At 41.9% G+C, this 48,175-nt stretch carries 37 protein-coding genes and 3 pseudogenes; 15 read left to right on the top strand and 25 right to left on the bottom strand.

Annotation, left to right across the window (positions count from 1 at the left end):
• The first annotated feature begins 394 nt into the window (after positions 1 to 394).
• Together otsB and B3143_RS03765 are read left to right on the top strand one after the other, a co-directional pair.
• Entirely contained in the window at positions 395 to 1,237 is an 843-nt protein-coding gene (gene otsB / locus B3143_RS03770; protein WP_104426492.1) for a trehalose-phosphatase, read from the top strand.
• Entirely contained in the window at positions 1,230 to 2,663 is a 1,434-nt protein-coding gene (locus B3143_RS03765) for an alpha,alpha-trehalose-phosphate synthase (UDP-forming) (protein ID WP_104426493.1), read from the top strand. The genes otsB and B3143_RS03765 overlap by 8 nt, the downstream gene beginning before the upstream one ends.
• A 30-nt stretch (positions 2,664 to 2,693) precedes the next feature.
• On the opposite strand, the gene B3143_RS03760 is transcribed toward B3143_RS03765, so the two are convergent.
• The 7 genes from B3143_RS03760 to katE form a co-directional block, all read right to left on the bottom strand.
• Positions 2,694 to 3,941, bottom strand: coding sequence for an MFS transporter (locus tag B3143_RS03760; RefSeq protein WP_104426494.1), 1,248 nt, complete (start codon positions 3,939 to 3,941; stop codon positions 2,694 to 2,696).
• Between the two features lie 204 nt (positions 3,942 to 4,145).
• Positions 4,146 to 4,859: a glycosyltransferase gene (locus B3143_RS03755; RefSeq protein ID WP_034170394.1), complete on the bottom strand. Its 714-nt coding sequence runs from the start codon at positions 4,857 to 4,859 to the stop codon at positions 4,146 to 4,148.
• A complete protein-coding gene (locus tag B3143_RS03750; protein ID WP_104426495.1) occupies positions 4,856 to 5,470 on the bottom strand; it encodes a class I SAM-dependent DNA methyltransferase in 615 nt (204 codons plus the stop codon). Before B3143_RS03750 ends, B3143_RS03755 begins: the two co-directional genes overlap by 4 nt.
• Positions 5,460 to 6,245 carry a PIG-L deacetylase family protein gene (locus B3143_RS03745; RefSeq protein WP_104426496.1) on the bottom strand — a complete coding sequence of 262 codons (786 nt, stop codon included), beginning with the start codon at positions 6,243 to 6,245 and terminating at the stop codon, positions 5,460 to 5,462. Before B3143_RS03745 ends, B3143_RS03750 begins: the two co-directional genes overlap by 11 nt.
• Positions 6,233 to 7,216 carry an acyl-CoA dehydrogenase gene (locus B3143_RS03740; RefSeq protein WP_104426497.1) on the bottom strand — a complete coding sequence of 328 codons (984 nt, stop codon included), beginning with the start codon at positions 7,214 to 7,216 and terminating at the stop codon, positions 6,233 to 6,235. Before B3143_RS03740 ends, B3143_RS03745 begins: the two co-directional genes overlap by 13 nt.
• Positions 7,217 to 7,267: 51 nt before the next feature.
• Positions 7,268 to 7,477: a hypothetical protein gene (locus B3143_RS03735; RefSeq protein WP_104426498.1), complete on the bottom strand. Its 210-nt coding sequence runs from the start codon at positions 7,475 to 7,477 to the stop codon at positions 7,268 to 7,270.
• Between the two features lie 57 nt (positions 7,478 to 7,534).
• Entirely contained in the window at positions 7,535 to 9,658 is a 2,124-nt protein-coding gene (katE, locus tag B3143_RS03730) for a catalase HPII (protein ID WP_104426499.1), read from the bottom strand.
• Positions 9,659 to 10,323: 665 nt separating this feature from the next.
• Between katE and B3143_RS03725 the strand changes: the two genes are divergently transcribed.
• The 3 genes from B3143_RS03725 (at position 10,324) to B3143_RS03715 (ending at position 15,615) form a co-directional block, all read left to right on the top strand.
• Entirely contained in the window at positions 10,324 to 10,821 is a 498-nt protein-coding gene (locus B3143_RS03725) for a Dps family protein (protein WP_104426500.1), read from the top strand.
• 504 nt (positions 10,822 to 11,325) lie between these two features.
• The gene (locus B3143_RS03720; RefSeq protein WP_286739554.1) at positions 11,326 to 12,912 is read left to right on the top strand and encodes a sensor domain-containing diguanylate cyclase; all 1,587 of its coding nucleotides are present in this window, start codon (positions 11,326 to 11,328) and stop codon (positions 12,910 to 12,912) included.
• Between the two features lie 150 nt (positions 12,913 to 13,062).
• Positions 13,063 to 15,615: a bifunctional diguanylate cyclase/phosphodiesterase gene (locus tag B3143_RS03715; protein WP_286739553.1), complete on the top strand. Its 2,553-nt coding sequence runs from the start codon at positions 13,063 to 13,065 to the stop codon at positions 15,613 to 15,615.
• On the opposite strand, the gene B3143_RS03710 is transcribed toward B3143_RS03715, so the two are convergent.
• The 15 genes from B3143_RS03710 to B3143_RS03640 form a co-directional block, all read right to left on the bottom strand.
• Positions 15,605 to 16,246, bottom strand: coding sequence for an ATP-binding cassette domain-containing protein (locus B3143_RS03710; RefSeq protein ID WP_005234447.1), 642 nt, complete (start codon positions 16,244 to 16,246; stop codon positions 15,605 to 15,607). The two genes, B3143_RS03715 and B3143_RS03710, sit on opposite strands and share 11 nt — an antisense overlap.
• 1 nt (position 16,247) lies before the next feature.
• Positions 16,248 to 16,931: a molybdate ABC transporter permease subunit gene (gene modB / locus B3143_RS03705; protein WP_034170386.1), complete on the bottom strand. Its 684-nt coding sequence runs from the start codon at positions 16,929 to 16,931 to the stop codon at positions 16,248 to 16,250.
• Between the two features lie 26 nt (positions 16,932 to 16,957).
• Positions 16,958 to 17,719 (bottom strand): molybdate ABC transporter substrate-binding protein, encoded by a 762-nt coding sequence (gene modA, locus B3143_RS03700; protein ID WP_034170385.1) that lies wholly within the window; start codon positions 17,717 to 17,719, stop codon positions 16,958 to 16,960.
• Positions 17,720 to 17,733: 14 nt separating this feature from the next.
• Entirely contained in the window at positions 17,734 to 18,963 is a 1,230-nt protein-coding gene (locus B3143_RS03695; protein WP_034170384.1) for a molybdopterin molybdotransferase MoeA, read from the bottom strand.
• Positions 18,963 to 19,886: a bifunctional molybdenum cofactor biosynthesis protein MoaC/MoaB gene (gene moaCB / locus B3143_RS03690; protein ID WP_034170383.1), complete on the bottom strand. Its 924-nt coding sequence runs from the start codon at positions 19,884 to 19,886 to the stop codon at positions 18,963 to 18,965. The genes B3143_RS03695 and moaCB overlap by 1 nt, the downstream gene beginning before the upstream one ends.
• A 49-nt stretch (positions 19,887 to 19,935) precedes the next feature.
• The gene (locus B3143_RS03685) at positions 19,936 to 20,484 is read right to left on the bottom strand and encodes a molybdenum cofactor biosynthesis protein MoaE (protein ID WP_286739550.1); all 549 of its coding nucleotides are present in this window, start codon (positions 20,482 to 20,484) and stop codon (positions 19,936 to 19,938) included.
• 1 nt (position 20,485) lies between these two features.
• The gene (locus B3143_RS03680; RefSeq protein WP_034170381.1) at positions 20,486 to 20,737 is read right to left on the bottom strand and encodes a MoaD/ThiS family protein; all 252 of its coding nucleotides are present in this window, start codon (positions 20,735 to 20,737) and stop codon (positions 20,486 to 20,488) included.
• 1 nt (position 20,738) lies between these two features.
• A complete protein-coding gene (gene moaA / locus B3143_RS03675) occupies positions 20,739 to 21,791 on the bottom strand; it encodes a GTP 3',8-cyclase MoaA (RefSeq protein ID WP_034170380.1) in 1,053 nt (350 codons plus the stop codon).
• 135 nt (positions 21,792 to 21,926) lie between these two features.
• Positions 21,927 to 22,565, bottom strand: coding sequence for a molybdenum cofactor guanylyltransferase (gene mobA, locus B3143_RS03670; protein ID WP_286739549.1), 639 nt, complete (start codon positions 22,563 to 22,565; stop codon positions 21,927 to 21,929).
• Complete coding sequence (locus tag B3143_RS03665) at positions 22,562 to 25,342, bottom strand: nitrate reductase (RefSeq protein WP_286739548.1); 2,781 nt, start codon at positions 25,340 to 25,342, stop codon at positions 22,562 to 22,564. Before B3143_RS03665 ends, mobA begins: the two co-directional genes overlap by 4 nt.
• A 185-nt stretch (positions 25,343 to 25,527) precedes the next feature.
• Complete coding sequence (nirD, locus tag B3143_RS03660; RefSeq protein ID WP_286739547.1) at positions 25,528 to 27,138, bottom strand: nitrite reductase small subunit NirD; 1,611 nt, start codon at positions 27,136 to 27,138, stop codon at positions 25,528 to 25,530.
• A gap of 24 nt (positions 27,139 to 27,162) precedes the next feature.
• Positions 27,163 to 29,709: a nitrite reductase large subunit NirB gene (gene nirB / locus B3143_RS03655; RefSeq protein ID WP_286739546.1), complete on the bottom strand. Its 2,547-nt coding sequence runs from the start codon at positions 29,707 to 29,709 to the stop codon at positions 27,163 to 27,165.
• A 35-nt stretch (positions 29,710 to 29,744) separates the two neighbouring features.
• Entirely contained in the window at positions 29,745 to 31,094 is a 1,350-nt protein-coding gene (locus B3143_RS03650; RefSeq protein ID WP_286739544.1) for an MFS transporter, read from the bottom strand.
• 531 nt (positions 31,095 to 31,625) lie between these two features.
• Complete coding sequence (locus B3143_RS03645) at positions 31,626 to 32,327, bottom strand: VIT1/CCC1 transporter family protein (RefSeq protein ID WP_286739543.1); 702 nt, start codon at positions 32,325 to 32,327, stop codon at positions 31,626 to 31,628.
• A 331-nt stretch (positions 32,328 to 32,658) separates the two neighbouring features.
• Complete coding sequence (locus B3143_RS03640) at positions 32,659 to 33,141, bottom strand: VOC family protein (RefSeq protein ID WP_286739542.1); 483 nt, start codon at positions 33,139 to 33,141, stop codon at positions 32,659 to 32,661.
• A gap of 279 nt (positions 33,142 to 33,420) precedes the next feature.
• Here B3143_RS03640 and B3143_RS03635 point away from each other — a divergent pair.
• The 4 genes and pseudogenes from B3143_RS03635 to B3143_RS03620 all read left to right on the top strand — a co-directional run.
• Positions 33,421 to 33,573 (top strand): annotated as a pseudogene (locus B3143_RS03635) (MFS transporter); the annotation flags it as partial.
• A gap of 514 nt (positions 33,574 to 34,087) precedes the next feature.
• Positions 34,088 to 35,149: a 4-hydroxyphenylpyruvate dioxygenase gene (gene hppD / locus B3143_RS03630; RefSeq protein WP_286739541.1), complete on the top strand. Its 1,062-nt coding sequence runs from the start codon at positions 34,088 to 34,090 to the stop codon at positions 35,147 to 35,149.
• A 170-nt stretch (positions 35,150 to 35,319) separates the two neighbouring features.
• A complete protein-coding gene (locus B3143_RS03625) occupies positions 35,320 to 36,720 on the top strand; it encodes an amino acid permease (RefSeq protein WP_286739540.1) in 1,401 nt (466 codons plus the stop codon).
• Between the two features lie 29 nt (positions 36,721 to 36,749).
• A complete protein-coding gene (locus tag B3143_RS03620; protein WP_286739538.1) occupies positions 36,750 to 37,976 on the top strand; it encodes an aromatic amino acid transaminase in 1,227 nt (408 codons plus the stop codon).
• 218 nt (positions 37,977 to 38,194) lie between these two features.
• Here the strand turns inward: B3143_RS03620 and B3143_RS03615 are convergent, their stop codons facing one another.
• Positions 38,195 to 39,016 (bottom strand): IclR family transcriptional regulator, encoded by an 822-nt coding sequence (locus tag B3143_RS03615; protein WP_286739536.1) that lies wholly within the window; start codon positions 39,014 to 39,016, stop codon positions 38,195 to 38,197.
• A 188-nt stretch (positions 39,017 to 39,204) separates the two neighbouring features.
• On the opposite strand from B3143_RS03615, the gene fahA reads away from it, so the two are divergent.
• Genes fahA through B3143_RS03590 form a run of 5 tightly spaced genes read left to right on the top strand, consistent with a single transcriptional unit; the run spans position 39,205 to position 43,117 of the window.
• The gene (gene fahA, locus B3143_RS03610) at positions 39,205 to 40,488 is read left to right on the top strand and encodes a fumarylacetoacetase (RefSeq protein ID WP_286739535.1); all 1,284 of its coding nucleotides are present in this window, start codon (positions 39,205 to 39,207) and stop codon (positions 40,486 to 40,488) included.
• A gap of 20 nt (positions 40,489 to 40,508) precedes the next feature.
• Entirely contained in the window at positions 40,509 to 41,147 is a 639-nt protein-coding gene (gene maiA, locus B3143_RS03605) for a maleylacetoacetate isomerase (protein ID WP_286739560.1), read from the top strand.
• Positions 41,148 to 41,167: 20 nt separating this feature from the next.
• Positions 41,168 to 41,743, top strand: coding sequence for a VOC family protein (locus B3143_RS03600; RefSeq protein ID WP_286739533.1), 576 nt, complete (start codon positions 41,168 to 41,170; stop codon positions 41,741 to 41,743).
• 22 nt (positions 41,744 to 41,765) lie between these two features.
• Positions 41,766 to 42,467: a CoA transferase subunit A gene (locus tag B3143_RS03595; RefSeq protein WP_286739531.1), complete on the top strand. Its 702-nt coding sequence runs from the start codon at positions 41,766 to 41,768 to the stop codon at positions 42,465 to 42,467.
• Positions 42,468 to 42,469: 2 nt separating this feature from the next.
• Complete coding sequence (locus B3143_RS03590) at positions 42,470 to 43,117, top strand: CoA transferase subunit B (protein ID WP_286739529.1); 648 nt, start codon at positions 42,470 to 42,472, stop codon at positions 43,115 to 43,117.
• Between the two features lie 758 nt (positions 43,118 to 43,875).
• Here the strand turns inward: B3143_RS03590 and B3143_RS03585 are convergent.
• A pseudogene (locus tag B3143_RS03585) lies at positions 43,876 to 44,816 on the bottom strand (IS5 family transposase).
• A gap of 712 nt (positions 44,817 to 45,528) precedes the next feature.
• Positions 45,529 to 47,775 carry a TonB-dependent receptor gene (locus B3143_RS03580; protein ID WP_286739528.1) on the bottom strand — a complete coding sequence of 749 codons (2,247 nt, stop codon included), beginning with the start codon at positions 47,773 to 47,775 and terminating at the stop codon, positions 45,529 to 45,531.
• Between the two features lie 158 nt (positions 47,776 to 47,933).
• Between B3143_RS03580 and B3143_RS03575 the strand changes: the two are divergent.
• Positions 47,934 to 48,175: pseudogene (locus B3143_RS03575) on the top strand (IS701 family transposase); the annotation flags it as partial.

The following is a 48,175-nucleotide window of genomic DNA, read 5'->3' as shown; positions in this document are numbered from 1 at the left end:
TTCAAGTTTTACTCTGCCCCTATTATTTAATAGAAAGCTGATGAATTAATTTCTAAAAATATAAATCAAAACCATTTTTCACATTAAATAATCAAAAGAGTCTTATTTATAGCACTCAAAATTACTCAATCACTTAATATGCACAACCTTAAATATCATTATTAATATATTAAAAATCACTGAAAAATTATTTTACAAATATACAAAGAATATCAATCTTTCCTACTGAATATTTCCAAATTTTACAAAGTAACTTTACATGTCAAAAGTGTTTCTTTTCTGCGCCTAACGCCATTTTGAAAAATAGAATATGTTATAAAAATAATTAGATTAAAAATCACACAGTTTAACTCTAATTTTTAATCTACTTTATATCATGTACTTAGGTGGATTTATGTCAGACATACATAGGGAACAAAATTTAGAAGATTCATCTAGCTTATCTTATATATCGCCAAAGATGATTTTAAATGATTGCAACCTGAATATGGACTCAAATCAGGTTGTTTTATTTCTTGATATTGACGGAACAATCTCTGAATTTCACCCAGATCCAGATAAAAGTATAATTCATCCTGAAATTATAAATATATTGAAAAATTTACAACAATATATTCAGCTGATATTAGTTACTGGTCGTTCGATTTTACAAGCACAAAAACTTATTCACCCTCTGCAATGGAATATCGCTGGATCACATGGTCTGGAATTAATCTATCAAGCTGATTTAAAGACATTAATCTCTTTAAATAAGCCGCAGCTACAAGCCCTAAAACAATATATTCAGGAACAGGCAGTTCAAATCCCTGATTTGCGGATCGAGGTTAAAGATTATTCTGTTGCGCTACATTTTCGTGAACATCCTCAACTAGAAGATCGCGTACATGCTTTTGCGCTGGAATGTCTCAACCAGTTTTCCGACTTTGAGTTAAAAGCTGGCAAGTATGTTTTTGAATTGGTGCCCAAAGGCGCCAATAAAGGTTCAGCGATTCAACAGATTATTCAGCAATACCATCTCACTGATCATTATCACATGTTTATTGGTGATGACCTGACCGATGAAGCCGGATTCAAGGTCATCAATGCCCTTCACGGCTGCTCAATCAAAGTAGGCCTTGGCCAGACCCTAGCACGGTACAGACTGGAGAACGTCTCTCAAGTTCAGGCCTTCCTGAAAGAATTTTTAAATGTAATTGAAGTACAAGAACAACAACCATTGGAGAAATCACATGTCTAAACTCATTGTGTTATCAAACCGTGTGAATCTACCTAACCCAGAAAGTATGAAGGCTGGTGGATTGGCTGTTGCATTGCAGGATGCATTGCATGATATAGGCGGTATCTGGGTTGGATGGAATGGCTCCAGAGTTGACCAGAACAAGGAACAGAAATTTCAGATTCTGAAACATCAGAATGTGGAATATCATACCAGTGCACTGAGCGAAGCCCAGTACCAGGGTTATTATTGTGGTTTTTCTAATAATGCCTTATGGCCATTAATGCATGACCAGCATCAACGTGTTGAATATCAGCCACAGGATTTTAAAACCTATAAAGATGTCAATTTGCGTTTTGCCAAACACCTGAAACAGGTGGCTTCACCGCATGACATCATCTGGATTCATGATTATCATTTCCTGAGTGTGGCGCATTACTGTCGTAAATTAGGCATGCGCAACCGGATTGGATTCTTCCTGCACATTCCTTTCCCAGAACTGAAACTTTGGCAAACGCTGCCTCCTTATCAGGAACTGGCCCGACATCTGGCAGATTTTGATGTCATTGGTCTGCAGACTCCACGCGATCAGGCCAACTGTATTGATTTCCTGGAACAGGTATTAAATATTCAGCATCGCAATGATGAAATCCTGAGTTATCAGTCTAAACGGATTTATGTGAAGGCTTATCCAATCGGTGTACATCCGGCGCAGCTTCAGAAGCAGGCTGCTGAGAGTCAAGTCACTGACCTGCCCTTTGATCTGGATAAAGCACATGCCCATAAGACTATTATTTCGGTTGACCGGATTGACTACAGTAAAGGGCTGCTGGAGAAAATTCATGCATTCCAGGAGTTACTGGATGAACAGCCTGAATTTAAAAATCAGTTCCAGCAATTACAGATTGCCTGCCCATGCCGACTGGATGTGAACAGCTATAAAAAACTTTATGAACAGTTCCAGGCCGCAGTGCAGAATTTAAATCATCAGCATGGCAATGCAAACTGGCTACCTTTTGACTGTAGCTATGACACTTTGGGTCATGAAGCCCTGATGCAGCTTTACCGTAAGGCAGATATTTGCTGGGTGAATTCAATCCGAGACGGGATGAATCTGGTGGCTAAGGAATATATTGCTGCGCAAGATCCATTGGATCCAGGGGTATTGATTCTGTCTAAATATGCCGGGGCTGCCGAGCAAATGAAAGAAGCCTTACTAGTCGATCCTTATGATCAGGACAGTATGGCCAAAGCCTTGAAAAGAGCCTTGCGTATGCCTAAGTCGGAACGTTTGGAACGTTACCGCTATTTACAGCAAGGCTTGAAGAATTTCGATATCATTCGCTGGCGTGATCAGTTCCTGTCTGATCTGAAAAAATCACAAAGCTTGCGAATTTATCGACCAGTGGCCAAAGGCATTTCGACCCAGTTCAATATGCATGCCTAAGGTCTGAAAGCCCATAAAAAAACACCAGCTTTATGCTGGTGTTTTGTGGTCTAGGCCGGCAATAAGACCTTCTGCTTTTTCTGATTCTTTGTGACCGGCAGTCAGATGGTTCAGGACTACAATGCTCATTAAAGCAAATGCGATGACTGTAAACACTAAACGTAAGCCGATAATTTCACTACCGAAACCTACCAGCGCTGGCCCGATCAATGAACCGGTATAAGCAAATACCGATACATAAGATAATGCTACATGAGAAGCCATAGATTTTTGGCGGCCTGCACGAGAGAACATTAACGGAACGATGTTGGCGCTACCTAGACCCAAGATCGCATAACCAGTTAAAACGACTTGCCATACTGGTGCAAAGATCACCATAAATAGGCCTGCTGCAGCCAGCAAAGCACTTAGTAAGATAGTAGTTTTTTCACCCAAGCTTTGAATGATGAGATGACCGCTAAAACGTCCAAGCACCATCAAGCCAGCAAAGAAACTATAAGCCAGACCGGTATGCGCTGCAGGTACGTTAAACTGGGTTGCCAGATAAATACCGCTCCAGTCCATCGCTGCACCTTCAGACAGGAAGGATACAAAACAGATCAGGCCAATACCTAAAATTGCGAATGTTGGTAGCGCTTTTTTCGCAGGTTTTGCTGTAGTTGTATTAGTTTCTTCTGTAGTTGATGACTGACCACCCAAGCAAAATGGAATTGCCAGCATCGCAATCGCAAGCAACATTACACTTACAACCAGTGCGCCAGTTAAAGGTGCCAGACCAAATCCCATTAACGTGGTCATGCCCAATACACCAACCAGACCACCCAAGCTACATACGCCATGGAAACCCGACATCAAGCTTTTATCCATGAGTTTTTCAATCTGGGCAGCCTGAATATTTACGGTTACCCCCAAAGCACCAGCACTGGCGCCAAAGAAAAACAGGGTAATTGCCATCATCAAGCTGGTAGGACTAATCGCTAGCGCTGGCAAGATGAACAGAAATGCAGCCAGAATAACAGCCAGTACTGTACGGCAACCAAACTTGCTCGCCATACGACCTGCCAATGGCATGGCCAGCATTGAGCCAACTCCGGCACATAGCAAAAGTAAACCAAAGTCAGCATGGTTCAGCAATAAGCGCTGCTGCGCATAAGGAATTAATGGTGCCCAGGCAGCTGTACTAAAACCTAGACTAAAAAAACACAGTGCAGTGGCGATTTTCTGCCAGAGATACGGTGATGGAGACTGAAGACGAGAAATTAGCTGTGAATTTAACATTGTCATTCCAAAAGAAAGAGCTCAGGCATCCATTACCGATCATCCATAGAAAAACCCCGCGGACTTATAGCTGAAAAATATAAGTAGCAGGGCTTAATTTGTGTGAATTATAAACAGAATTTTTCTAAATGAAATAGCTTTTAGAAATGAATTTTTAAATTTTTTACAAGTAATTGATTGTATAAAATTTATAATTTTATAGTTTTATTTGTATATGCTGATCGGTTTTTTCATTGCTTCCTGTAACTCAAGATTTTGTAAAAAACAGGCGAAACCTTCAGCAACTTTTGACTGTAGCCGACTACTGGTTGTTACCCTTAATTGATTGGACCAGGTAATATTGACTCCTGCCTGTTGTAAACGGCGAACAAAGTCGACATCTTCATGACAATCTAACTGGTTAAACCCATCAAAATTATTATATATACTTGTTTTAAAACATAAGTTTGCACCATGAATATGCCGATGATCCATTTTGTCCTGATAGTGACCTAAATATTTCAATCGGGCTTCCAGGCTAAAATTTTTCCATTCGTCCACTTCAACGACCCCACAAATTGCGTCAGTGGGTTGGTGCTGCCACATGACCTTGAACCAGTCCTCCTGAACATATGAATCCGCATCGGTACAACAGATCCAGTCGCATCCTTGTTCAATTACTTTTTGAATTCCTAAATGACGGGTCTTACCCACCGAACGAAAGTCACAACTAATGACTTCTACCCCCAGTTGCACGGTTTTGATCGCGGTTTGATCGGTACAACTGTCTAAGACAACTAAAATCTTAATCTCGGGAATATTTCCAGATGAACCAAGGTATTGATAAAATTCAAATTGTGCTTTTTTTAAGGCCAGCAGGCAACGTTCTATATAGGCTTCTTCATTACAGGCAGGAATGACCACACCAATTTTATTCATTTAAGGCCCTCTTGCTCTGCCACAGACTGTGGGCTATTTATCCAGACATCAACCAGAAAATCAGGTTCCTGAAGTTGTGAACATTTTTTATAAGGCAGGTGAGTATTTAGATGGTCATGAGTATCATCACCAGTAAAGCTAAAACCTGAAATCGGTGCCCGCCAGTGACAAGCCAGAATACAGCCTTCTGCATCAAGGGCGTGCTGCAACCAGTGGGTCAATTTCTCTAAAGCGGCCTGATCCAGATAATATAAAACCTCACTCAGTACAATTAGCTGGAACTTACGCTCTGGCAAGTCTTCCGGAACAATGCCTTGGACAAAATTGACATGAGAATAATCTTGCAGACGTTGTTGCGCTAGCTGGATCGCTGTCGTATTGGCATCCAGACAGATGAGTTCTCCGGTATGAGGAGCTAGTTCCTGACTTAGCATGCCATTACTACAACCGATTTCTATGGCAGATTCAAAATGCAGTTTGGGCAAGAGCGCTTTACAAATCTGACGTTTACGCTGTTCATACCAGCGCTGTTCATAATGCCATGGATCTCCTTGATTCAGCGCATATAAAGCATCAAAATAGGCATGATCATAAGTTGATTTACTGTTCATACAGATAAACCTCCCATGGCTGTAAAACACGCTCCAATGCATGTTCAGGGACAATCGGTGCCTGTTCTGTCGTCGGGTCATTCTCAATCTGACTCTTGAAACATCGTGCAGCTCGGGCTTTATATTTTAATTCTTCATCTGTCAGCCTGAGTTTGTGCGCAACAGCCCACGGAATTCGAGTGTCTCCTGGTGTGGCCCAGTGCCATGCCCAGATTAAAACCTGAATATACGGTAACTGTAACTCAGTCGCGAGCTGCTGGACGACCTGACCGGTTATTTCATGGTCTGGATGCCCATCATGAACAAAAGTCGTGACCAATATATCATTAGGCTGCAAATACGAATGCAATTGCTGTTTGAGCAAACCTTGCTGCTCGGCCACTTTTCCATCCTGAATATCCAAAGCAATCCGAAGAACCGGCTGTTCTAAGGACAATTCTTCCAGAGCCTGACGCGTTTCTGCTGGACGAATCTGGTTCAGTTCTTCTGGCGTATACAGACTCGAACCGGGATGGCTGGCCGTACCATTAGTTACTGCAAACAGTACAATCTTATAGCCGAGTTTATCCAAACGTTGCATCAGTCCACCACATCCCAGAATTTCATCATCCGGATGCGGTGCCACAATACAGACTCTGCCATCTGCAGGAATTACACTGGAAATATCAAATTCTGGCATCTGCTGTAATATTTCGCAGTTACGCCATTCTTCTACCCGCGTCCCTTCCCCATGGATCACACGATCTTCGACAATCTCATGTTTTAAAGTGCCCATAGTTCTTCCTCCTGTGCGCTTAGCTCTCCAATACGCTCAAGATCAAAGGCAGCATGGCTTTGACGGATAAATACCGGTAAATCTGCTGCGAGCCGGGCAAAATAAGAATTGGTACAATAAGGCGCTGCGCCGAGCGCTTTTCCAACCTGGTTGAGTACATTTAATGCAGTGGCTTCAACCTGCGCGCGCAAAGCCTGAATCTGAAGTTGATGAGGAAATTTGGGTTGCTGGTCAATCAATTCTGCAACCCGATAAAACAAAGCCTGAGTAGCTAAAAGATCACGGCTGATTTCACCCAGATACATGGCTTTATACATATGCGGTTTTCTTAACTGTTCCTGCTGCAGATATTCAGCAAGAGCTACTGTCGCACCATACCAGCAAGCAGCAACGCCTGCTGCTCCATGCCAGAATCCTACCCGATCCAGATATGCATGTGGATCAGCGACTTTTTTGACAGGAACCTGATTAAATTCTAGTTGTGCAGTGGATGTATGCTGCATTCCCACAGCTTGCCAGACAGTATGGTCATGCTGAATACCAGGCTGCTGCATATCTACAATTAGCAATTGAGAGTGATTTTGTTCATCCCGATAAGTCAGTAAGCCTGCCTCTACCCAGCTAGAAGCGGAACACCAGGTCTTAATGCCAGTCAGCTTATCTTCATTCAGCTGCAATGGTTGAGGCCCGCCTTCTGCTGCCCAGACTGCCCAAAGCTGATGAGGATGTGCCGGAACATCTAATTCATGCAGAATCGCAATTGCATCCAGATGCGACTCAAATATTTTGCCCAGACTTAAATTGGTTGCCGAGATCTGGCTTAAAATTTGCCAGCGTTTTAAAGTTTCCCCTGATGCAGGAAAAGGAACCTGATCCGAAAGTTGCACCAGCTCCTTCAAAGTCGTTTGAATATTTTCTTTAGGTTCTAATGATGAATTTTTAAATCTTTCTAATATTGAACTGAGGTCCATAAAAGTGCTTCCTCAAAAATATCGATATTGTGGTCATTTGATGAAAGCCAGTTAAGGAAAAAGTCTTTTCATCTGTTTTAAACGGGTCATCAGTCCTAGTACCTTACGGCGTGCCATAATTTCTTCTTCACTAAAAGGCAATTTTTCTCTAAGTTGACTCATAGGTAAATGGTTATGTTCGATCAGATAAATATCCTGCTCCCTACTCCATTGCGTATTTTGTATCTGTGCCAGTAATTTTTTAGGATCTGGTCTCGCCATAAAAGTTTTATTCCTTGAAATAGAGAATAGAAGCCGAAGCTTCTATTCTCATGGTATTTATGCAGGAATTGTTTCTGAGATCAATTCACGCGCCCAAACACGGTGATTCATGATCAAGGTCTTAAAGGTGTCTTGCACGGTATCGAATTGAGAATTTGCCAAGGTACCTTCATCGCTGATCAGTTTTAAGTCTTCAATCAGCTGACCTTTATCTCCCAGGAAGACAATCGGTTTCAGGTGCTTATAAGCTTCAAGCAGATAGTGAGTCGCGATACCATCTTTCAGCACCATCTCATAGTTATCACCATCCACAATCACTACGGCATCATAGGCGATCGAAGGTTCAGCCTTCTGCATGCCATCAGATGGGATTACTGTACCTTGCTGGCTCAGAACTGGTCCTGGACGAGGTGTTAACACATCAGCCACAGCACTCTCTGATTCAGCCCAAGCCTGTACAGCTTTAATACTGGCTTCATTGGCTTTGTCATGTGCCAGAATCGCGATTTTACGTGCCTTAATATCGGCAGGTTTAAACGCTTCAAAAGACAGACGCTTAGAAATCAGTACATCAGGCAGTTTTGCAGCTTTTTTCTCAGCTGGGATTTCAATACCCAATTGATCCGCGACTTGTTGAGCCAGCGTCAAGTCAATATTGCACAGCACTTCAAGCACTTCACGTTCACGGATATTTTGGCGTTGTACTTTACTCAGTTCGAAGACATAGGCATCAATAATGTGCTTCTGCTCATGCGGTGCCTGGCTTTGATAGAATAAACGGGCATGAGTGAAGTGATCGTTAAAGGACTCACTACGCTGGCGGATTTTATGACCGTCAATACGTTCCTGATAGCTTTCGAAACCACCTGCCTGAGTCGCACCTGGTGCTTCAGCTGGCCAGTTGTCATCAATCGAGTTTGGTTCGTAGTTGGCCTGTCCGGTGTGAATAAGACGTTGATGCAAACCATCACGCTGATTGTTATGGAATGGGCAAACCGGCTTATTAATTGGAATCTGATGGAAGTTTGGACCACCCAAGCGGCTCAGCTGAGTATCAGTATAAGAGAACAGTCGTGCCTGTAGTAGCGGGTCGTTGGTAAAGTCAATGCCTGGTACAACATGCCCTGGACAGAAGGCTACCTGCTCAGTTTCACCAAAGAAATAATCAACATTACGGTTCAACACCATACGGCCAATTGGAGTCACTGGAACCAGTTCTTCCGGAATGATTTTGGTTGCATCCAGCAAGTCAAAATCAAATTTCATTTCATCTTCTTCAGGAACGATCTGTACACCTAATTCCCATTCCGGGTAATTACCTGAAGCAATTGCTTCATATAGATCACGACGATGGAAATCCGGATCCTTACCTGCCAGTTTTTGCGCTTCATCCCATACCAGCTGTGTCAGACCTTGTTTAGGCGTCCAGTGGAACTTCACAAAAACAGCTTTATTTTCAGCATTAATTAAACGGAAGGTATGCACACCAAAACCTTGAATAGATCGTAAATTACGTGGAATTGCACGATCCGACATTGCCCACATCACCGCATGTGCAGATTCAGGTACAAGAGAGACAAAGTCCCAGAAAGTATCATGTGCTGACGCACCTGATGGAATCTCGGTTTGTGGTTCAGGTTTCAGCGCATGGACAAAATCAGGAAACTTGATGCCATCCTGAATAAAGAACACTGGCGCATCATTAGCCACCAGGTCGAAGTTACCTTCATCCGTATAAAACTTGGTCGCAAAACCACGAATATCACGTACCGTATCTGCTGAACCGCGAGGACCTTGTACTGTAGAGAATCGAACAAAGACTGGAGTCTGAGCACCGGTATTGATTAAAAACCCGGCTTTAGTCCATTTTTCATTGCCTGGATAAGCTTCAAAAAAACCATGTGCCCCAACACCACGTGCATGCACAATTCGCTCTGGAATACGCTCATGGTCAAAATGGGTAATCTTTTCACGGAGAATAAAATCCTCCATTAAAGTTGCTCCACGAACGCCCGCTTTTAAACTGTTCTGGTTATCCGAAATCTTGACACCTTGGTTGGTAGTCAGTGCCTGTTCGGTTGAGTCGCTACGATATGCATCAAGCTGCTCACTTTTTTTATTGGTATTCTGCTTATCTAAACCATTTTTACCTGTGGCTGGACTGTTCGCCTTAATTTTCATGACATTTTCCTTGCTGATCTTGAGTTTAGTGAAGTCTTTTTTGCCTATCTCAAATTCGCTTGAGTTTTATTCAACATCTTGCCGTTCTTACAGAAAAATAAAGTTCCACTTTTATCTGTATGTGGTGAGCTGTTGCTGAGTATGAAGATCTTTTTATTGATTTCGTCTGTATCCCTAACATAACGAGATTTGACGAATACATTGCTGAGTCTTTGTAGTGGCTTGTTTAATAAAGGCACAGTTCTGTTATTTTTCTTAACTACACAGTTTTTTTTTACCGAGTAAAGATCACAAAGTTCGAAAAATTTAAAGCTGATAGTTTTTACTAAAAGATAAAATCATGAAACAAAGGCTTAATCATCTAAAAGTGAAAACAAGTTTTTAAAAAAACTGATCCAGACATTTGAGTTTTATAAGGTAAAATTAATTTCTTTATACAGTTACAATCCTGTCACCAGGCTATACAGAACGCCTAAACTTATATCTTTGCCCGTCCTATAAACTATATAACTCAGAAGTACTTAAGTTATTTCCACATATAAATAGTGGCAAAAATCTATTTCATATAAAAGGTCATACTGCCAAGATTTCTTATCTTTTCAGCCATGACTGGCAAACTTCTATTTTAAAAGATATCTCTCTACAAAATTGTTAAGGAGTAAAACATGGGCTCTTCAGAAAAAAATGCTAAAGCTATGAAAATTGATATTGGTATTTCTTACGAAGACCGTGCCAAAATCGTCGAAGGTCTATCTAAATTATTGGCAGACAGCTATACCCTCTATTTAATGACCCACAACTTTCACTGGAATGTCACCGGACCACAGTTCAATAGTCTGCACAGTATGTTTATGACCCAATATACCGAACAGTGGAATGCTCTTGATCTGATTGCAGAACGTATCCGAGCCTTAGGCTTTGCCGCACCCGGCACTTACCAGCAATTTGTTAAGCTGACTGCTATTAAAGAAGTAGAAGTTGTACCAGATGCCCAAGAAATGTTGCGTTTATTGGTAAATGCTCATGAAACGGTAGCTCGTACCGCACGCAATCTTTTTGAAGTTGTTGATGAAGTCAACGATCAACCGACTGCAGATTTAATCACGCAACGTCTTGATGTGCATGAAAAAACAGCCTGGATGTTACGAAGTACTTTAGAGTAATTAATTTTTCTCATTAAGAAAACAACTGTAAAATCAGAAAATTAGCTTTTCCTAAAATAAATAAGTGTTCAAATTTAATTGATATCCTTTTGAGCACTTATTTATCCCAATTTTCACCCTATAGTGAAGGCTTTGAAAAATAAATATTTACCTTTTAAAAGATTATTTTTAATCAATAAATCTTTATTTATTATCTATTTAATTATATTAGGCTAGATAGAAAATTTAGCTTTTAAGTAAAATTTTCTTATATTATAAAAATATAATTTTTACTAAATCAGTATTTTATTATTTTTTTGATCTTAGTCTTTTTCCATATCTTTTAAATATATTGAAAAAATGGACCAAACCATTTCTGCTTACAAAATAAGCAACAGATTAAGCTTCAAAAATGCTTACAAACTGAATATTATTCATCTAAAATAGAGAACCACATCACATAATATAATTATTGAAATATATTGTATACATTTTGTATTTCTGAAAGATTTAAGGGATTAAGTTATGAGTGTTCAAAAGTTGCTCATTTCACTCAAACTTAATTTACGTAAATTGATTTTAATCCTTTTACTTGTGAGTCTGGTGATTCTTTTTTCAATTACATTGATTGTGAGCAATGTAATTCACCGACAGCAACTGATTAATAATTCTCTTGCAACTAATTATGAGTATGCAGCTAAAGTTGCTTCTATTTCTGATTTATATTTTAAAAATATATTTAATGATTTAAGCCTCAGTGCCAATATTATTAATAATGGCTTTCATAATGAGCAGTTATTAAAAACTGAATTAAACAGATTGATTCAACAATCTAATTCTTTTAGCAGTGTTTTGATCAGCGATGCAGATGGTCATGTCATCGAATATGCGCCTGAAACCTTGAAATTAGATAAAGTTGCGATTATCCGGTCTTTGGGCTTTAGCAAATCACTCGAATCAAAGAAGCCTTATATTTCCTCACCATATTATTCATTAAAAGGTAATCTAGTCGTCCTGGTTAGTTTTCCCATCTTTGATCAGAATAATAAATACCAAGGCTTTATTGCAGGGTTTATCTATTTACATGAAGAATCCTTATTAAAGACAATTTTAAGCGAAAATTATGGTTATAAAAATAGCTATTTATATGTTTTTGATAAAGAAGATAAAATTATTTATCATCCAGAAAGAGAGAAAATTGGAAAAACATTCCAACACAATACCGGTTTAGCTTATATGGAGTCTCATAGCTCAGGAAAAATAAAATTAAACAACGATATGGGAGTTAGCGAACTAGTAAGTTTTGCAAAAATTCCTACGACTAACTGGACCGTGGTGTTTCAGCAGCCTACAGAAGATTTATTCGCCCAAGCCCGTCTTCTTGCCTACAAAGTGATTGGCACAATTTTTGTTATCTATATTATTATCTTTTTAATCATCTGGCGTATTTCAAAATTTATTACCTCTCCATTAAATGATCTTGCCAAAATGGCAAGTCATTTGAATGATCCAGGTATCACTGAAAAGATTAATCATATTAAGCCTTGGTATTTTGAAGTTTTTAAATTCAAGAAGTCCCTATTATCTAGCGTAAACGTTTTTAATCAGGAAATCGAAGAACTTAAACAGGACACTTTAACCGATCCTTTAACCGGCTTTTATAATCGCCGTGGCTTTGAACTATTTTTAAATGATTTGATTAGCAATAAAATTTATTTTGCTGTGGTGGTTTTAGATATTGACTATTTCAAGAAAATTAATGATCGTCATGGGCATGATATGGGTGATGTGGTATTAACCAAAGTTGCCGGATTCATTCGGGAAAGTTTTCGTGAACAGGATATTTGCTGTCGGGTCGGCGGTGAAGAGTTTATTATTCTTGCGCCAGTTAAAGAGATTTCACAAGCCACTAAAATTGCTGAAAGATTAAGGCACAAACTGGCATCGACTTATTTACTAGAAGTTGGTGTAGTGACTGCCTCACTTGGTATTGCACACTGGCCTTTAACTTCTTCTGATATTAAAGAAGTTTTAAAACAAGCAGATACAAATTTATATCAAGCCAAACATTTAGGGAGAAATCGTGTGGTGACAGGTGAAAAAAGTGCCTAGTAATAATATTTTTATACAGTTATTAAGTAGATAATTTAAATATATTATTTTGTTATTGTGTTATAGCGTTTAGATCTTTAATTCCAAAAAACAGTATAATTTCTCTAATACTTCTAGGTTTATATAGAGGTTTATACTTAAGGATACAATATGACTTCTTTTTATAATGGAGGCACCAGCCAAGAGATTTTTAATCTGATTGGTCAAGCTGCTGCCTTAGAGGGTATCATAGATGCGATTACCGCATGGTTAGGGGATAAAATTCCGGATGCGTTGGTATCTGTCATGTTGTATTCGGAACAGGAACAAACGCTTAATTTAATAAAAGAACCAGCCTATTTTTCCAGAGAATATATAGCCGCTTTAAAGGATCTAAAAATCGGTCCGAATGTAGGCGCTTGTGGTGCAGCTGCATATCATCGTCGTTTAGTGGTCTGTGAGGATTTACTCAATGATCCAAACTGGGTCGCATATAAAGATCTGGTTAAACAAAATGGTTTAAGAGCCTGCTGGTCCCTACCAATTGCCCATGGGAGTGGCAAACTTTTTGGCTCTTTTGGTACGTATTATCGTTCGATCAAGTCTCCTACTCCCAATGAAATTGACCTGCTGCAATATGCAGCTTCGCTGATCGCCTTAACCTTTGAGCTGTATGAAGAACGCAAAAAACGAAATCAACTCAAAGATAAATATCAGTCATTTTTCTCTTTTCATCCCGATGCAATTTTTGAGCACAATCTGGATGGCAATATTGTAGATGCCAATCTGGCCACCAAGTTTTTTAACGAAGTTGGTGTTAAATCGCATATCGGAACTAAAATTGATCATTTTATTGAACCTGAACATCGCCCTCTTGCCTTAGAAGCCTTTGAGCAGGCCAAGCATGGCTTGACTGGACATCTTGAAGTTCAGGCACATAACTCGGCAGGACAGAAATACTGGCTCGATTTAACTTTTTTGCCAATTAAAGTGAATGAGGAAATTGTCGGTATCTTTAGCGTGGCACGCGACATTACTGAACGCTATCAAAACAATGAAATGCTGCGCTTAATGAAACGTAGTGTCGATGCAAATCCGCATGGCATTATTTTAACTTCGGCAGAAAATGACCAGCCTATTGAATATGTTAATCCGGCCTTTGAGCAGATTACCGGTTATAGTCTGGAAGAACTCAAAGGGAAAAATTGCCGCATCTTGCAGGGACCCGATACTTCAGCGGAAAGCGTCCAGCAAATCAGCGAAGCCATTCAGAATAAATCTGAAATCAAGATTGTCCTGAAAAATTATCGTAAGGATGGACACTGGTTCTGGAACAAGCTGAATCTCGGCCCGGTCTTTGATGAAAATCATAAATGCACTCATTTTATTGCTATTCAACAGGATGTGAGTCAGCATGTTGCCCAGCAAGAACTAATCGCTTATCAGGAATCACATGACCATTTAACCGGCTTTATTAACAATAAGCTGTTTGAAAAAGTGATACAGGAAAAACTGCATTTAGCTCAGACAGGTTCTGCAAATCTGGTGCTTTTATATCTGGATCTGGATGATTTTGAACCTTTGAATCAAAGCCTCGGTCATGATATTGGCGATAAAATTTTAAAACTGGTGGGCAATCGTCTGAGTCAAAATCTGCAGCCTGAAGATGTGATTTCCAGATTTTCAGGAGATGAGTTTGCAATTTTATTAACTCAAATGACTGATCTCAAGCAAGTCGCTGTACGTGCCGAAGAAATCATCGCCGGATTATCTCAACCTTTCCATGTGGATGGCTATGATATTCACCTGAGTGCCAGTATTGGTGTCGCTGATGCTGATCCAGACATTAAATGTGTTAAGCAGTTTATCAATGCTGCTAAAGATGCCATGCGTGACGCCAATGCCGAAGGGGGTAATACCTGGCACTGGTATAATTTCACGAAAGAGCCTTTACCGAAGGTAGATTATGTACAGCTTCGTCATGAACTGATGGTCGCGCTGCATGAACAGCAATTTAAACTGTTTTATCAGCCAATTCTGGACAGTGAAACGGGTAAGGTCAAATGTCTGGAAGCTTTGATCCGCTGGCAACATCCAGAAAAAGGCTTTATTTCTCCTGCCGATTTTATTCCTTTTGCAGAAAGGACCGGTCAAATCGTCTCGATCGGCGAATGGGTACTCAGACAGGCTTGTGAGGAAGTCAAAGCCTGGAATATGCAGCATGAGACTCAAATTTCGGTTGCCATCAATCTATCTCCTTTACAGTTTAAAAGAAGCGGATTCCTAAGCGATCTACAGCAATTATTAGCAGAAATTGAATTCCCACATGAGTTACTAAAACTGGAAGTAACTGAAAGTATGTTGATTGCTAGCGGTGATAAGTCGATTGAGATCTTAAAAAATGTCCGGGCTTTGGGTATTAAAGTGTCGGTAGATGACTTTGGCACTGGTTATTCGAGTTTAAGTTATTTACGTAGCTTACCGATTGATGAGATCAAATTGGATCGCAGCTTTGTCCAGCATTTACCCGGCAATCTACGAGATGAGGCAATTATTGAAGCTATGATTACCCTAGCACATAAGCTGGATCTGGAAGTTGTTGCGGAAGGAATTGAAAATCCTGAACAGGCTGAGTGTTTAAAATCGCATCATTGTGATTATCTGCAAGGTTTTTATTATGCAAAACCTGCCCGGCTCAATCAGCTGGAGTTAATCAGTTCCTGATTAATATGCCCTGTTTGAACTGTACAGTTTCAGCTTCTAAGTAAGCTAACTCTTCTAAATGATGGGTCACATAAATCATGGGTAGATTTAACTCATCTTTCATCCGTTTTAGAAAAGGTAAAATCTGTTGTTTTAACTGCTGATCCAGGCCTGTTAAAGGTTCATCCAGCAATAAAAGATTCGGTGAAGACAGTAATGCTCGGCCAATAGAAACGCGCTGCGCTTCTCCACCTGAGAGCTGGTGTGCTCTACGATATATTAAAGGTTTTAATTCTAATAATTCTACGATGTCTTCAAACTGGAATTTTCGATTTTCTCTAGATACCAGTTTTTCTGCATAGCATAGGTTCTGCTGCACGTTCATATGTGGAAACAGCAAAGCATTCTGGAAAACTAATGCAATCTTGCGCTGATGCATTGGAATATTAATTTTCTTTTCTGTATTGATTAAGTCCTGCTGATTAAACTGAATATATCCTTGGTCAGGTTTTAATAGTCCGACAATATTTTTGAGTAAAGTACTTTTTCCACTTCCAGATGTACCGACAATCCCTAATAGTTGCTGCGACATTTCCAGTTTAATATTCAACCCGAAATCGGCTTGTTGATATTGAAAATCACATTTCAACATTTCAGCCTCCCAATTTCCGTTGATAGTTTTGCAAAATAAAATAATTGGCAATTAAGGCAGTAAATGCCAAGAAAATAGACAATGTCACCAGACGCATCGCCATTTCTTCACCATTTGGTTGTTGCAGTAAGGAGTAAATTGCGATGGGAATAGTGCGGGTTTCATCCGGAATATTTCCCACAAAAGTAATGGTGGCGCCAAACTCACCCAGACTGCGGCTAAAACACAAGATGCTGCCCATCAGCATACCGGGAATCGCCAGAGGTAAATTGATACTCCAAAATACTTTCCACGGTGCTGCGCCCAATGAACCTGCGATGTGTTCGAGTTGCTGATTCATAAGCTGAAAAGACAGACGAATCGGTTGCACCATCAATGGGAATGCGACAATCATCGAGGCCAATACCGCCCCTTTCCAGTTAAATGCCAGTTGCAGTCCGAGTGTATTGAAATATTGGCCAATCATGCCTTGATTGCCAAACAGCACCAGAAGCAGATAACCCAAGACCACAGGTGGCAGCACCATAGGTAATTGCAAACATGCTTCGACCACAAACTTAAGCCGAAATTCATATCTGGCCAAAACCCAAGCCAATGCTACTGCAAAAGGTAAGCAGAATAAGGTTGCAAAGCTGGCCACTTTGGCAGACAGATATAGCGCACTTAGTTCTTCTAGACTTAACATCTTGCAGTTATTTCTCCAGTCATTGTCTAGGGATTCAGCCTAAATCCATATTTTTGAAAGATGACTTTGGCCTGTGTACTTTTTTGTATAAATTGTTCAAATTGAATGGCATCCGCATTTTTTTCGCCCTGTTTGGTCAACGCAATCGGATAAATAATCGGATGATGCGAATCTGCCGGGAAGGTACCAATAATTTTCACTTTTTGGCTGATTAAGGCATCAGTTTTATAGACAATGCCCACATCACACTCACCACGTTCAACAAAAGCCAAGGCTGAACGAACATCATCAGTGCCCACAATCCGCCCCTTTAACTGATCTAGCCAGTTCAGTTTGGTCAGACTTTGCTTGGCATATTTCCCGGCAGGCACTGACTCCATCTGTCCAGTACACAATCGTCCTTGAAAGGCTTTGGCGAAATTAAAACTGGATTGGGGTTTAAAATGAATAGTCAGATGTTTGGGACTAATGGCCACCAACTGATTTAACAGGATGGGATGAACTGAACTGGAATTTATCAGTTTCTTTTGTACCAGATAATTCATCCAATCCTGATCAGCTGAAAAGTATAGATCACTACTGGCCCCTGCTTCGACCTGTTTCGCCAAGGCTGATGAAGCACCAAATACCGCTACAACATCTGTTTTAGGATGTTGCTTTTCATAAATTTTTTCAATATCGCTGATGGCATTGGTCAGACTGGCTGCGGCATAAATTTTGACAGTATCTGCATGTGCAGCTGAAAATATAGAGGCTAGGCAGACCGAGAAAAACAGGGATTTTTTCATGATTGTTCTGTTCCTTAATGAATAAATAAACCGCGCACAATCTGTCCTTCAGATAAAACTGCTCCCGCAGGAATGCGAACCAGACAATTGGCCTGCATGAGATTGCTCAGCATATGTGATTGCTGTTTGGGCAGACTTTTAACTCGTAAAACCGACTGCTCAAAACTGGCGGACATTCTTAAAAAGCGCTCTCTGGCATCCATTTTTAGATCATGGGTGAGTACAGCATTAAACCAGTTCGGCTGAGATTTGTGTCCTTGAAAGGCATTTAATAAAGTTGCGGTGTATATCTGCATGCCCACATACACTGCTGCGGGATTTCCCGGTAAGCCCAGCAGATAACAATGTGAACTATCATCGCGCTGTAACTGGGCAAAGAACATCGGCTTGCCCGGCTTCTGTTTTACTTTCCAGAATATCTGTTCGAAACCTAAATTTAGTGCTACAGGCCGAATGAAATCATAATCTCCGACAGATACCCCACCCGTGGTTAAAATCAGGTCATGGCTTGCTGATAATTCTTGAATGAGATTCCGTACTGCCGCCTCAGTATCTGCAACATGAAAAATTTCAACCTGCTGCCCGACTTGCTGAAACCAAGCTTCAATTAAGGGACCGTTGGCATCAAAGATTTTACCCGCTACAAAGTCTTCTATACTTTCAGCAACTTCATCACCTGTAATAACTACAGCCACTTTAGGATATTGAAGAACCTCAACATTATTGATCCCCGCCATGCTTAGAGAGGCAATTGCACCGACTGACAGTTGCTGACCTTTATTGGCTAATAATTGCCCGACTGAAATTTCTTCGCCCACATCGCGAATATCGGCATGAACTTTAAGCTGTTCCGTAATTTTGATTCTGGATAAATCGATCGCTTGAACGATTTCCTGACGTGCGACCGTAGTAGTCCCGAGGGGAAGTTTAGCGCCGGTAAAAATCCTGACGGTCTGACTATCCTGAAGTTGCAGTTCACCCTGTTGTCCCGCCCGAATTTCACCAATCAAGTGGAATTCTCGTTCTGGTTCAATTGCAGATTGGGTACACAGTGCATAACCATCTACGGCACTTTGCGAAAATAACGGTAGATTAATCTCAGAATAAATATCTTCTGCCAGATAACGATTTAAGGCCTGATTCAACTTCAATCGTTCAGTTGCTAACACTTGAGTATGCTGCAAAATTAATTCTAAAGCCTGATCTACTGTAATCAGACCATGTTCTGCTCCGCATCCAGACATTATTGATAACCGCCTTGATGTGGAATATTTTTTTGCACATCAAATAAATGTACCAACGCTGGTAGTACAGCAATTAAAGATTCTTTTGCCCCTTGTCGGCTGCCCGGTAAAGTCATTACCAAACTGTTATCAATATAGCCAGCAACGCCGCGACTTAAAGCCGCATAAGGCGTGCGTTTCTGCCCGAAACTGCGTGAAGCTTCCATGAGTCCAGGAATTTCCCGTTTCAGTAAAGGCTGTAAAGTTTCAACCGTTAGATCTTTAGGACCTAGGCCTGTTCCACCCACAGTCAGGATCAATGGATAGTCATTTTTTTGCTGTTCAACTAGTGCCAATAACTGTTCAGGGTCGTCTGGAATTACCTGATAGGCAATATTTTCAAAATTGGCTTCTTGTAATATTTCTAGGACATTTTGCCCTGCTGTATCCGGTTTTTTACCGGCAGCGACTGTATCTGAAAGCACAATGATGGATGCTGGCAAGGCTTCTTTTAAGACACGGGTAAAATGCGATTTACCGCCTTTTTTCTTTTGTAATTTACATTGATCCAGACATAGATCTTCCGGTTCACAATGTGGTTTGAGCATATCGTAAAGGGTCAATCCAGCCAGACTAACGGCAGTCAAAGCTTCCATTTCCACACCAGTTGGACCAATAGTCTCTACTGTGGCAATAATTTCGACATGCGCATCACACAGCTCATACTCCACATCTGCACGATAAATTGGTAAGGGATGACAAAGTGGAATCAGTTCATCGGTTCGTTTAGCCCCCAAAATCCCGGCGATGCGAGCTGTCTTTAGTGCATCACCCTTTTCCGTATTGCCATTCCGTAATAATTCAATGCAATGTGGCGGTGCATGCAGAATCCCTGTAGCTACTGCAGTCCGATAACTTTCTGCTTTCATCCCGACATTTTTCATTGCATGATCCTATAGTTCATTTCTTCTTTAAACGTGTGTATGTTCTGACTTATATTGGCCATTGATAGATGAATGGCGTATTCTCTTTGGCATGATGGCAATGTTGATACGTCTCATCTGAATGTTTTGGATGATGATGCATGTGAGCAGTTTCTACATCTTTACGGATACAACATCCCTCAACATATTGACTGCTGCCATCCATATAAAACTCTTCTTTCCAGACTGGTACTTCATGTTTAACCCGCTCCACTGCTTCCTCACAAGCGGCAAAAGCCTCACGTCGATGTGCAGCATAAGCAATCGCGATAATGGCTTTTTCACCAATATCTAATGCCCCAATTCGATGAATCACCCGCACATAGGACACGCCGTATTTGGCCTGGATTTCCTGTTCAATCTGGCGAATCATTTTTTCTGCAACAGGTGCATAGGCCGTATATTTCAGTGCCTTGACCGCTTTACCTTCATGGTGATTGCGTACCGTTCCGATAAATACGCCGACTCCACCACATTCAGGAAAAGACTGGATCGGATCAAGACTTTCTAGATTTAAAGCAGTATCCTGAATCCTAGAAAATTGCTTGAATTCGCTCATTTCAGCCTCCTGCTACAGGTGATAACAGCACCAAAGTACTGTCAGCATGAAGAGGTGTCTGACGTGAAATGATGTCTTCACCGATGGCACAGGCACAGCGTTCAATCATGCCAAATGCATCTGGATAATCTTGTCCCACCTGATTCAAAACCTCAGATACGGTACTTTGAGATTTACAAATAATTTCGAGATCTTGCGGTAACTGTCGTTCTACCGCACCGAAGGCTTCAATTCTGATTCTGATCTGTGACATCTTAACCTCCTATCATGTGCATACTAATTTTGCGGCTGTTTTGATTCATACTTTGATTTTTCAAGCGCTGCTCTATAGCATGAAAGCCCTGTTCTTTGTTCCAGATATATCTGGATAAAGCGCCATACAAATTCAACTCACTTAGAGCGGTAGATGAATTTAATGATTTGATTTCATTTTTAAGATTCAAGCCTTGAGGTGCAAACAGGCAGTTATAAAATTCACCTTGTGCAGTCAATCGCAAGCGGTCGCAGCTGCCACAAAATGAGTTGGTAATAGTTGAGATAATTCCAATCGGATGGCCATCAATTAAATACTGGCGTGCGGGTTCCGAAGCTGATTGGGAAGAATTATTAGTTTTTTGAGTGAGCTTAAATTCAGTCGCCAAAGTTTCTAAAATGTATTGTTCACTGACTACATGCTCAGTAGACCAATTGTGATCACCATCAAGTGGCATAAATTCGATAAAGCGCAGGACAATATTTTGCTGAACTGACCAGCGCGCTAATGGCAGGATCTGATTATCATTGATACCCTGCATCAATACGGTATTGATCTTAATCGGTAATCCAGCGGCTTGTGCTGCCTGAATTCCTTCCAGCACAGGTGCCAAATCTTTTTGAGTTAGCTGCTTAAACTGATCAGCATCCAGACTGTCCAGGCTGATATTCAGGTCATCCAGTCCTGCCTGCTTTAAGGCTTGTGCATATTGTTTTAAGTAATGCGCATTGGTGGTCATGGAAATACGTTGTAATCCCAGCTTTTTCAACGCTTGCAGTTGTTCAACAAAATGCACTACGCCCTGACGCATTAAAGGCTCACCACCGGTAATGCGGATATACTGGATACCATGACGCACCATAAAATCGCAAAACTGATACAGCTCTTCAAAACTGAGCAGATCGTGTTTTTTCATCCATTCTGGATGTTCAGGCATACAATAAACACATTTAAAATTGCAGCGATCGGTCACTGAAATCCTTAGCTTGCGCTTGCCACGACCGAATTGATCGACAAACAAGGCATCATTTTTAAGCTGTGTCATCATATTCATGTTGAACATCCATCTTCAGGCATTGGGTGGGTTGTTGCACATATACAGTGCGCGAAACTCAAATCGCCCAATCTTGTAATAATTAGATTTGCAATAAGTGTTCCAACTTTGTGCCAAAAACAAAATATTCAGTTTTTAGTGCAGAAATTTGAGCTGTTGATACTGTTGCAGTTCATCCAGCGAGTTAATACTGTGAAAAAATAGCGCACGATTTTTAAAACGTGCTACTTGTGCGTGCAAATCAGCAAAACAGTGTTTAAGGCTGCGCTGTTCCTGTTCAAGATGTAATTTCAGGCTTGCCAGACTGCTGCGTTTGACCAGACAAAATGGATAAAGTGGCTTGCCGTTAATTTCCACATAGGCCACTTCAGCCAGGCTGTTTTTGGCTAGAGCCTGGTGTAACTTAATCAATACTTTGGAAGGAATATAAGTTAGGTCACAAGGGACAAATAGCACATAATCCGACTGCACATGCGACCAGGCACTTTTCATACCCATTAACGGCCCATGAAAGCCCGGCTCATCATCTTGATAATAATGAACACTGGGAATAAGTTTCTGGTAAATGGAATAGTCGCGATGGCTATTAATCCAGACCTGTGCAACATTCGATTTCAGCTGTTGGTGAATCTTGATCAGCTGAATCTGGTCATCGAATTTCTGCAACAGTTTATTGATGCCATTCATGCGTCTTGCCTGTCCACCCGCCAGAATTACCAGATCAGTACGTGGATAGGCTGTTTTATTATTTTCTCTCTCGGCTCCTTTTTTCATTCTACCGTCTCCAATTGACATGTTTTAATCAGGCCACGGATTTCAGGTAAACACGAACCACAATTCCCTCCGGCTTTTAAACATGCGGTCACCTGTTTTTCATCCGTAATATTTTTAGTTTTAATGGTTTCAATGATGCGGTTTTTACCGACTTTAAAACAGCTACACACCAGTGGACCTTCATTATTTGCCATCGACATCGGCTGTCCGGCAAGTAGGGCTTTACGGTGCATAGCACTTAAACGTTCACGTTTAAACAGACTTGCCACCCAGTCGCGGTCCGGCAATAAGGCCTTCGGTGCAATATATAGACTGGCAATCACATGACCATCCTGAAGTATCACGCTATGACTGATGTGGGCGGTCTGATCTTCAAGATTCAGCCATTCAAAACTTTCGTCCTGAAATGGCAATAATTCTTTTAAATGCTCAGTGGTGTAGCTAAATTTCTTCCGGTCTGCCAGTTCATAACGTATTGCCTTGCTGGTAGTGATTTTAGTCCACCACACGGTGGCTTCAATCGACGGCTGTACGATTTTTTCAAAGCCTTGACGCACATAAAATACGCCTTGCCACTGGCTATAAAATGGATAGATGATAACCGGAGTATGTTTGAATTCTGGCTCACCCGAAATAGCATCCACTACCGGATTCACCACCTTGCCAATCCGGGCATCGGATGCGACCTGATCATTCCAGTGAATCGGGGCAAAGACCTGTCCACGGCGGATATTGTCACTAATAGTCGCACGCAAGACACAATTGCCCCACTGCGATTTCACCTCAACCAATTCACCATCCTGAATCCCGTATTTTAGTGCATCATTCGGGTGAATTTCACAGTAAGGTTCGGCACGGTGCGTACTCAAATTCGCCGATAAACCGGTACGGCTCATGGTATGCCATTGGTCACGAATCCGGCCAGTATTTAAAATTAAAGGATATTCACTAGAGGTTTGATGAACCGGATTGACCGCTGAAATTGCAATGAATTTGGCTTTGCCATCTGCATGGCTATACTGGCCTTCGCTATAGAGTCGAGCTACTGAATCTTCTGCCTGATCTTTTCTCCATACTGGCCATTGTACCGGTTTCAGTTCATCATATTCAGCTAGGCTTAAATCGGTTAGGCCTTTTAAATTAAAATAGCGGAAATATGGCGTTTCAGAACGCTGACTTAAATCAGAGTTTTGCTCAGCAGATAATTGGGCATGCTCCAAAAAAATGTCATGGCTATTATTAAAATCAAAACCTGTGAAACCCATCTTCTGAGCCACTTGACTGATCGCCCACCAGTCAGCTTTGGCTTGCATCGGTGCATCTAAAAAAGCACGCTGTCTGGAAATACGACGTTCTGAATTGGTCACGGTGCCATCTTTTTCCCCCCAACCTAAAGCAGGTAACAAGATATCAGCATATTGTGTGGTATCCGTATCCCGACAGATATCAGACACTACCACGAATTCACATTTGTCCAGGGCGCGTTTGACCTGATCTGCATCTGGCAAGCTGACGACCGGATTGGTGGCCATAATCCAGATGGCTTTAATCTTACCGCTTTCAACGGCCTGAAATAAATCGACTGCTTTGAGACCAACCTGCGTCGCAATGGTTGGGCTTTGCCAGAAGCTTTGTACCAGCTGCTGATGTCCCGGATTTTCTAAATCCAGATGTGCAGCCAGCATATTGGCTAGACCACCGACTTCACGCCCGCCCATCGCATTTGGCTGACCGGTCATGGAAAATGGCGCTGCACCGAGTTTGCCGATTTTACCGGTGAGCAAATGACAGTTAATAATACTGTTGGCTTTATCGACGCCACGTGATGACTGGTTTACGCCCATGGAGAACAACGTTATTACTTTGTCTGTCTGGGCAAATTTTTCAAAGAATTGACTCAGCTTAGCAGCTGAAATACCGGTACGTGCAGCCACATCCTCAATCGAAGCTTCAGTAGAACTACTCGTTAAAGCCTGTTCCAGCCCCTGGGTATGTGGGGCAACAAATGCATTATCGACGTAACCATGCTGATGCAAGTACTGTAATAAGCCATTAAACAGCACCACATCCTGACCCGGCAGAATTGGCAGATGCAAATCTGCTGCTTCGCAGGTACTGGTAAAGCGTGGATCAACCACAACTACAAACAGGTCACGTTGTTCCTTGGCTTTCATAATGCGCTGATACAGCACTGGATGGCACCAAGCGGTATTGGAACCGACCAGTACCACCATGTCAGTATGTTCAAAATCTTCGTAGCTGGCTGGAACCAGATCTTCACCAAAAGCTCGTTTATGTGCAGCAACAGCTGAAGACATACACAGGCGTGAATTGGTATCGATGTTTGCAGTACCGAGATAGCCTTTGACGAATTTGTTCACCACGTAATAATCTTCGGTCAGCAACTGACCTGAGACATAAAACGCAATACTGTCTCGGCCATATTGATCGATGCATTGCTGGAATTTATTGGTAATGGACGAAACTGCAGTATCCCAACTGGTAACTTCACGCAGATCTTTCCGACCCAGCATTGGCTGCAGTAAACGGGTTTCCAGTCCCAAAGTATCTGCCAGATTACTACCTTTGATGCATAACTTGCCGAAATTGGAAGGATGATTGGCATCACCTTCAACAGTCACTTTCGGGCCTGATGTGGTCGGCGTTACATGTGCAGTCACACCACAACCCACGCCGCAATATGGGCACGTGGTTTGAGTCGTCATCGTTTTTAATTCTGTGGAGCTATGCAGTTCCACCACTGGGATACTATTCATTGCTGCTGTGCTCCTAAATTATCTAAATTCACTTATCTCGCCAAATCTAAAATGTCTAGCTTTTACAGGTTTGATTTAAATTTTTTCTTGGTGTCAAAAGCTTTAATCCTCCCCAACCCTCCTTTGTTAAAGGAGGGAGGTTCCCCTCTTTTTAAAGAGGGGTTAGGGAAGATTTATGTGATGGATTACCCTGCTTTCTTTAATGCAAAATCCCGACCAAACAGCAGTTTATTTCGAATCGTTGCAATTGGGGTTTGATCTGCAATTAGCTCAGCATACCAAGCACCATCCTCAGTATCACCAAACAGCACGGCACCAATTACTCTATCTTTTTGAATAATAATGCGTTTATAGATCTGACGTTTTTCGTCATTCAACACGATATCTTCAAAATCATCTTTTGGTTCGAAGTCACCTGCCGAGAACACGTCACAACCACTCACTTTCAGCTGAGTCGGAACGGTTGGCGCTTTAAACGTCAGGCTTCCATGCTCGGCCAGATGTGATGCACAAATGAACGCCTGGCCCCAAAGTGGTTCAACCAGACCAAAGGTTTGACCACGGTGCTCGATACATTCACCCACTGCATAAATACTTGGGTCAAAAGTCTGCATAGTGTCATTCACCAGCACACCGCGGTTACAACGCAGACCGGCACTTTGCGCCAATGCGATATTTGGACGAATACCCACAGCAAACACCACCAGATCGGCAGCCAGCAGGGTGCCATCTTTGAGTTTCACTTGGGTCACATGACCGTCTTCACCAATCAGACATTCGGTATTCGCTTCAGTCAGAATATTGATACCTTTCTGCTCAATCGCTGTTTTCAGCATCTGGCTGGCTTTGCTGTCCAGCTGACGATCCATAATGCGATCCATCAGATGCAATACTGTGACATTCATGCCTTGCTGTTTCAGGCCATAAGCAGCTTCTAGGCCCAGTAAGCCACCGCCGATGACGACCGCATTTTTCTTGGTTTTGCAGTAGTCCAGCATATTGTTGACATCATAAATGTCGCGGAAGCTGAGTACGCCTTTTAAGTCGCTACCTGGAATTGGCGGAACGAATGGCTTGGAACCCGTCGCCAGAATCAAACGGTCATAACTGATCACTTCGCCTTTTTCGGTATAAACCTGCTTACGCGGACGGTCGATACGAACCGCCGGATCACCGGCAATCAGACGAATACCTTTGTCGGCATACCATGCATGCGGATGCAGCATGATGTCATCAATGGTTTTCTCGCCAGAAAGCACTGGCGACAGCATGATGCGGTTGTAGTTACCCCACGGCTCTTCACCAATCACAGTAATTTCATAACGGTCTGGTGCCATATCCAGCAGGTCTTCCAGACAACGCATGCCTGCCAGACCATTACCAACCAGTACCAGTTTCATTTTTTCCGGTGAAACACCGTTATTGGTAATATAGGTTTTTTGTGGCACTGGGCTAATGAATACCTTGCCATTTTCAATTTTGTTTGGAAATACCAGCAGTTTTTGATCTTTATCTTCCAGACAGCGCCCAGTCGCCAGACTGAAATGCTGCTTGTAAATTGGTGAAGCGACAACACGCTCGCCTTGCAGATCACCAATGATGCCGCGCGACATCACAAATGCTTTACTAAATGGATCCTGGTTACTGAGTGCATAAACACGCTTTTCTGAACCCACACGGAATATCGCAATTTGCTGATCTTTCACCAAGGCTGCAACGCCAGTATTAGGCGTGATGTCATCCAGTGCACACACTTCCACCCAATTCAGTTCATTCATATCTTTAAACATTGTCATATTCTTGCTCCTTTATTCTTTGAATCAGGCTTCAACTACCGGAATACGGCTGGCGTTGCGTTCAGCTTCAGTTTTTGGACGGATCTGACCACGCACTTCAGTAAATTGAACGTGCGGATCGTTTTGCTGTTCAGCCTTGGCATTAATAAAGGTTTTGAAACGTTTACGGACTTCTGGATCTTCAACTGCAGTACGCCATTCATCCTGATAAGTGCCCACTACATGCTCCATACGACGCTCGAGTTCTGTTGCCAGACCCAATGAGTCATTCACAACGACATCTTTCAGGTAATCCAGGCCGCCTTCGAGGTTGTCACGCCATACCGAAGTACGTTGCAGACGATCAGCCGTCTGGATATAGAACATGAAGAAACGGTCGATATAGCGGACTAAAGTTTGTGTATCCAGATCTGATGCCAGCAGTTCAGCATGACGCGGTTTCATACCACCGTTACCGCAGACATACAGGTTCCAGCCTTTTTCAGTGGCAATCACACCGACGTCTTTGCTTTGTGCTTCGGCACATTCACGGGTACAACCAGACACGGCCATTTTTAGTTTGTGTGGAGAACGCAGACCTTTGTAACGATTTTCCAGGAAGATTGCCAAACCAACAGAATCATCTACACCATAACGGCACCAAGTGCTACCGACACAAGATTTCACTGTACGTAGTGATTTACCGTAGGCATGACCAGACTCAAAACCGGCATTGATCAGTTTTTTCCAGATTTCTGGCAATTGATGCACTTGTGCACCAAACATATCGACACGCTGGCCCCCAGTCAGTTTTGTATACAGACCGTATTCTTTAGCAATTTGACCAATTGCAATCAGGCCTTCTGGTGTCACTTCACCGCCTGCCATACGTGGCACAACTGAGTACGAACCGTCTTTCTGGATATTGCCCAGATAATAGTCATTACTGTCTTGTAAACCGGCGTGACTTGGCTTCAGTACAAAGTCATTCCAGCAAGATGCGAGAATGTTCGCTACTGTCGGTTTACAGATGTCACAGCCCAGCCCATGTCCATGTTGGTGAATCAGGTCATCAAACGTTTTGATTTCATTAACTCGAACCAGGTGATACAGCTCTTGACGTGAGTAAGCAAAATGTTCACACAAATGGTTATTCACCGTTACGCCTTGGCGTTGCAACTCGGACTTCAATACTTGAGTGACGAGTGGCGCACAGCCACCACAGGCGGTTGCTGCTTTGGTGCATTTTTTCAGAGCGCCGAGTGAAGTTGAACCATCAGCAATCGCAGAGCAGATATCTGCTTTAGACACGTTATTACATGAACAGATGGTTGCACTGTCTGGAAGTAGATCCACACCACTACCACCTGCTTTAGCAGTTGCCTGATCGAGGCCCGGCATAATCAGGCTTTCAGGATTCTCAGGTACAGCCAGCCCATTCAGCACCATTTGCAGCAGGTCGTTATATTCTTTGGCACAACCGACCAGTACTGCACCCAACAGTTTGGTCTTTTCGGCATTGACCACGATTTTCTTATAGACTTGAGCCGCTTCATCGGCGTAGAAATAGCTCAGTGAACCTGGTGTCATGGCATGTGCATCACCCACCGAAGCAACATCTACACCCATCAGTTTCAGCTTGGTGCTCATATCTGCGCCAGCAAATGCTGCACATTCTTCTTGCAGCACATGCTTCGCAGCGATACGTGCCATGTCATAGCCTGGAGCCACCAGACCAAAAATCTTGTTATTCCAGAGTGCACATTCACCAATCGCGTAAATATCTGGATGAGAAGTCTGACAATAATCATTGATCATGATTCCGCCACGTTCACCAATGGCCAGCCCGCTTTGACGTGCCAATTCATCACGTGGACGAATCCCTGCAGAGAACAGGATAATATCGGTTTCCAGTTCCGCACCATCACTAAACTTCATCACATGTTTAGCATTGGCACCGTCTTCAATAGATGAGGTTGCTTTTTGGGTATGAACTTTAACACCCAGATTTTCAATTTTTGAGCGTAAAACTTTTCCACCAAGATCATCAATCTGGACTGCCATCAGACGTGGTGCAAATTCAACCACATGTGTTTCCAGATTTAGATCACGCAGGGCTTTAGCTGCTTCCAGACCCAACAGACCACCACCGATTACCACACCAGTTTTTGCATTTAAACTCGCTGCACGAATGGCATCCAAGTCTTCAATCGTACGGTAAACAAAACAATTTCCACGGTCATTCCCCGGGATTGGCGGAACAAAAGCATAGGAACCCGTTGCCAGAATCAGCTTGTCATAAGTTAACTCTTCACCATGCTGGGTAGTCACAGTACGAGTGTGCTGATTGATTGAAACTGCTTTAGTGCCCAAGCGCAGGTCGATCCCATATGCATCCGCAAAGTCGCTACGGCAAAGGGTCAAGTCTTTTGCTGATTTTCCACTGAAATATTCAGTTAAATGAACACGGTCATATGCCAAACGTGGTTCTTCAGCCAGAATAGTGATTTCAACCTCATCGCCCGCCTGTTCAAGTACAGATTCGATAAATTTGTGGCCCACCATGCCATGACCAATCATGATAATTTTCATATGTTTACTTCCTACTAATTTTAAAATATCTGGTCTTAATTTTGCGCTTCAGCAAGGTTGCGATCCTGGATCGCCTGTTCAAACAGACGCTGTTCTTTTTCCTTATGCTCAACCGAGAAACGGATCATCAATACACAGCTCGCAGCAATCACTACCAGCCCACCCAGCACCATTAATGTGGTCTGAATATCCAGCATGCCTTTTAATAAGAAGCCCGCTGCAACTGCGCCTACGTTACCACCTGCACCGATAATGCCCGCCACACCACCCAGTGCATCACGGTCAATAAATGGCACTAGCGCATAGGTCGCACCGCAGGCCATGTGGGTAAACAGGGCAAATACCGTCATGGTCAGGATTGCCAGCATTGCACTGTTCATTTGTGAGAACACTACCAAGAACACACCTTCCAGCAGGATCATCAGGAACAATACTTTGGTACGGCCATCCAGTCCTTTGCTTAGTGCGACTCTGTCAGATACGATGCCACCCAGGGCGCGTGCAAATAACGCCAGCAAACCAAAGATCCCCGCAGCCATACCCGCTTCTTTCAGGCCAAACTCGAAGTTTTCTACGTAGTACATTGCAACAATGTTATGAATGAAGATTTCGATACCGAAACAGGCCGCATAAGCGCCAAATAAAATCCAGACACGGTAGTTACGGGCCGCATGCATCAGAATTGCCATGCCACCTTTTTTCTCGCTACCAACCTGAATTCCTGCTGCACGCAGTTCTTTAAAGTTGCCTTGTGGACAGTCTTGGGTAAATTTCCAGTACAATGCACCGACGATCAGCATCATCAGGCCTGGAACAATTAAGGCAATTCTCCAGCCCATCGCCTGTTCAACACCGAACAGCACCAGCGCAGCCAGAAGTAATGGCATCAAGGCTTGAGTCGCACCGCCACCGGCATTTCCCCAACCTGCTGATGCAGCATTTGCAGTACCCACGACATTCGGCGCAAACATGATGCTGGTGTGATATTGGGTAATGACGAAACTGGCACCAATGGCGCCAATCAGTAAGCGGAAAAACAGAAAGGATTCATAGCTATTCGCAGAGGCCACACCAAAGACCGGGATACTGCCGAGTACGAGTAAGGCGGTATAGGTTTTCCGTGGACCATATTTGTCACATAGCGGACCGACAATCAGTCGAACCAGAATGGTGATCGCGACTGCTGCAATATTGATATTGGCGATTTGATCTTTGGTTAAGCTGAATTCACCCGCGATCACAGGCATCAGCGGTGCACAGGCGAACCAGGCAAAGAAGCAGACAAAAAACGCGAGCCAACTCATATGGAAGGCTCTCATTGCTGCGCTGCTGAAATTCAAAAGACTTATTTTTGTTGCTTTCTTTTCATATAAATTTGAAGACATCACCATCTCCTTCCAGAACTGAACGTATAGGCTTATCTGCTATGCGAATCGCTGCACACCAGATGCGATCAGAACGGACGTCATTGGCCGTCTTACAAATTTCTTTAGAGTCGTCTTTGACTCAAATTCTATTAAGCACAAAGCGTGCCAATAAAATAACTTTATGAATAAGTATTTGTATTTATATTATTTATCTAAAAGTAATTTTATATTTTTTCTAAATTATAGTGACTTCGAACCAAGCTCTCTCTTATTTTTCTCAGCATATTTATATCTGGATTTTAAAATTGCCACTTCACTGCACCATTTGGCACAGCTTTAGTGCAAGGAAGAACATAATCAAACTAGATATTTTTAATTAAAGAAAAACTTATCGTTAAAACTTAATTTTTTTAAATGAGTTAGCTAATTAAGCATCTAAATGTGTCTAATACAATTCAATGAGGAAAACTTTAATTCAAGATTATGTACTTCACTTGAATTTCGGACATATAGAGAAAAATATAAATTTATTCCATATTTTTTAAATAATTAAGTACTAGCAACATTAAATAGAGAGCCAATCCAGAAACTGAATAACATAGCAACGATGCCCCAAATCATGACACGCAGTGCGCCTTTCCACATACTGCCACCGCCTGCATAGCTGGCTAATGCTCCCATAATTCCCAGACTAAGCACTCCCACCAGCATGACGCCCTGATCTAGCAAATGTGAAGGCAGAACTAAAATGGATACCAATGGAAATAAAGAACCTACCGTAAATGCTGATGCTGAAGAAAATGCTGCCGTAAAGGGCTGGGCAGCTGTCTGTTCCAGAATTCCAATCTCATCACGTGCATGCGCATCCAAGGCATTATGTGCAGTAAGCTGTTTTGCCACTTCTTCGGCCAGATCAGCTTCTAAACCTCGCTTGATATAAATGTTTTTTAGCTCTTTTAATTCATGTACGGGATGCAGATTTAATTCCCGCTCTTCCATGGCGAGATCATTTTTTTCAATATCCTGTTGCGACTTAACCGAAATATATTCCCCAGCTGCCATCGAGGCTGCACCAGAAATCAGGCCAGCAACACAAGCAATCAAAAGTGTTTGTGAAGAAGCGCCACTGGCTGCCATCCCAACAACCAGACTGGTCACGGAAATAATTCCATCATTGGCACCGAGCACTGCGGCACGCAACCAGCCAGAACGTTGTATATAGTGTTTTTCATGATGATGGGAATGAGGCATGTCTTTCTCGTTCTTTTAGCGGATGAAATAAGATTTTAAATTTTAGTCACTTATTATTTTATCATCTTACTTTAAGCCAAATATTTCAAATATAAGTCTTCACTTTCAGAGATAGCTTCGAGTTTTATTTACTTATTTTTGAAAAATAGAAATTACTTATCGAGGATGTTTAAATGGGTTTTAGCCAGCGGTCGCAATAAACAACCCACTGGCTATACCTTAAAGGATGAACTTCTGATTATTATCAATGACCTTTCACTTTAGATAAGTAATAAGGTCAAAAGCTTAAACCAAATGCATTGCATCAAATAATTGATATCAATACCACTTCTTAACCTCGGATGGCAGCTTCAATTGCAGCGACATCAATTTTCTTCATTTTAAGCATGGCATCAAATACCCTTTTTGCTACTGCGGGATCTGAACTGTAAGATGCTTCAAGTAAAGCCATGGGGATAATCTGCCAGGAAACTCCCCATTTATCCTTACACCAGCCGCATTCACTTTCCTGCCCATTATTGTTCACAATCGCATTCCAATAGCGGTCAGTTTCTTCCTGATCTTGTGTGGCCACTTGAAAGGAAAAAGCTTCATTATGCTTAAATTCTGGTCCACCATTTAAACCAATACATGGAATACCCAGGACCGTAAAATTGACTGTAATGACATCTCCCTCTTTTCCTGACGAAAAATCTCCAGGGGCAAGGACTATTGCTCCTACTGACGAGTCTGGAAAGGTTTCTGCATAAAACCGTGCAGCCTCTTCAGCATCGTGATCGTACCAAAGGCAGATGGTATTTTTTGCAATATTCATGATCTCACCTCTGCGTAGAGATTAAGAGATGACGCATTTGTTTAGCCCTGCTTTACGCTTTTGAGTGGCTAAACAAATTTATCTATGCGTTCTATATTCGACCTAAGCTGGCAAAAGGCCAGTTTCTTTATTGTGTTTTTATTCTTTGAATTGTAATAACAGGTACTTCTTGATCTGCTGCAGATTTTATAAAGTGCTTTGCAGCTGTTCTAAGCCACTAAAATGTTTATAAAGTTGTCGATGTCCAAGTCGACCATATGCCTTGATTTTTCATTTACACTGCTTACAGACCGCTATTTTGAAAATACCTTAATGGTCGGAAACTCTATCTCTATCGTCAATGCGGTGGCCGGGGTAATTGGTGTCTTCCTGCTGTATAAAGGCTGTCAGTACTATCGTGAAAGTATGAAACTGGAAAAACTGGTAGATTGAATCTATTCCGAACAGAAAGCCCTTAATCATTTAAGGGCTTTTTCTTTTTTGTGGAAAATTAGCTGAAAACTCAGATCTGGATATTTCAATTTTTCAGACTTCTTGCTTCATATTTCTCTGAAAAAGCCTTTGCTCAGCAGTTACTTTAACAGGTTGATTAGATGCCAATCAGATTTACAAAAAACTACATTTCCTATGATTTAGTATCTTGGAATTATCCAAAAAATATTTTTTATGAATAACATTAATTTATGTTATAAATTAACCTCATATTTTACTAAATTATTTATTACGTAATTAGATTACGTATTGAATAATATTCAAGATCCAGTATGATGAGTTAAATTCCTTCTTTTTCTTGTGTGCATCAGGAATCGATGCAGTTCAACAAGTCAAAGAAGTCAGGCAAACGGATTTGTCTTCTCAATATAAAACGGCAGTCATACCTCCGTAGAGCCTGAACAGACAGTAAAAGATGAGCAATAGGATTGCTTCTAAGAAATGAGGATGTTGTATGAATGAATTAGCCAATCCATTAGAACTGTGTGGATTCGAATTTATTGAATTTGTATCTGAAGATGGCCAGCTGGATCCAGTTTTCCAAGCCATCGGATTCACTAAAGTGGCGAAGCATAAATCGAAAAATGTCTATTTATGGCGCCAGGGCAATATTAATATCATTCTGAATTATCAGCCTGAATCATATGCAGCATTTTTCTATAAAGAGCACGGTCCTTCTGCTTGTGCAATGGGCTTCCGTACCAGGAATGCGGCAAAAGCTTTTCAAAAGGCGATTGAAATCGGTGCAGAACCGATTTATAGCAAAATCGGCCCAATGGAGCTTAACATCCCTGCGATTAAAGGAATCGGTGGTTCTCCAATCTTCCTGGTCGATTGTGACATTTACCAAAATGATTTTATCTTCTTTGATAATGTTCCATCGCGTCCAGCCGGCACAGGCCTGAATGAAATCGACCATTTAACGCATAACGTTTATAAAGGTCGTATGCAGTACTGGGCAGATTTCTATGAAAAGATTTTCAACTTCCAAGAAATCCGCTACTTCGATATTAAAGGCGAATACACTGGCCTGACTTCTAAGGCACTAACAGCACCAGATGGTAAGATCCGTATTCCACTAAATGAAGATTCAGACAAAGGTAATGGCCAGATCGCTGAATTCCTGAACGAATTCAATGGAGAAGGCATTCAGCACATTGCCTTTATCTGTGATGACCTGCTTGAGACCTGGGACAAGCTGAAAGATTTAGGCACCAAGTTCATGACGCCACCGCCAAGCACTTACTATGAAATGCTGGATGAGCGCTTGCCGAACCATGGTGAGCCTGCGGATGAGCTGCAAAAACGCGGCATTCTGCTCGATGGCAATACCAAAGACGGTAATAAACGCCTGCTGTTACAGATTTTCTCTGAAAATATGATTGGTCCGGTGTTCTTTGAGTTTATCCAGCGCAAAGATGACGATGGCTTCGGTGAAGGGAACTTTAAGGCCTTATTTGAATCAATCGAACGTGATCAGATCAAACGTGGTGTTTTAGACATTTCTAAAGCCTGACCTTTTTAAAACCATACCGGTGTCTATGTAGTCTCATATGCATCGGTATGGTTGCCTCTGTTTCAACGTATACGCTCGTATAACACTTAAGATTCTGCATCGATGACGGCATAAAAATAATAAAGCACATCATAGTTCAGCACTTAATCTCACATGGATGATGAATAAAAATGCAGCATATTGAACAAGGAAACCTGAAAAAAGGTTTAAGTAACCGGCATATTCAGCTTATCGCACTCGGTGGTTCAATTGGTACCGGACTGTTTCTTGGAATTTCACAAACGATCAAGCTTGCTGGGCCTTCCGTCATTTTAGGTTATGCCATTGCAGGCTTGATTGCCTTCTTAATGATGCGCCAGCTGGGTGAAATGATTGTACATGAACCTGTGAGCGGTTCTTTTAGTCATTTCGCTTATAAATACTGGGGCAAATTTGCCGGATTTATGTCGGGCTGGAATTACTGGGTACTGAATATTCTGGTCTGTATGGCCGAATTAAGTGCCGTCGGTCTTTATATCCATTACTGGTGGCCAGAAATTCCGACCTGGGTTTCTGCCCTCGGCTTCTTCATTTTCATCAATATCATTAATTTGCTTCATGTGAAATTATTCGGTGAAATGGAGTTCTGGCTGGCGATCATTAAAGTTGGTGCAATTATTGCCATGATTGCGTTCGGCAGCTACTTGCTTGTCAGTGGTAGCGGCCATAGCCAGTCCAGTCTGGAAAATTTATGGCAACTCGGCGGCTTCTTCCCGAATGGAATCATGGGCCTGATTATGGCGATGGCCATGATCATGTTTGCTTTTGGCGGCATTGAGCTGGTCGGGATCGCAGCAGCAGAAACTGATAATCCGAAAAAGACTTTGCCTAAAGCAGTCAATCAAATTGTCTACCGTGTCCTGTTATTTTATATCCTGAGTCTGGTAGTGATTTTATCACTTTACCCTTGGAACATGATGGCGCAAGGTGGTAGTCCATTTGTGATGATTTTTGATTCTCTCGGCAGTCAGACAGTTGCCGGAGTTTTGAATTTCGTGGTGTTAACCGCGGCGGTTTCGGTATATAACAGTACTAACTACTGTACCAGCCGTATGCTCTTAGGTTTAGCCCAGCAAGGTAATGCGCCGAAGTTCTTAAGCAAGATTAATCAGCGTGGCATCCCTGTGAATGCGGTGATGGTTTCAGCGTTTTTCACCTTGATGTGCGTTTTATTAAATTATCTGGTACCGGAAAAAGCCTTTAGCATGTTGATGATGCTGGTGGTTGCTGCCATCGTGATTAACTGGCTTGTTATTTCCTATACTCATTTGAAATTCAAGACATCCATGAATCGTACGCAGACTAGAACCGATTTTCCAAGTGTGGCTTATCCATTTACCAACTATTTATGTATCGCATTTATGGGCGGTATTCTGCTGATTATGAGCAGCACCCCGGACATGCGCGTTGCTGTCATCATGATTCCGGTCTGGATTGGTATTCTCTCGGTTGCCTACTTCTTTAAGCGCAAACTGGAATCTCAGACGGCTATGTTAGACAACAGCAAAATTAGCTCTTTACCAGAAGCGTAATCGCATATTGATTAGATTAGGATAGATTCATGTTTCAACATATTGATACTTATGCCGGTGATCCGATTCTCTCTTTAATGGAAGAATTCAACAAAGATCAGCGTAATAACAAAGTTAACTTAAGCATCGGCCTGTATTACAACGAAGATAATATCGTGCCGCAGCTAGACTCAGTGCAAAAAGCCTATACTTACCTGACCCCTGACTATAATAAAGTTCGTGTTTACTTGCCGATGGATGGTCTGAACAGCTTTAACCAGGCTGCACAGGAATTAATTTTTGGAACTTCCAGCCCTGCCCGCGAGCAAGGCCGTGTAGTCACGATTCAGACCTTGGGCGGCTCAGGTGCGCTAAAAGTCGGCGCTGACTTTTTGAAAAAATATTTTCCAGAATCTGAAATCTGGGTGAGCCAGCCGACTTGGGAAAACCATATTGCCATCTTTAATGGCGCTGGTATTCAGACCCATTTCTATCCTTATTATGATGCAGAAACCAATGCCGTTAATGTACCGGCGATGCTGGATTGCTTAAAACAGCTGCCCGCTCAAAGTATTGTGTTATTACATCCATGTTGTCATAACCCGACCGGGGCAGACTTACAGCCACATGAGTGGGATCAAGTCATTGAAGTATTAAAGGCTCAATCCTTAATTCCGTTCCTGGATATGGCATATCAAGGTTTCGGTCAGGGTCTGGAACTGGATGCCTATGCCATTCGTGCACTTGATCAAGCCGGTATGAATTTCATCGTCAGTCATTCATTTTCCAAAATCTTCTCTTTATATGGAGAGCGTATTGGTAGTTTAAGCTTTGTTTGTGATGACGCTACAAGCGCACAAAATGTTTTAGGCCAGTTAAAAGCTACAGTTCGCCGGATTTATTCGAGTCCAGCGGCCAATGGTGCGCTATTGGTCAGTCAGGTGTTAAATAACCCTGAACTGTTTCAGCAATGGCAGGCTGAAGTTGAAGAAATGCGCCAGCGTATTTTACGTATGCGAGGCTTACTCAAAGAAAAATTGTCTCAGGCACTACCAGAACTTGATTTCAGCTACCTGACCCAGCAACAAGGCATGTTCAGCTATACCGGCTTAACTGCTGAGCAAGTGGATCTGTTAAAACAGCATTACGGTATTTATCTGGTCCGTAGTGGCCGGATGTGTACAGCGGGTCTGAACCTCAGCAATATTGATTATGTTGCAGAGTCGATGGCTGCGGTGATCAAAATGCAAAATGAAGCTGAACCGTTGATTGCTTAAAAATAATTAAGTTGTTAGAAGCCTTCTAGCTTAAGTGCTGGAAGGCTTTTTTTATGAATAGTGATTTGATCTTTCTAAATAAAAATAGGGTCAGATAAGGCTCTTTGAATCGTACCGGGTTTGTCGGAGAGTCAATATTAGGATATAAAAAAGATCCAGTACCCAATCAGGACTGGATCTATGTAATGACTATAAATTATATGTAATAGAAGAAAGTATTAGACAGCCACCTGTGGATTAAACAAGCCATCAATCTGTTTTTGGATCCCTAGCAGATAATCAATAGCCTGTTGCATCTGATCTGCTGGCAATTGGTCTTCGGTGCCGATACAGGTAATCACATGATCAAGCTGTCGGCTAAAGTTATACACCGGAATCGCCACTGCATGAATGCCCGCCATCATATCACCGGTCACTGACGCATAGCCCTGCTGCAGGATTTTCTCTTTAAGCTGCAAGAATTCTTCCCAGTTCGCAGGATATTGACCTGCTTTAGCGCTACTCGCCCACTCTTTTTCCAGCAAAGGCTTGATGATGTGTTCTGGCTGAAGGCAGGCATGTAAACGACCAGTTGCTGACTTTAGCAAAGGCATACGCGAGCCGACCCGGGTAATAATATTAAATACATGGTTGGATTCAAGCGACTGAACCACCACAGCACCATCGGCGAACCATTTACTGACATGAATACTGCAATTTAAATGCTGCTGAATCTGCGCAATATATTTTTGGGTTAATTCCAGCATATCGGTACGTTTTAAGGCATTGACGCCAAATGCGTGAGCACGCTCACCCAAGCTATAACGTCCATCACTGAGCTGCTGGGCATACCCTTTACGTATCAGACTCACCACATAGCGATGCACTTTTGCAGGATGCATGGACAGGACTTCTGACAGCTCTTTTAACATCATCGGTGCATTATGTTCAGTCAATGCATCGAGTACAGTTAATCCTACTTCTAGAGACTGCACCCCTCCCTGTAATTTTCCTTCCTCAACGTTCATCGTTTCATCCTGCATATACGCACTAATTTTCATGGCTCTATAAAACCATTGTACTACTGAAATCAAAAATCTTGTTCGGCCAAATCTGATTCCAGATTCAGATCATAGCCGCATATTAACAAATTTACATTATACATAATAAAATTATTTATTGCGTAATTTAAAAATATAAGTATGATTCTGTATAGAACTTAAATTTTCCACGGAAAGGATTCATATTTATGACGACGCGTTTAAAGTCATTTATCGACATCGCTCCTGATTCAGATTTCCCTTTAGAAAACCTTCCTTACGGTATTTTCAGTGATAAGCAGAACGTCCAACCACGTGCCGGGGTGGCACTTGGAGAATGGGTGGTTGACTTGGCAGCATTGGAACAAAAAGGTTATTTAAAACTAGAAGAAGGTCAGCAATTTTTTAATCGGCCAACCTTGAATGCCTTTATTGAGTCAGGTAAAGCCAACTGGTCTAAAGTACGAGCAGAGTTACAGATGCTGTTGTCAGCAGATCATGCCGAATTGCGTGACAATCAGGAACTCCATGATCAGGTTTTCTTTAAACAGTCAGACGTCACAATGCATCTGCCGGTGCATATCCCGGGCTATACCGATTTCTATTCATCTAAAGAACATGCCACCAATGTTGGCTGTATGTTCCGTGATCCGAAAAATGCTCTGTTAGCCAACTGGTCAGAACTTCCAGTCGGTTATAACGGTCGTGCCAGCTCCGTAATTGTCAGCGGTACAGAGATCGTGCGTCCATCTGGACAGATCAAATTACCGGATTCTAATCGCCCAGTATTTTCAGCATGTCGCAAACTCGACTTCGAACTGGAAACTGGCTTTATCATCGGCAAGCCAAATAACTTAGGCGAGCCCATTGCAATTGAAAATGCTTGGGACCATATTTTTGGTATGGTGCTATTCAATGACTGGTCTGCACGTGACTTGCAACAATGGGAATATGTACCCCTAGGTCCATTTAACGCCAAGACTTTTGCCTCTTCGATCTCGCCATGGATCGTAACTATGGAAGCACTTGAACCATTTAAAACCAGCTCACCTACTCAAGATCCCAAACCTCTGACTTATCTGCGTGAAGATAACAGCAGTAACAGCTATGACATTAACCTGTCTGTTGAAATTCAGCCTGCAAATTCAGACCAGGCTGATGTGATCTGTGAAACCAATTTCAAATATATGTACTGGTCGATGGCACAGCAGCTGACTCATCACACCATTGCCGGCTGTAATGTTCAGGTCGGTGATCTGATGGGTTCAGGCACAATTTCCGGTCCTACGCCTAACTCTTATGGTTCATTGCTTGAAATTACCTGGAATGCCACCAAGCCACTGACGTTGTCGAATGGTGAACAGCGCACCTTCATTCAGGACGGTGATACCGTGATTATGAAAGGTCATTGTGAAAAAGATGGTCTGCGTATCGGTTTCGGTGCTGTGAGCGGCAAAATCCTGCCAGCGCTTAATTTCGATTTTACTGAATAGTCCAGGGTGAGCTTATGACCATGCAACTATATACCTATTTTCGGAGTTCAGCCGCTTACCGGGTTCGTATTGCACTCCACCTGAAAGGACTCGAAGCAGAACATATCCTGGTTCATCTGGTGAACAATGGTGGCGAACAGCATAGTGAAACGTTTCGTCAGGTCAATCCGAGTGAGCTGGTCCCTGCCTTAATCGAAGATGATTTCACGCTGACCCAGTCGCTCAGCATCATTGAATATCTGGAAGAAAAATTTCCAGAAACTCCACTGTTGCCCAAGAATTTGCAACAGCGTGCACTGATTCGGGCCTTCAGTCTGAATATTGCTTGTGACATTCATCCATTAAATAACCTGCGTGTACTTCAATATCTCAGTAAAACCCTGAATGCCAGCGATGAACAGAAAACCGAATGGTACAGACACTGGGTTATTACCGGCTTAAAAGCACTTGAAGCTCAATTGACACATTCAAATGGACAATTCTGTTTTGGAGATCAGCCGAGCCTTGCAGATTGCTGTCTGATTCCACAAGTATATAACGCCAAACGTTTCAATATCGATCTTTCAGATTTTCCGAAAATTGAATCGATTTATGCCCATTGCAACTCACTGGATGCATTTCAAGAAGCTGCACCTGAAGCGCAGCCTGATGCAGCATAAGAACATATAAGGATATAACCATGACCATTCAAATCGAAAAAATTCACCATGTCGCCTACCGCTGTAAAGATGCCAAAGAAACTGTGGAATGGTACAAAAAAAACCTGAACATGGACTTTATTCTGGCTTTTGCCGAGGATCATGTCCCGTCTACCAAAGCTTTCGACCCCTATATGCATCTATTTTTAGATGCAGGCAATGGCAATGTCTTGGCCTTCTTTGAACTGCCAACCCAACCAGAAATGGGCCGCGATGAAAATACCCCAAAATGGGTGCAGCATATTGCCTTAAAAGTGAAGGATCGTCAGGCATTAGTTCAGGCTAAAGAACATCTGGAAGCCAATGGCGTGGATGTACTGGGCATTACCAATCATGGCATTTTCCATTCGATTTACTTCTTCGATCCAAATGGTCATCGCCTGGAACTGGCTTATGATGATGAAAAAGCACACCAGAAAATTGCCATGATTACCGAAGCAATGAAGTATGACATGCTGGAACAATGGAGCAAAACCAAACGTGCGCCTTCACATACCCACTTCCTGCATGCAGATGAATTAGACCATAGCGCTCGTGAAGCCAAGATGGATGCTTAAATTTTTAAAGAAGGGATTTCTGATGAATAAAGTGGTTGCGAATGCTCAGGATGCTTTAGCGGATATTGTGGCAGATCATCAAACACTGGCGGTCGGTGGATTTGGTTTATGCGGCATTCCAGAAGCACTCATAGAAGCCTTAAAAAATAGCGGTGTCACCGGCCTCATCTGTATTTCCAATAATGCAGGGGTCGATGATTTTGGTTTGGGTAAATTGCTGCGGACCAAGCAGATCAAAAAAATGATTTCTTCTTATGTCGGTGAGAACAAGGAATTTGAGCGCCAATATCTGAATGGTGAGCTGGAAGTAGAGCTGACGCCACAAGGTACACTGGCAGAAAAACTGCGTGCGGGTGGTGCTGGAATTCCCGCTTTCTACACCCAAACCGGTGTCGGCACATTGGTTGCTGAAGGCAAAGAAGTCCGTGAATTTGAGGGTAAAGAATTTATCCTGGAAAAGTCATTAACCGCAGATTTGGCACTGGTTAAAGCCTATAAAGCGGATAAGGCTGGGAATCTGGTCTTTCGTAAAACCGCGCGTAATTTCAATCCTGAATGTGCCGTGGCCGGGAAAATCACTGTGGCTGAAGTTGAACAGGTCGTCGAAATTGGTGAACTTGATCCCGATGATATCCATCTGCCTGGAATCTATGTGAATCGAATTGTCGTTAATGCTTCACCAGAAAAACGCATTGAACAGATGACCTTAAAGGCGGGAGCATAATCATGGCTTGGACTCGAAATCAAATGGCTCAACGTGCAGCACAGGAACTTGAAGATGGGTTCTATGTCAATCTCGGTATCGGTTTACCAACACTGGTGGCCAACCATATTCCGGACGATATCAACGTCTGGCTCCAGTCTGAAAATGGCCTGTTAGGCATTGATGAATTTCCAACTGTAGAAACCGTTGATGCAGATCTAATTAATGCAGGTAAACAGACGGTGACTGCCCGTAAAGGTGCTGCCTTCTTTTCCAGTGCGGATTCGTTTGCCATGATTCGCGGTGGACATGTCAATATTGCGATTCTGGGGGCAATGGAAGTTTCCGAAAAGGGTGATCTGGCAAACTGGATGATTCCAGGCAAGAAAGTCAAAGGTATGGGCGGTGCCATGGATCTGGTAGCCGGTGTGCAGAAAGTTGTAGTGCTGATGGAACATACAGCGAAAGACGGTTCACCGAAAATCGTTCCTCAGTGTACCTTGCCGTTGACCGGTAAAGGTGTCGTCAATCGAATCATTACCGATCTCGGTGTGATGGATATTACTTCACGCGGAGTGGTTCTGGTAGAACTCGCTCAAGATGTCACACTGGAACAGATCAAAGCTGCGACAGGAGTTGAGCTGATTACGGATAGACTTGAGGCTGCCTGATCTGCTTCTACTGAATAATCAAAGCAGCGAAAGCTGCTTTGATTATTCTTATGAAATATTCCTTTAGCATCGTAATTACATTGAAGATAAAGAATATTTTTCTATAATATTCATGTTCTTGCCGTATAATTTTTAAAAGCCCAATAAAATTTTATGAATGTAATTCACCTTATTGGATCAAATAAAATTATCTTTATTTCTATTCAAATAAGTTTGCAGAAAAACTATTTTTTTTTGGTTTATTGTTTTTTTATTAAGCTCAATGAAACTTATAAAATTTAAGATTTAGAACTACTCTCACACCTATTTATATTTAAAGTGATCACTAAAGATAATGATGATAATAAAATTTTAATTAGTAGAAAAAATACTTAATAAAAAAGCCACTTATATAAGCGGCTGATTTATAACAAGAATTTTGGTGGAGATGGCGGGAGTTGAACTCACTTAAGTTTAACTCCATCAGACTCCATCATACATAAGCATATGTATTTACTGTTTTTTAACCATTTCACTTTAATTAACAATGATAGTATTTAAATAAAGTGTGGCAAAAAATGTGGCAGATCATTTACGAGTATTTTTTACTGACAATTGTGGTGCAATTGGTTGTAAGCTAGATTTTAGGTGCTGACTTCTTCATCTGTAAATTATATTGCTCAAGAGCCCTTTCTGAACCTCATTGTACAAAAAATCTCTTCCGATTGGCTTTGTTGCACAAAGATTTGAAATGCAAAGTACCCCTAATTGAGCCAAATTTAAAGCGTAACTTGGGTAAGTGGTCGACTTAATTCCGTAAATCTGTTGAGGACTGATACACGTGCATGAATCTCATCGACTTGGCTATCAAAACGCCTTGCACTGAGTTTATCTCCTAATAATTTAATGCAGTGCATCTTAGTTTCAACCAAACTTCGCCGATGATAGCCTGACCATTTTTTCCAGAGTGTCCTGCCTAAACGTTTAACTGTTCGAAGTAATTCATTTCGCTCTAGCGAGCTACTCTTTGTATCTTTCCATGGTTTCGCATTTTTTCTAGGTGGAATCACCGCATGTACTTGCCGATCTGCAATGACCTGACGGCATTGCTTGGTGTCATAAGCTCCATCGGTATAAACAGAGTCAATCTGCTCATCTTGTGGAATCTGATTAAGTAAATCACCAAGTAACTGTGAATCACTGACATTATTTGTTGTGAGCTGAACTGCTCGTATTTGCAGGGTTTTGGCATCTATACCAATATGTAGTTTACGCCATTGGCGACGATATTCAGCTCCATGTTTCTTGCGTTTCCATTCGCCCTCACCTAGAAACTTCATGCCTGTAGAGTCCATGAGCAGATGCAGCCCATCGCTACTTTTTTGGTAGCTGATTGCAATATCAATATGCTTTTATCTTCTACAAAGCGTACTGTACGAATATCACTGATATTCGGGGCTGCTCAGCCGCAAAGTTTAATCAGACTTTGCACAAAGCCAGTGACCATACATAAAGACAGACGAAATAAGGATTTAATCATTAAGCAACATTGGATGGCTGCATCGGAGTAGGTTTGATTTCGCCCTTGTTTGCCTTTTGATGGAGCATACCATTGCTTAGCTGGATCGAACCAAATGGCAATATTTCCGCGATTAATGGGTACTCGGTTATATGCGGGCCAATTGGTGATACGATAAATTGTAGGTGTAGGCTTATTCATTTGAAAATTATATTGTAAAATAATTATTTAGAGATAAGTTTGTGCAATAAAGCCCTTTTTAACTAATTTAAAATTAAATCAATAGACTTCTTACGTTAGTCAAAATTTAAACAGCCTAAAGCTACATTTAATAAGGTTTTAACCAATTCAAAAATTAGGCAAAATGATACTTTCGCAAAAGGTCTAATTCTAGTTTATTTTTAAAAGTCGAATGCGAGTGCAACCAATTTTAGGCGCAATCGCACTAATCGCAGCCCACTTCGATGGATAATCTTTTTCGGATTTAATCAATAATTGAACCGCTCTTTCTCTGATTTCAGGGGTATATTTTACTTATTTCATCGCGACACTACGCTTCGCTACGTCTTGCGAAGCAATGCTTCTCATCTCAGAAAGTTTGGTTGCCGACAAACCCGGTACGGTTCAGTGTTCTGCAATCTCAGCCAAACTGGGTTGCTGTTTGAAGTTTTGTTCAATATATTCAATCGCCTTTGCCACACGTGCGTAATTACTATGTTCTGTCATGATTACTCGCGGAAATCATTTAACTTAAGAAAACAGTAACAAATCCAGTCAGGCCTGAAAATCCGTTTCTTGCGCTTTATCAGAAAAGGTTATGAGCATGCATTGATTGGCTTAGTCGTCCCTTGCTAAGCATAAAAAACGGAACAGTGGCCTGTTCCGCTTGAGATGGCGTTTTAACTAAAGGGGTTTAGAACTGGTAGTTCAAACGCATGAGGAAGCTGCGTGGTGTACCTGGCATAGAGTCCGAACGCCAGTATTCTTTATTGGTCAAGTTACTGACAGCTAAAGTCACGTTCCATGGGTCAGCACTATAACCAATGGCAGCATCGACACGGTTGTAGCCTTCCATTTTGTTCAAGTTATTGATGTTTGTGTAATAAGAGCCAACATAGGTCACACCCACTTCACCATAAAGCTTTTCTGTAGGTAAGTAGCGCACAAACAGGTTGCCTGTATTTTTAGAGGTATTAGAAAGGGTATTTCCTACATTTTCAGGCTTTTCTTTGTCCTTTTTGACTTGAGCATCGGTGTAACCATAACCACCACGGACAAAAAGATTATCCAATACGCGACCAATAAAACTAAATTCTAAGCCTTTGGATTGATGTTCGCCACCCACAGCCCATACGTCTGGAACATCTGGATCTGGACGGTAACGGATATTCTTTTTACGAATGTCATAAACAGAGAACTGGGTATTGAGGCGTTCATCGAACCAATCACTTTTCACGCCAATTTCGTATTGTTCGTTATATTGTGGCTCAGCATTAAAGATGTTCATATCTTGGCTTGCTGATGAAATTGGATTGACACCCATAGAGCCGCCAAAGGGAGCAAAACTTTTACTGTATGATGCGTACAGACTTTGATGTTCATTCGGCTGCCAGACCACGCCGACATTTGGGCTAAATGAATCATCATCGACAGATCGTTTACGTTTATCTGCATCAACATTTGGTAGTTTGTTGGTGGTAGAAAAATCATAGCTGTCGTAGCGCATGCCGAGCATGATTTTGAATTGTTCACTTAAGCTGATTAAGTCTTGGGCAAAGAAACCTAAACTTGTACCCTGATTATAATTGTGTTGACTAATTTTAAGTGGACCTGTACCTCGACTGGCTTGGCGTTCACCTGTAATTGGGTCTACATAACCATAAATTGCAGAACCATTTTGATTGGTATTGGCTAGACGCGGTTCGCGCTGTTCATAGCTCCAGTCACTGCCGAAAACAAGGTTGTGTTTAATTGATCCTGTGTTGAATTCGCCTTTAATATCAAAGGTATTACTTGTGGTTTTATTGTTTGTTTGTTGCCAATAATAAATTTGAGAGATTTCGCCTACATGACCTTGGCATGTACCTGCGTTACGGATTACAGTATTTGCAGTTGCACAGTAGCCACCTAAATAAAAATGATCAAAGTTTTGTTCGGCTTGTCTGTAGCTCGCAGCCCAATGGAAAGTCCAATTTGGCGCAAATTCATAACTTACATCTGAGCGAATGACCTGTAGCACGTCATTAACATAATCACCCTCTTGAGCAAAACCCGTTTTAATCGATGTGCCAGCAGGTAAAACACTATAACTTGGTCCACGGTCAGGTACTCGACCTAATTTGTCATAGGTATATTGTGTGGTCCACGTGAGGGTTTCATCATCATTTTTATAAGTGAAACTTGGCGAGATCATTTCAATTTTACTATCAATGCCTGAACGGAAACTATCCGCTTCACCGTATTCACCTGTTAAACGGACAGCCCAATTGTCATTCAACACTTGGTTAATATCCGCTGTTGCGCCATAAGTATCATATGAGCCTACGTAAGTACCGACTGAGCTTTTTGAGTCAAAGTTGGCGTATTTACTCACCATATTGACCACACCGCCGCCAGCACTACGACCGTATAACACCGAGGCAGGCCCTTTTAAAATTTCAATCCGTTCCACATTTGCGGTACTACGACGGACTTGACCACTTTCACGGATACCATCACGGTAAATATCACCCGAGTCGGCAGAGAAACCACGGAGGGTAATGCCATCACCGCGCATATCGTAGTTGGTTGAAGCCCCTGGTGTACCTTGTAGCATCACACTGAGGTCGTTAGAGCCATAGATTTTATATTTCTGTACATCGATGGTGTCGATGGTTTGAGGAATATCTTTTTTCTTTAACCCATTTCGTGTGACATTGGCCTGATCATAATCGACATAGCTTTTGATTGGATCAAGTTCACTCATTGCCTCAATTTTCAAGGTAGGCAGAACTGCTGCTGTATTCGATTTGTTTGTCGTCGCTTGAGAGGAGGGGTTCTCATTATTTTGTAGTGTCGCTTCATCCGCATAGGCTGCATGCGCATTTAAAATCATAAAGCTGAGAAGGCTATATTTGAATAGGTTAGAACCACAAAGCGGCTGTGGTGAAAATTTCATCATGATTTAAGGCTCGGAGAGAGTGAATTTCCGCAATAAAAATGAGAAGTATAATCATTTACTAAAAATAAACAAGACTTATGGTAATATTCATTTTTTCTACATAGTTTTACTGAGTTGAAAAGTACAACTGTACAGGCTTTTTAATTTTTTAGGATTAAGGACAATGGTTTCAACTGCGTTTATTGCCAGATTTCCATCAGGGTCAAGGGGGCTGGCTCAAAGATTTTGGCTTTGTACAATTATTTAAGACTCAGTTAAAAGAACAGCAGAGGTTTTATATTGTGCATCAAGATGAAGATGATTTATTGTCCTTTGATGGTTTTCCTGAATTACATTCAAGTCATTGGCAAATAGAACAATATTACCGAGTGATTAAACAGGTTTGTCAGATTGACAAGTT

This window comes from Acinetobacter sp. UBA1496, from assembly GCF_002324975.1.
In the GTDB taxonomy this organism is placed as follows: Bacteria; Pseudomonadota; Gammaproteobacteria; order Pseudomonadales; family Moraxellaceae; genus Acinetobacter; species Acinetobacter variabilis.
The sequence above is the reverse complement of the archived record's forward strand: the minus strand, read 5'-3'. Positions and strand labels throughout refer to the sequence as shown.

Coding starts and splice junctions, on each gene's coding strand:
- mobA (WP_286739549.1), bottom strand. CDS start 22,565: ATGAAAAAAGGAGCCGAGAGAGAAAATAATAAAACAGCCTATCCACGT.
- B3143_RS03720 (WP_286739554.1), top strand. CDS start 11,326: ATGAGTGTTCAAAAGTTGCTCATTTCACTCAAACTTAATTTACGTAAA.
- B3143_RS03715 (WP_286739553.1), top strand. CDS start 13,063: ATGACTTCTTTTTATAATGGAGGCACCAGCCAAGAGATTTTTAATCTG.
- otsB (WP_104426492.1), top strand. CDS start 395: ATGTCAGACATACATAGGGAACAAAATTTAGAAGATTCATCTAGCTTA.
- B3143_RS03685 (WP_286739550.1), bottom strand. CDS start 20,484: ATGAGCGAATTCAAGCAATTTTCTAGGATTCAGGATACTGCTTTAAAT.
- moaA (WP_034170380.1), bottom strand. CDS start 21,791: ATGAATATGATGACACAGCTTAAAAATGATGCCTTGTTTGTCGATCAA.
- B3143_RS03680 (WP_034170381.1), bottom strand. CDS start 20,737: ATGTCACAGATCAGAATCAGAATTGAAGCCTTCGGTGCGGTAGAACGA.
- moaCB (WP_034170383.1), bottom strand. CDS start 19,886: ATGAAAAATGTCGGGATGAAAGCAGAAAGTTATCGGACTGCAGTAGCT.
- B3143_RS03695 (WP_034170384.1), bottom strand. CDS start 18,963: ATGTCTGGATGCGGAGCAGAACATGGTCTGATTACAGTAGATCAGGCT.
- B3143_RS03580 (WP_286739528.1), bottom strand. CDS start 47,775: ATGATGAAATTTTCACCACAGCCGCTTTGTGGTTCTAACCTATTCAAA.
- B3143_RS03765 (WP_104426493.1), top strand. CDS start 1,230: ATGTCTAAACTCATTGTGTTATCAAACCGTGTGAATCTACCTAACCCA.
- modA (WP_034170385.1), bottom strand. CDS start 17,719: ATGAAAAAATCCCTGTTTTTCTCGGTCTGCCTAGCCTCTATATTTTCA.
- B3143_RS03645 (WP_286739543.1), bottom strand. CDS start 32,327: ATGCCTCATTCCCATCATCATGAAAAACACTATATACAACGTTCTGGC.
- nirD (WP_286739547.1), bottom strand. CDS start 27,138: ATGACAATGTTTAAAGATATGAATGAACTGAATTGGGTGGAAGTGTGT.
- maiA (WP_286739560.1), top strand. CDS start 40,509: ATGCAACTATATACCTATTTTCGGAGTTCAGCCGCTTACCGGGTTCGT.
- katE (WP_104426499.1), bottom strand. CDS start 9,658: ATGAAAATTAAGGCGAACAGTCCAGCCACAGGTAAAAATGGTTTAGAT.
- B3143_RS03600 (WP_286739533.1), top strand. CDS start 41,168: ATGACCATTCAAATCGAAAAAATTCACCATGTCGCCTACCGCTGTAAA.
- B3143_RS03640 (WP_286739542.1), bottom strand. CDS start 33,141: ATGAATATTGCAAAAAATACCATCTGCCTTTGGTACGATCACGATGCT.
- B3143_RS03595 (WP_286739531.1), top strand. CDS start 41,766: ATGAATAAAGTGGTTGCGAATGCTCAGGATGCTTTAGCGGATATTGTG.
- B3143_RS03755 (WP_034170394.1), bottom strand. CDS start 4,859: ATGAATAAAATTGGTGTGGTCATTCCTGCCTGTAATGAAGAAGCCTAT.
- B3143_RS03750 (WP_104426495.1), bottom strand. CDS start 5,470: ATGAACAGTAAATCAACTTATGATCATGCCTATTTTGATGCTTTATAT.
- B3143_RS03590 (WP_286739529.1), top strand. CDS start 42,470: ATGGCTTGGACTCGAAATCAAATGGCTCAACGTGCAGCACAGGAACTT.
- B3143_RS03650 (WP_286739544.1), bottom strand. CDS start 31,094: ATGTCTTCAAATTTATATGAAAAGAAAGCAACAAAAATAAGTCTTTTG.
- B3143_RS03740 (WP_104426497.1), bottom strand. CDS start 7,216: ATGGACCTCAGTTCAATATTAGAAAGATTTAAAAATTCATCATTAGAA.
- B3143_RS03665 (WP_286739548.1), bottom strand. CDS start 25,342: ATGAATAGTATCCCAGTGGTGGAACTGCATAGCTCCACAGAATTAAAA.
- modB (WP_034170386.1), bottom strand. CDS start 16,931: ATGTTAAGTCTAGAAGAACTAAGTGCGCTATATCTGTCTGCCAAAGTG.
- hppD (WP_286739541.1), top strand. CDS start 34,088: ATGAATGAATTAGCCAATCCATTAGAACTGTGTGGATTCGAATTTATT.
- B3143_RS03625 (WP_286739540.1), top strand. CDS start 35,320: ATGCAGCATATTGAACAAGGAAACCTGAAAAAAGGTTTAAGTAACCGG.
- B3143_RS03615 (WP_286739536.1), bottom strand. CDS start 39,016: ATGAAAATTAGTGCGTATATGCAGGATGAAACGATGAACGTTGAGGAA.
- B3143_RS03725 (WP_104426500.1), top strand. CDS start 10,324: ATGGGCTCTTCAGAAAAAAATGCTAAAGCTATGAAAATTGATATTGGT.
- B3143_RS03760 (WP_104426494.1), bottom strand. CDS start 3,941: ATGTTAAATTCACAGCTAATTTCTCGTCTTCAGTCTCCATCACCGTAT.
- B3143_RS03620 (WP_286739538.1), top strand. CDS start 36,750: ATGTTTCAACATATTGATACTTATGCCGGTGATCCGATTCTCTCTTTA.
- B3143_RS03745 (WP_104426496.1), bottom strand. CDS start 6,245: ATGGGCACTTTAAAACATGAGATTGTCGAAGATCGTGTGATCCATGGG.
- fahA (WP_286739535.1), top strand. CDS start 39,205: ATGACGACGCGTTTAAAGTCATTTATCGACATCGCTCCTGATTCAGAT.
- nirB (WP_286739546.1), bottom strand. CDS start 29,709: ATGAAAATTATCATGATTGGTCATGGCATGGTGGGCCACAAATTTATC.
- B3143_RS03735 (WP_104426498.1), bottom strand. CDS start 7,477: ATGGCGAGACCAGATCCTAAAAAATTACTGGCACAGATACAAAATACG.
- B3143_RS03710 (WP_005234447.1), bottom strand. CDS start 16,246: ATGTTGAAATGTGATTTTCAATATCAACAAGCCGATTTCGGGTTGAAT.